Source organism: Allobosea sp. (assembly GCF_048595345.1).
In the GTDB taxonomy this organism is placed as follows: Bacteria; Pseudomonadota; Alphaproteobacteria; order Rhizobiales; family Beijerinckiaceae; genus Allobosea.
The window spans coordinates 1-56,351 of record NZ_JBMDWH010000043.1 but is presented as its reverse complement, the minus strand read 5'-3'; the positions used below and the strand labels follow the sequence as shown (position 1 = coordinate 56,351).

Annotated in this window: 49 protein-coding genes and 1 pseudogene (1 of these 50 running past the window's edge); 22 read left to right on the top strand and 28 right to left on the bottom strand. The window is 66.5% G+C overall.

The features are described from left to right. The 4 genes from ACOJTB_RS05235 to ACOJTB_RS05220 form a co-directional block, all read right to left on the bottom strand. A protein-coding gene (locus ACOJTB_RS05235; RefSeq protein WP_420101464.1) for an OPT/YSL family transporter crosses the window boundary here: on the bottom strand, positions 1-1,294 show its 5' portion. 380 nt of this gene lie to the left of the window's left edge; only the first 1,294 of its 1,674 coding nucleotides appear in the window; it begins with the start codon at positions 1,292-1,294; the stop codon falls past the left edge of the window. Between the two features lie 53 nt (positions 1,295-1,347). Next, positions 1,348-5,187, bottom strand: coding sequence for a hydantoinase B/oxoprolinase family protein (locus ACOJTB_RS05230; protein WP_420101463.1), 3,840 nt, complete (start codon positions 5,185-5,187; stop codon positions 1,348-1,350). Next, positions 5,184-5,969 (bottom strand): IclR family transcriptional regulator, encoded by a 786-nt coding sequence (locus ACOJTB_RS05225; protein WP_420101462.1) that lies wholly within the window; start codon positions 5,967-5,969, stop codon positions 5,184-5,186. Before ACOJTB_RS05225 ends, ACOJTB_RS05230 begins: the two co-directional genes overlap by 4 nt. 455 nt (positions 5,970-6,424) lie before the next feature. After that, the gene (locus ACOJTB_RS05220; RefSeq protein WP_420101461.1) at positions 6,425-7,429 is read right to left on the bottom strand and encodes an alpha/beta fold hydrolase; all 1,005 of its coding nucleotides are present in this window, start codon (positions 7,427-7,429) and stop codon (positions 6,425-6,427) included. Positions 7,430-7,596: 167 nt separating this feature from the next. Here ACOJTB_RS05220 and ACOJTB_RS05215 point away from each other — a divergent pair, with 167 nt between their 5' ends. From ACOJTB_RS05215 to ACOJTB_RS05185, 7 genes are all read left to right on the top strand, one after another. Beyond that, the gene (locus ACOJTB_RS05215) at positions 7,597-8,046 is read left to right on the top strand and encodes a MarR family winged helix-turn-helix transcriptional regulator (protein ID WP_420101460.1); all 450 of its coding nucleotides are present in this window, start codon (positions 7,597-7,599) and stop codon (positions 8,044-8,046) included. Between the two features lie 217 nt (positions 8,047-8,263). Further along, positions 8,264-9,064 (top strand): aspartate/glutamate racemase family protein, encoded by an 801-nt coding sequence (locus ACOJTB_RS05210; protein WP_420101459.1) that lies wholly within the window; start codon positions 8,264-8,266, stop codon positions 9,062-9,064. A gap of 2 nt (positions 9,065-9,066) precedes the next feature. After that, the gene (locus ACOJTB_RS05205; RefSeq protein WP_420101458.1) at positions 9,067-9,918 is read left to right on the top strand and encodes an ABC transporter substrate-binding protein; all 852 of its coding nucleotides are present in this window, start codon (positions 9,067-9,069) and stop codon (positions 9,916-9,918) included. 15 nt (positions 9,919-9,933) lie between these two features. Further along, entirely contained in the window at positions 9,934-10,689 is a 756-nt protein-coding gene (locus ACOJTB_RS05200) for an amino acid ABC transporter ATP-binding protein (protein ID WP_420101470.1), read from the top strand. 6 nt (positions 10,690-10,695) lie between these two features. Further along, complete coding sequence (locus tag ACOJTB_RS05195; protein ID WP_420101457.1) at positions 10,696-11,394, top strand: amino acid ABC transporter permease; 699 nt, start codon at positions 10,696-10,698, stop codon at positions 11,392-11,394. Further along, on the top strand, positions 11,391-12,926 hold the full coding sequence (locus tag ACOJTB_RS05190; RefSeq protein WP_420101456.1) for an amidohydrolase family protein: 1,536 nt from the start codon (positions 11,391-11,393) through the stop codon (positions 12,924-12,926). Before ACOJTB_RS05195 ends, ACOJTB_RS05190 begins: the two co-directional genes overlap by 4 nt. Next, positions 12,920-13,798 carry a polysaccharide deacetylase family protein gene (locus ACOJTB_RS05185; protein WP_420101455.1) on the top strand — a complete coding sequence of 293 codons (879 nt, stop codon included), beginning with the start codon at positions 12,920-12,922 and terminating at the stop codon, positions 13,796-13,798. Before ACOJTB_RS05190 ends, ACOJTB_RS05185 begins: the two co-directional genes overlap by 7 nt. 33 nt (positions 13,799-13,831) lie before the next feature. Here the strand turns inward: ACOJTB_RS05185 and ACOJTB_RS05180 are convergent, their stop codons facing one another. Beyond that, positions 13,832-14,533: a GntR family transcriptional regulator gene (locus ACOJTB_RS05180; RefSeq protein ID WP_420101454.1), complete on the bottom strand. Its 702-nt coding sequence runs from the start codon at positions 14,531-14,533 to the stop codon at positions 13,832-13,834. A 209-nt stretch (positions 14,534-14,742) separates the two neighbouring features. On the opposite strand from ACOJTB_RS05180, the gene ACOJTB_RS05175 reads away from it, so the two are divergent. From ACOJTB_RS05175 to ACOJTB_RS05155, 5 genes are read left to right on the top strand one after another with little or no spacing between them, the layout of a single operon-like run. Beyond that, positions 14,743-15,663 (top strand): ABC transporter permease, encoded by a 921-nt coding sequence (locus tag ACOJTB_RS05175; RefSeq protein ID WP_420101453.1) that lies wholly within the window; start codon positions 14,743-14,745, stop codon positions 15,661-15,663. Then, the gene (locus ACOJTB_RS05170) at positions 15,663-16,466 is read left to right on the top strand and encodes an ABC transporter permease (RefSeq protein ID WP_420101452.1); all 804 of its coding nucleotides are present in this window, start codon (positions 15,663-15,665) and stop codon (positions 16,464-16,466) included. Before ACOJTB_RS05175 ends, ACOJTB_RS05170 begins: the two co-directional genes overlap by 1 nt. A 52-nt stretch (positions 16,467-16,518) precedes the next feature. Further along, on the top strand, positions 16,519-17,601 hold the full coding sequence (locus ACOJTB_RS05165) for an extracellular solute-binding protein (RefSeq protein WP_420101451.1): 1,083 nt from the start codon (positions 16,519-16,521) through the stop codon (positions 17,599-17,601). Between the two features lie 5 nt (positions 17,602-17,606). After that, positions 17,607-18,719, top strand: coding sequence for an ABC transporter ATP-binding protein (locus ACOJTB_RS05160; protein ID WP_420101450.1), 1,113 nt, complete (start codon positions 17,607-17,609; stop codon positions 18,717-18,719). Then, positions 18,719-19,477 carry a maleate cis-trans isomerase family protein gene (locus ACOJTB_RS05155; RefSeq protein ID WP_420101449.1) on the top strand — a complete coding sequence of 253 codons (759 nt, stop codon included), beginning with the start codon at positions 18,719-18,721 and terminating at the stop codon, positions 19,475-19,477. The genes ACOJTB_RS05160 and ACOJTB_RS05155 overlap by 1 nt, the downstream gene beginning before the upstream one ends. A 390-nt stretch (positions 19,478-19,867) precedes the next feature. Here ACOJTB_RS05155 and ACOJTB_RS05150 read toward each other — a convergent pair whose 3' ends face one another. Continuing rightward, positions 19,868-20,617 (bottom strand): SDR family oxidoreductase, encoded by a 750-nt coding sequence (locus ACOJTB_RS05150; RefSeq protein WP_420101448.1) that lies wholly within the window; start codon positions 20,615-20,617, stop codon positions 19,868-19,870. 95 nt (positions 20,618-20,712) lie between these two features. On the opposite strand from ACOJTB_RS05150, the gene ACOJTB_RS05145 reads away from it, so the two are divergent. Next, entirely contained in the window at positions 20,713-21,609 is an 897-nt protein-coding gene (locus tag ACOJTB_RS05145; RefSeq protein WP_420101447.1) for an AraC family transcriptional regulator, read from the top strand. A 203-nt stretch (positions 21,610-21,812) separates the two neighbouring features. Here the strand turns inward: ACOJTB_RS05145 and ACOJTB_RS05140 are convergent, their stop codons facing one another. From ACOJTB_RS05140 to coxB, 5 genes are all read right to left on the bottom strand, one after another. Beyond that, entirely contained in the window at positions 21,813-22,661 is an 849-nt protein-coding gene (locus tag ACOJTB_RS05140) for a formate/nitrite transporter family protein (RefSeq protein ID WP_420101446.1), read from the bottom strand. After that, complete coding sequence (locus ACOJTB_RS05135; protein WP_420101445.1) at positions 22,658-24,940, bottom strand: FdhF/YdeP family oxidoreductase; 2,283 nt, start codon at positions 24,938-24,940, stop codon at positions 22,658-22,660. Before ACOJTB_RS05135 ends, ACOJTB_RS05140 begins: the two co-directional genes overlap by 4 nt. A gap of 97 nt (positions 24,941-25,037) precedes the next feature. Further along, positions 25,038-25,364 carry a hypothetical protein gene (locus ACOJTB_RS05130; protein WP_420101444.1) on the bottom strand — a complete coding sequence of 109 codons (327 nt, stop codon included), beginning with the start codon at positions 25,362-25,364 and terminating at the stop codon, positions 25,038-25,040. Then, positions 25,352-27,853, bottom strand: a complete 2,502-nt coding sequence (gene ctaD / locus ACOJTB_RS05125; RefSeq protein ID WP_420101443.1) for a cytochrome c oxidase subunit I — start codon at positions 27,851-27,853, stop codon at positions 25,352-25,354. Before ctaD ends, ACOJTB_RS05130 begins: the two co-directional genes overlap by 13 nt. Beyond that, positions 27,850-28,455 carry a cytochrome c oxidase subunit II gene (gene coxB / locus ACOJTB_RS05120; RefSeq protein WP_420101442.1) on the bottom strand — a complete coding sequence of 202 codons (606 nt, stop codon included), beginning with the start codon at positions 28,453-28,455 and terminating at the stop codon, positions 27,850-27,852. The genes ctaD and coxB overlap by 4 nt, the downstream gene beginning before the upstream one ends. A gap of 60 nt (positions 28,456-28,515) precedes the next feature. Here coxB and ACOJTB_RS05115 point away from each other — a divergent pair, with 60 nt between their 5' ends. Beyond that, positions 28,516-29,028: a DUF2231 domain-containing protein gene (locus ACOJTB_RS05115; protein WP_420101441.1), complete on the top strand. Its 513-nt coding sequence runs from the start codon at positions 28,516-28,518 to the stop codon at positions 29,026-29,028. On the opposite strand, the gene ACOJTB_RS05110 is transcribed toward ACOJTB_RS05115, so the two are convergent. The 8 genes from ACOJTB_RS05110 to dapA form a co-directional block, all read right to left on the bottom strand. Continuing rightward, positions 28,995-29,489, bottom strand: a complete 495-nt coding sequence (locus tag ACOJTB_RS05110; RefSeq protein WP_420101440.1) for a CopD family protein — start codon at positions 29,487-29,489, stop codon at positions 28,995-28,997. The two genes, ACOJTB_RS05115 and ACOJTB_RS05110, sit on opposite strands and share 34 nt — an antisense overlap. Continuing rightward, a complete protein-coding gene (locus tag ACOJTB_RS05105) occupies positions 29,486-30,160 on the bottom strand; it encodes a cytochrome c oxidase assembly protein (RefSeq protein ID WP_420101439.1) in 675 nt (224 codons plus the stop codon). The genes ACOJTB_RS05110 and ACOJTB_RS05105 overlap by 4 nt, the downstream gene beginning before the upstream one ends. 610 nt (positions 30,161-30,770) lie before the next feature. Further along, on the bottom strand, positions 30,771-31,928 hold the full coding sequence (locus ACOJTB_RS05100; RefSeq protein ID WP_420101438.1) for an alpha-hydroxy acid oxidase: 1,158 nt from the start codon (positions 31,926-31,928) through the stop codon (positions 30,771-30,773). Between the two features lie 12 nt (positions 31,929-31,940). Continuing rightward, on the bottom strand, positions 31,941-32,702 hold the full coding sequence (locus tag ACOJTB_RS05095; protein WP_420101437.1) for an amino acid ABC transporter ATP-binding protein: 762 nt from the start codon (positions 32,700-32,702) through the stop codon (positions 31,941-31,943). Positions 32,703-32,712: 10 nt separating this feature from the next. After that, on the bottom strand, positions 32,713-33,378 hold the full coding sequence (locus tag ACOJTB_RS05090) for an amino acid ABC transporter permease (protein ID WP_420101436.1): 666 nt from the start codon (positions 33,376-33,378) through the stop codon (positions 32,713-32,715). 93 nt (positions 33,379-33,471) lie between these two features. Continuing rightward, the gene (locus ACOJTB_RS05085) at positions 33,472-34,320 is read right to left on the bottom strand and encodes a transporter substrate-binding domain-containing protein (protein ID WP_420101435.1); all 849 of its coding nucleotides are present in this window, start codon (positions 34,318-34,320) and stop codon (positions 33,472-33,474) included. Between the two features lie 122 nt (positions 34,321-34,442). After that, positions 34,443-35,867, bottom strand: a complete 1,425-nt coding sequence (locus ACOJTB_RS05080) for an FAD-binding oxidoreductase (RefSeq protein ID WP_420101434.1) — start codon at positions 35,865-35,867, stop codon at positions 34,443-34,445. A 10-nt stretch (positions 35,868-35,877) separates the two neighbouring features. Continuing rightward, positions 35,878-36,777, bottom strand: a complete 900-nt coding sequence (gene dapA, locus ACOJTB_RS05075; protein WP_420101433.1) for a 4-hydroxy-tetrahydrodipicolinate synthase — start codon at positions 36,775-36,777, stop codon at positions 35,878-35,880. A 151-nt stretch (positions 36,778-36,928) separates the two neighbouring features. On the opposite strand from dapA, the gene ACOJTB_RS05070 reads away from it, so the two are divergent. From ACOJTB_RS05070 to ACOJTB_RS05040, 7 genes are all read left to right on the top strand, one after another. Next, positions 36,929-37,657 carry a helix-turn-helix domain-containing protein gene (locus ACOJTB_RS05070; protein ID WP_420101432.1) on the top strand — a complete coding sequence of 243 codons (729 nt, stop codon included), beginning with the start codon at positions 36,929-36,931 and terminating at the stop codon, positions 37,655-37,657. Between the two features lie 122 nt (positions 37,658-37,779). Next, a complete protein-coding gene (locus ACOJTB_RS05065) occupies positions 37,780-38,940 on the top strand; it encodes an ABC transporter ATP-binding protein (protein ID WP_420101431.1) in 1,161 nt (386 codons plus the stop codon). Then, positions 38,937-39,821 carry an ABC transporter permease gene (locus ACOJTB_RS05060; RefSeq protein ID WP_420101430.1) on the top strand — a complete coding sequence of 295 codons (885 nt, stop codon included), beginning with the start codon at positions 38,937-38,939 and terminating at the stop codon, positions 39,819-39,821. The genes ACOJTB_RS05065 and ACOJTB_RS05060 overlap by 4 nt, the downstream gene beginning before the upstream one ends. Further along, complete coding sequence (locus tag ACOJTB_RS05055) at positions 39,818-40,642, top strand: ABC transporter permease (protein WP_420101429.1); 825 nt, start codon at positions 39,818-39,820, stop codon at positions 40,640-40,642. Before ACOJTB_RS05060 ends, ACOJTB_RS05055 begins: the two co-directional genes overlap by 4 nt. 44 nt (positions 40,643-40,686) lie before the next feature. Beyond that, entirely contained in the window at positions 40,687-41,724 is a 1,038-nt protein-coding gene (locus tag ACOJTB_RS05050; RefSeq protein WP_420101428.1) for an extracellular solute-binding protein, read from the top strand. Positions 41,725-41,830: 106 nt separating this feature from the next. After that, positions 41,831-43,879 (top strand): hydantoinase/oxoprolinase family protein, encoded by a 2,049-nt coding sequence (locus ACOJTB_RS05045; RefSeq protein WP_420101427.1) that lies wholly within the window; start codon positions 41,831-41,833, stop codon positions 43,877-43,879. Next, on the top strand, positions 43,876-45,867 hold the full coding sequence (locus ACOJTB_RS05040) for a hydantoinase B/oxoprolinase family protein (RefSeq protein ID WP_420101426.1): 1,992 nt from the start codon (positions 43,876-43,878) through the stop codon (positions 45,865-45,867). The genes ACOJTB_RS05045 and ACOJTB_RS05040 overlap by 4 nt, the downstream gene beginning before the upstream one ends. Before the next feature lie 413 nt (positions 45,868-46,280). Here ACOJTB_RS05040 and ACOJTB_RS05035 read toward each other — a convergent pair whose 3' ends face one another. Genes ACOJTB_RS05035 through ACOJTB_RS05010 form a run of 6 tightly spaced genes read right to left on the bottom strand, consistent with a single transcriptional unit; the run spans position 46,281 to position 52,686 of the window. Next, entirely contained in the window at positions 46,281-47,330 is a 1,050-nt protein-coding gene (locus ACOJTB_RS05035; RefSeq protein ID WP_420101425.1) for an alcohol dehydrogenase catalytic domain-containing protein, read from the bottom strand. A gap of 35 nt (positions 47,331-47,365) precedes the next feature. After that, the gene (locus ACOJTB_RS05030; protein ID WP_420101424.1) at positions 47,366-48,802 is read right to left on the bottom strand and encodes an aldehyde dehydrogenase family protein; all 1,437 of its coding nucleotides are present in this window, start codon (positions 48,800-48,802) and stop codon (positions 47,366-47,368) included. Between the two features lie 38 nt (positions 48,803-48,840). Beyond that, positions 48,841-49,635 (bottom strand): ABC transporter permease, encoded by a 795-nt coding sequence (locus ACOJTB_RS05025; RefSeq protein ID WP_420101423.1) that lies wholly within the window; start codon positions 49,633-49,635, stop codon positions 48,841-48,843. A 10-nt stretch (positions 49,636-49,645) separates the two neighbouring features. Then, entirely contained in the window at positions 49,646-50,476 is an 831-nt protein-coding gene (locus ACOJTB_RS05020; protein ID WP_420101422.1) for an ABC transporter permease, read from the bottom strand. Positions 50,477-50,503: 27 nt separating this feature from the next. Continuing rightward, positions 50,504-51,577 carry an ABC transporter substrate-binding protein gene (locus ACOJTB_RS05015; RefSeq protein ID WP_420101421.1) on the bottom strand — a complete coding sequence of 358 codons (1,074 nt, stop codon included), beginning with the start codon at positions 51,575-51,577 and terminating at the stop codon, positions 50,504-50,506. 35 nt (positions 51,578-51,612) lie between these two features. Continuing rightward, positions 51,613-52,686 carry an ABC transporter ATP-binding protein gene (locus ACOJTB_RS05010; RefSeq protein WP_420101420.1) on the bottom strand — a complete coding sequence of 358 codons (1,074 nt, stop codon included), beginning with the start codon at positions 52,684-52,686 and terminating at the stop codon, positions 51,613-51,615. Between the two features lie 119 nt (positions 52,687-52,805). Between ACOJTB_RS05010 and ACOJTB_RS05005 the strand changes: the two genes are divergently transcribed. Then, positions 52,806-53,678 carry a TetR/AcrR family transcriptional regulator gene (locus ACOJTB_RS05005; RefSeq protein WP_420101419.1) on the top strand — a complete coding sequence of 291 codons (873 nt, stop codon included), beginning with the start codon at positions 52,806-52,808 and terminating at the stop codon, positions 53,676-53,678. Here the strand turns inward: ACOJTB_RS05005 and ACOJTB_RS05000 are convergent. The 3 genes and pseudogenes from ACOJTB_RS05000 to ACOJTB_RS04990 all read right to left on the bottom strand — a co-directional run. Continuing rightward, entirely contained in the window at positions 53,668-55,005 is a 1,338-nt protein-coding gene (locus ACOJTB_RS05000) for an NAD(P)/FAD-dependent oxidoreductase (protein WP_420101418.1), read from the bottom strand. The two genes, ACOJTB_RS05005 and ACOJTB_RS05000, sit on opposite strands and share 11 nt — an antisense overlap. 2 nt (positions 55,006-55,007) lie before the next feature. Further along, positions 55,008-55,913: an alpha/beta hydrolase gene (locus ACOJTB_RS04995; RefSeq protein WP_420101417.1), complete on the bottom strand. Its 906-nt coding sequence runs from the start codon at positions 55,911-55,913 to the stop codon at positions 55,008-55,010. A gap of 302 nt (positions 55,914-56,215) precedes the next feature. After that, a pseudogene (locus ACOJTB_RS04990) lies at positions 56,216-56,351 on the bottom strand (dihydrodipicolinate synthase family protein); the annotation flags it as partial.

Sequence of the window (56,351 nt, the reverse complement as noted above, 5' to 3'; positions counted from 1 at the left end):
CGAGACCCGCGACGACGAAGGCGAACATCGCGGCGAAGAGCTGCTGGCGGCGGCCGTCCAGTTCGAAGGCCGGGTCGGCGCCGTTCCCGCGCAGCAGATAGCCGGCCTTCAGATCATAGCCCATATCGGCGAAGGCCGGGCCGGTCGCGGCCGAGAAGCCGACAAGCAGCGCCAGCGCCGGCATCGGGAATCCGAGCAGCATGCCGATGATCAGCGTGATGAGCGCCACCGCGAAGGCCGGGAACCAGCCCGAATGCATCGCCGCGAGGCCGACGATCAGCTCGTGCACATAGGCCGCGAAGGCGGCGTAGAGCACGAAAAGCAACAGCATGCCCGGCGACATTTCGCTCATCAGCCCGCCGACGATGGCGATGAACACGGCGATCACAAGATAGCCGATCGTGCCGAGGCCGAGCGCGCGCTTGACCTCGCGGTCGGACACGCCAGCGCTGGCATCGGCTTGACGCTGCGCCTCGTTGCGGCGGAACAGCAGCAGCGCGACCTGGATCAGGGCGACGATGCCGGCGCCGATCATGAAGCCGTGCGGAATATAGGCGGCCATCAGGTCGCCCTTCGGGATGATGCTCGCAAAGGCCGGGCCTCCGAAGATCGGGCCGGAATAGCCGCGCAGCAGAAGCCCGATGCCGAACATACTCAGCGCCCAGATATTGCCGATGAAGGCGACGCCGAAGGCGGACATCGGAATGCCCGTCACCGCCGTCGAGCCGGCGAAGCCGATCCAGGCGAGCGGGATCTTGATGAAGGAGACAGCGACGCCCGTGCCGAAGCCGACGCCCATCAGCACGGCCTTGCGCCCGCCCTCGTCGCCGGCCTTGATCGCCTCGGCGGCGGCGACGCCCGGCGGCCAGGCGCCGGTCGCCGGGAAGACCCGGGAATCGAACATGCGGTAGAGCAGATAGGCGTCGAGCAGCATGGCAAAGAAGGCGCCCGCCAGCATCGGCAGCACGAGATCCGGCCGGCCGAGCAGCCACGGGATGCCGACCGGCAGCAGCAGGCTGTTGGCGGCTCCGAACGTGGCCGAGGAGATTGCGCTCTGGGCCAGGTTCTGCACATGGATCGAGCGGTAGCGCGCGAAGATCGCCAGCGGCACGCGCGCCAGCGCCATCGCGGCGAGCGCGCCGATCAGCGAGGTGTTGGCGGTGATGCCGAGCGACACCAGCAGCTGCATGCCGATGATGGCGCCGAAGACGCAGAGCACGGCGATCAGAACGAGTGTCGCCGGCTCGGACAGGCTGGGGTGCCGCTGCGGCGCCCCGTCGGTGTGTTGTGTCATGCCCTTATCCCCTCATGGCCCTTTCCGGGCCGTTGCCGATTGTGGTCTCGCAATCAGGATGCCGCTTCGGTCTCCCTGGCGTCCTGACCGGCCTGCGTCGCCTGCATGCCGTAATCCTCTCGCGCGGCTTCCGGCGACACGAGGCCGAGCGCCACGTCCCGCTCGATCGCCTCACGCGAGCGTTCTTCCGCCGGGCCAAAGCCGGCGCCGCCGGCCAGCACGAGTTCGACGATCTCCTGCGGCCTGGTGACCTGCACGAGCTCGCCGGTGCCGACGTCCTTGAGAATGCTCCCCTGCTCGTCGATCACCCGACCGGATGCGCCGCCGCCGGCTTTGCCGCCGAACAGGCCTGGGATCGGGTTGTCGACCCCCTCCGGATAGAGCGAGACCAGCGTCGGGAGCCCATCCGGCGCGAGCTTGCGCAGCCTGATGCGCTGGCCGAGACCGCCGCGGTGACGGCCGGCACCGCCGGAATCCGTCAGATAGGTCTTCTCCACGACAAGGACCGGCACGCGCGACTCGAAGGTCTCGATCGAGGTGTTGGCGGCCGAAGTCGGATAGAGCAGGCCCGACTTGCCGTCGCCCTGCGCCGAGCCGCCTTGCCCACCGCCGGTGAAAAGCATGTCCGAATAGGTCGCCCCGTCCGCGTCGCGGCCATAGACGCTCGCGGCGACCGGCAGGCCGGTGAAGGCCTGAACCTGCTTCGGCGCCGCCGCTGACAGAGCGCGGAAGATGTTGGGTGCCAGATACCAGCCGGTGCGCGTGCGCAGATTGACCGCGAGCGGCTTGTCGCAATTCAGGATCGAGCCCTTGGGTGCGTCGATCGTGAAGGCGCGGTAGCAGCCGGCATTGCCGCGGACATTCGGCGTCAGCATGCATTTCAGCGGGTAGGTCGCATGCGCCATCGTGTAGTTCAGCGTGCAGTTCAGCCCGCCCTGGGGCAGCTGCGGCGGGGCGCCGGCGAAGTCGAGGTGGATCGTGTCGTCCTTTACCGTCAGCGCCAGCGGGTAATGCATCGGGGTGCCGAGCGGGTTGTTCGAGACGGTGCCGCGATAGGTGCCGTCCGGCAACGCGCGGATCGCCTCGCGCATCGCCTTTTCCGAACGGCTCTGCACGACATGCGCCAGCGCGCGCAGATCCTGCATGCCGTAATCGCCGAGGAAGGACTGCAGCCGCTCGGCGCCGATCGCATTGGCGGCGACGAAGGAGTGCAGGTCGCCGAGCACCTGCTGGGAATTGCGGACGTTCTCGCCCAGCAGCCGCACCAGCGTCTCGTTGATCCGGCCGGCCTCGTAGAGCTTCATCGGCGGGATCTGGAAGCCTTCCTCGTAGATCTCGCGGGCCCGCAGGCTGTCCTTGGTGCCGCCGATGTCGGAGACATGGCCGACCGTGCCCATCAGGCCGACCACGCGCTCGCCGAGGAAGACCGGTGTGACGACCGCGATGTCGAAGAGATGGCCGGCGCAGAGCCAGGGATCGTTGGTGATCAGCACGTCGCCCGGCTTCAGCGTGTCGGCCGGATAGCGCTCCAGCAGTGCCTTCACCGCACGCGGCAGCGTCAGGTTGAACACCGGCATGGCCCGCGGCGAATGCGCCAGCGTCTCGCCTTCCGGGTCGAGCAGCTCGCAGGCGAAGTCCTGGGACTCCGAGATCACCAGCGAGAAGGCGGTGCGGCAGACGGTCAGCCACATCTCCTCGACGACATTGACCAGCCGGCTCCACATGATCTCGAGCGAGATCGGGTCAGCCTCGATGCGCCGCGCCGCCTCGGCCAGCGGCATGTCGGCGGTGATCGTGGTCTCGGCCGCGTCGGGCTGGGCGACATGGATCACGAGGTTGAGCACCTCGTCGATCGAGACGCGGTCCCCCGGCGGCACGATGGTGGTTGCCTCGCGCTCTTCGATGATCGCGGGGCCCGCGAGGGTGTCGCCGGCGCGCAGGGCATAGCGGTCATAGACCGTCGCCTCGCTCCAGCCGCCCTCGAACCAGGCCTTGCGGGTGCCCTTGACCTTGGCCGCGGCATCGCCGCCGCCGGCCGCTCCGGCGAGCGACAGGGTCGGCACCGGGCCGGCACAGCGGACACGGAAGTTGATCGCCTCCAGCCGTGCGCCCTCGTAGACCGACGTGTAGCGGGCGGAATAGGCCTTGGCGAAAGCGGCCCGGATCACCTCCAGGCTCGTGGCGTCGATCGTCCCGGACGGCAGCGGCACGGCAATGTCATGCATCTGCCCGACCAGCCGCATATCGGCGGACCGTTCGACGGTGACGTCGTCGGCCGCGACGCCGGCCTCCGCCAGATGCCTGCGGCCGTCCTCTTCCAGGCCCTTCAGCAGGGCGTTCACGGCATCGGCATCGAAGCCCTCCGCAAACTCGACCGGCAGGGAGCGGACGAGATCGAACGAGAGCGGTGCGGCAAGGAAGCCGAGCGCGGACGCGGCGCCGGAGGCGGGGGGCACGATGACCTCGCCGACGCCGAGCACGCGCGCGACATCGACGGCATGGGCAGGGCCCGCACCGCCGAAACCGACCATGGCATAACGGCGAGGATCCTTGCCTTTCTCCACCAGATGGACGCGGGCGGCGGCGCCCATGCTTTCGACGACGACTTTGTGGATACCCCAGGCCGCTTCCTCCACCGAAAGCCCAAGCGGCCCGGCCACGCTCGCCACCGCCTTGCGCGCCGCCTCCCGATCGAGCGCCATGCGCCCGCCGAGGAAGAAGCCCGGATCGTAATAGCCCAGCACCAGATTGGCGTCGGTCACCGTCGGCTTCGTGCCGCCCATGCCGTAGCAGGCGGGGCCGGGGTCGGAGCCGGCCGAATGCGGGCCGACCTTGAGCAGGCCGACCTCGTCGATCGCCGCGATCGAGCCGCCGCCGGCCCCGATCTCGATCATGTCGATCACGGGCGCCTTAATCGGCAGGCCGGAGCCCTTGGCGAAGCGGTTGACGCGGCCGGCTTCCAGCATCGGCGCGATTTCGGCGCGGCCATCCTCGATCATGCAGGCCTTGGCGGTGGTGCCGCCCATGTCGAAGGAGATGACATCCTTGTGGCCGGCAAGTTCGCCGAAGAGAGCCGTCGCGAGGCCGCCGCCGGCCGGGCCGCTTTCGAGCAGGCGGATCGGGAAGGTGCGCGCGGTCTCGGGCGAGACCAGACCGCCGGCCGAATGCATCAGCCGGAGCGTGCCGCGGAAGGAGCGGGCTGAAAGCTCGCGCTCCAGCCGCTTGAGGTAACGCCGCATCAGCGGCTGGACATAGGCGTTGGCCGCCGTGGTGACGAAGCGCTGATATTCCCAGATCTCGGCCACGACCTCGCTGGAGAGCGAAACGGTGAGGCTGGGGCACGCCTCGCGGACGAGCCGGCCGGCCTCCTGCTCATGGACGGGATTGCGGTAGCTGTTGAGGAAGCCGATGGCGATCGCCTCGCAGCCGGCGTCGGCGAGCTGGCGGGCCGCCTGGCGCACGGCCTCGGCATCGAGCGCCGTCACCACCTTGCCGTCGCGGTCGATGCGCTCGGGCACCTCAAGGCGCAGATCGCGCGAAACCATCGGCTCCGGGAAGGTCAGGAACAGGTCGTAGATGTCGTAGCGTTGCTCCGTCCCCATTTCGAGGATGTCGCGGAAGCCACGGGTGGTGATGAGGCCGAGCTTGGCGCCCTTGCGCTCGATGACTGCGTTCGTCACGAGCGTGGTTCCGTGGACGATGTCGCCCACATCCGCCAACGTGATCCCGGCCATCTCCACGAGTTCACCGAGCCCTGTCAGCGCCGCCTCGGACGGATCGTGCGGCGTGGTCAGCCGCTTGTGCAGGCGCACGGAACGCTGCTCCGCATCGTAGAGGATGAAATCGGTGAAGGTGCCGCCGATATCGAAGCCGATGCGCCAGCGATTGCTCATGGGGCGGTCTCCGCGAAGTCCAGATGCAAGGGAAAGAAAGAAGTGTCGCCGGTCAGGGCCGCGATCTCCGCGGCGCCCTCCGACAGCGCGGCGATGATGGCGAGCCGTTCCTTGGGCTCGACCAGTGTCGCGGGGATCGTGACGCACAGCGCGACCTCGTCGCCCGTCGCCGGGTCGCCGACCGCGACCGAGATGGCGTGCACGCCGCGCACCGCCTCGTCGTGCGATTCTGCGAAGCCGCTGGCACGAATGGCAGCGAGCCGTGCGAGCAGCGCCTCCAGATCCTGCGGCGCCGTCTCCGAAGGGGCGGAAAGCCCCTGCGGGTAGAGCCGCCGGACTTCATCGTCATGGAGCCGCGCAAGCAGGGCACGGCCTGTGCTGGAGGCGAAGGCCGGAAGGCGGTCGCCGATCGCCGTGACCACGCGCAAGGCGTGCCGGCCCGGATGAGCGGTCACGCCGATGACCTGCGCATCGCGCCGCACGCTGATGTACCCGGTATGGCCGATCCGATCCGAAATCGCACCGACCACGGCATCGGCCCGATCGATCAGCGAGGCGGCGAAGCGATAGAGCTGCCCGACCTGGTTCAGCAGCAGCGACGGCCTGTAGCGCTTGCTCTCGCCGACCGTCTCCAAAAGCCCCTCATCGCGCATGGCCCGCAGCAGCCGGGAGGCATTGCTCTTGGGCATGCCGAGCAGCGTCACGAGATCGGTCACCGTCACATCGTGGCGCGTGCTGGAGAAGCAGCGAAGCACATCGGCAGCCGACGATAAAATGGACATGCGCAGCGAGTTCCAAAAAATGGAACAAAGGTTCCATTAAATGGATCTTGTTTCGGACAAGGCGGTTCGTCAAGGCCTTTGCTGGCGCCGGAGCGGAGAGATTGCTGACGGACAACTTGCCAGGGAGTTTGACGCGATTGTCGACCACTGGTCGCCGCGGGGATCGCCGATGGGAACGGGCAATACGTTGAGATCGCCGACGTCTCAGGCGGGTTCGTGGGGCACGCTCACGCTGAGGAAGACGAATTCTTTCTCGTGCACAGGGGCACCCTCGTCCTGCGATTCCGCGACGGCTCCGAGGTGACCCTGAACGCGGCAAGTTCATCGTCGTTCGCGAAGGGCTTCGTGACGTAGTCGGCGGCGCCGAGCTCGAGCCCTGAATCGCTGACCGACGCTGAGGCGAGCCGCGAGGGCGCATCGCGCCCCCGCCTCCATGCGTGCAGGGTTGGGGCTCCTCAGGCCTTGAGGAAGGCGAGCATGTCCTGGTTGAGGCGGTCCTTGTGGGTCTCGGAGAGGCCGTGCGGGGCGCCCTCATAGACCTTCAGAACAGCGTTCGGCACCAGCCGCTTGACGGCGCGTGCGGTCGTCTCGATCGGGACGATCTGGTCGTCGTCGCCATGGACGATCAGCGTCGGCCGGTCGATCTTCTTCAGATCGGCGACGAAATCGGTCTCCGAGAACGCCTTGATCGAGTCATAGGTGTTCTTGAAGCCGGCCTGCATGCCCTGCGCATACCAGGCCTCGATCGCGCCCTGGCTCGCCTTGGCGCCGGGGCGGTTGTAGCCGAAGAACGGGCCCGACGCGATGTCGCGGAAGAGCTGACCGCGGTCGGCGAGGAAGCCCTTGCGGATGCCGTCGAAGACCTCCATCGGCACGCCGTCCGGGTTCGAGGGCTTGCGCAGCATGATCGGCGTCACCGCGGCGATGAAGCCGACCCGCGCGACCCGGCCGGTACCGTGGCGGCCGACATAGCGCGCCACCTCGCCGCCGCCGGTCGAGAAGCCGAAGGCCGACACGTTCTTCAGATCGAGCGCCTCGATCACCTCCGCCAGATCATCGGCATAGTGGTCCATGTCGTTGCCGTCCCAGACCTGGCTGGAGCGGCCATGGCCGCGGCGATCATGGCTGACGACCCGGAACCCGTTGCTGGCGAGGAAGAAGGCCTGGTTCTCCCAGCTATCGGAGGAGAGCGGCCAGCCATGGCTCAGCGTCACGACCGGACCATCCTTGGGACCCCAGTCCTTGAAATAGAGCCGCACACCTTCGCGGGTGATGACATGGTCGCCGTCGACGACCGGCTTGGCCCGGCGAGCCGGCGTCTTCGTGGCGGGGCGCGCCTGGGCCGTGGCTTCGCCGGCAGGCACTGACGCGGCGGTGGCGGTGACGGCAGCCGCGGCGATGCCGGTGAGCAGGTCGCGGCGGGCGGGAGCGTTGGCGGCGGTTTCGTTGGCGTTCGACATGATCTCGTCTCCTTCTGGTTTGGTGGACCGGCGGAGGGCCGTCGGCCGATCTTCAATCGCTTACGATTAGATCGTGAGCGATTGATTAGATGGACATCGTATCGCTGTCAATCCCTTGCGATTGGATCGTGCGCGATTATTCTAGGGCTCGTACCGAGGAGATGCCGATGATCGCCCCTTCCGCAGCAGACCAGCACGACGTGAAGCTCGACGACCTCCTGTGCTTTGCGGTCTATTCGGCCAGCCACGCCTTCAACCGGCTCTACAAGCCGCTGCTCGACGAACTCGGCCTGACCTATCCGCAATATCTGGTCATGGTGACGCTGTGGGAGCGCGACGACCGCACCGTGGGCGAGATCGGCGAGCGGCTCTTCCTGGAGTCGAATACGCTGACGCCGCTGCTGAAGCGCATGGAGGCGGCAGGACTGGTCTCTCGCAGCCGCGACCCGGCCGACGAGCGCCAGGTGCGCCTGCAGCTGACGCACGAAGGCCGTGCCCTGATCGACAAGGCACGCCAAGTCCCGCCCTGCGTGCTCGACGCGACCAGCCTCTCCGGCGAGGAAGCCCGCCGCCTGACCGACCAGATCGCCGCCCTGCGGACCTCGCTGTCGCGCTAGACGCTCGGCTTCGGTCCTCAAGCCGCCAGGGTCTGCCCCCCGTGATCAGGGCGCGCCTGCCCTCGAGCGAGATGAAGCCGGTCATCACGCGATCTCCAGACGTGCGATCGCGTCGTTCCACTACTGCCCCATCATCATCTGGCTAAAAGATCATCGTCGCGCGACTGATATTTGTGCGCATCGCGTCTTCATATTGTCGACAATATCGGCAAAGATCATGAACATGATTGTCGTGCCGAAATTGCTCGTCGTGAACCCGAACACGACCGCCGCCGTGACGGAACGTTTCGCGATGGAGGCGCGCCGGATCGCTGGCGATCGCGCGGTCATCGAGGCGGTGACGGGCTGTTTCGGCGCCGGCATCGTCACCACCCGTGCCGAGGCCGTCGTCGCGGCTCACAGTGCCCTGGAACTGCTGGCGCGCCATGGCGCCGGCTTCGACGCCGCGATCCTGGCGATCTCCTTCGACAGCGGCCTCGCCGCGGCACGCGATGTGATGCCGATTCCCGTCATCGGCATCACCGGTGCTGCGATGACGGCCGCGATCGAGCACTCTCAGCGCATCGGACTGGTGATCTTCGGGGCGGAAAGTCTCCCGCTCTACAGGGACTTGCTGCAGAGCCTGCGGCTGGAAGACCGCATCACCGGCATCGAGGTGATCGAAATCGCCTCGGCCGGGGCCTATCTCGACCAGGCCTCGCGGGACGCCCAGGTGTTCGAAGCGATAACCGGGCTGGCCTCCGCAGGTGCGGGCGCGGTGGTGATCTGCGGCGCGGCCGTCGTCGGCATCGCGGACCGTCTGCGCACGGAAGCGCCGCTTCCCGTCTTCGACGGGGCCGCTCCTGCCGTCGAGGCGGCCATCGCCGCAGCGCTGGCGACATCGTTCTCGCGACGGGCCCCCGCAACGCTGTCTCGCTCGATCGGCCTCGATCCCCATCTGGCCGCGCTCATCGAAGGGCGCTGGCCGTCCGCCCCGGCTGATTCCCCCATGCCGACATCCCGCTCCGGAAAGGAATGACCATGCCGATCCAGCCTCTTTACCGCCTTGCCGCCGCCTCCCGCGCCGTCTCGCTGGCTCTTGCGCTTGTCGCGGCAGGAACGGTCGCCGCCCGGGCCGACGCGCTGTCGGACGCCAAGGCGCGCGGCAAGCTGCTCGTCGGCGTGGAGGCCGGGGGCACCGGAGCAGTGCTCTCCCAGACGCCTGACGGCAAGATCATAGGCCAGGATGCCGAACTCAACGCCTATATCGCCAAGAAGCTGGGCCTGCAGCTCGAAATGGTGCCGACCGCCTGGCCGGGCATCATCCCGGCGCTGCTGTCGGGCCGGTTCGACATGATCCTGAGCGGCATGACTGCGACCGGCGCCCGAGCCGAGCGAGTGAATTTCTCCATTCCCTATGGCGACGCCTCGCTGGTCGCGGCGACGACGGCCCGCAACACCAAGCTCAACAGCGTCGCCGACCTGCCCGGCCGCACTATCGGCGTGCTGCTCGGCACCAACACGGTCGACTTCGCCAGGAAATACAGCGCCGCCCTGACCGCCGCCGGCAAGCCGGGGATGACGATCAAGACCTATGACGACATCCCGACGATGGTCACCGACATGGTCAACGGCAATATCGACGGCCTGATGCTGCCGCATCCGATCATCGGCGGCTATGCGGCGCAGCAGCCCGGCAAATTCCGGATCATCGAAGGGCTCGGCGACAAGTCGTTCTTCGCGGTGGCGGTCCGCAAGGAGGACACCAGCCTCCTCGACGCCGTCAACGCCGCGCTGGCCGATGCCAGGAAGGACGGGACGCTCGCCGCGCTCCAGACCAAATGGCTGGGCGCGCCGGTGACCGATCTGCCCGATGTCGCGATCAAGCCCTGAGCCCGCGCCATGGCGATGATCGCGATCGAGGGCCTGACCAAACGGTTCGGCGAACTGGAGATCCTGAAGGGCGTCGATCTCAGCGTCGAGGAAAAGGAAGTCGTCGCCATCATCGGCCCGAGCGGCTCGGGGAAGAGCACCGTGCTGCGCTGTCTGAACTTCCTCGAGGCCCCGACGACCGGCGACATCTTCATCGACGGGCGCCGGCTCGGGTATCGGGAGGACGTCTCGCGCGGGCGCCGGCGACTGCCGGAAGCAGAGCTCAACCGCCAGCGCGCCGAGATCGGCATGGTCTTCCAGCAATTCAATCTCTGGCCGCACAGGACGGTGCTGGAGAACATCATCGAGGCGCCGATGCTGGTCCGGCGGCTTCCCCGCGCCGCCGCCATCGAGACCGCACGCCGGCTGCTGGAGCGCGTCGGTCTGCTCGCCAAGCAGGACGCCTCCCCGACGACGCTCTCCGGCGGGCAGCAGCAGCGGGTCGCGATCGCCCGCTCGCTGGCGATGAACCCGAAGATCATGCTGCTCGACGAGGTGACCTCCGCACTGGATCCCGAGACGGTGCGCGAGGTGCTCGACGTCATCAAGTCTCTCGCCGAGGAGGGGATGACGATGGTGCTGGTCACGCATGAGATGGCCTTCGCCCGCGAGGTCGCGCACCGGATCGTCTTCATGGACGAAGGCCAGATCCTCGAAATCGCGCCGCCCGACCGCTTCTTCGCCGCGCCCTCGCATCCGCGCGCCCGCGCCTTCCTCGAAAAGGTCCTGTGAGGACAGATGACCCGCTTCGACCTCTCGATCATCCTCGAATGGCTGCCGGCTTTGCTGCAGGGGCTGGGCGTCACCGTGCTGTTCACGATCGGCGGGCTGACGCTCGGGCTGGTGATCGGCCTCGTCTTCGCCGTGTGCTCGCTGTCGCGCAATGCGCTGCTGGGCTGGCTCGCCCGCATCTATATCGACGCGGTCCGCGGCACGCCGCTGCTGCTGCAACTCTTCATCCTGTATTACGGCCTTCCGGCCGTCGGTCTGAAGCTCAGCGCGCCCACAGCCGGCATCCTGGGTCTCGGCATCAATGCCGGCGCCTATCTGGCCGAAATCTTCAGGGCGGGCATCGAGGCGGTGCCGCGGCCGCATGTCCAGGCGGCGCGCTCGCTGGGCATGAGCGCTCGCCAGACCTTCTGGCGGATCGAACTGCCCCAGGCGGTGGCGCTGGTGCTTCCGCCCATGGCCAACGAGATGATCAGCCTGGTGAAATCGACCTCGCTGATCTCGACGATCGCGATCGACGAATTGCTGCGCTCGGGCCAGATCGCCGTCTCAGTCACCTTCGCGCCGCTGGAGATCTATCTGGTCGTCGCGATCCTTTATCTGATCGTCAATCTGCTGCTCGCCGCGCTCGTTCGCTGGCTGGAACATCGCTCGGGCTCCGCCCGTCGCTCCGAGCTCAAGCGCACCTTGCAGGAGGTCGGCGTATGATCGCGGCGCCCCAGCCCATCCTCTTCCGCGGGGTGAGCGTCTACGATCCTGCAGCCGAGGGCGCCGTTGCAGGACCGGTCGACGTCCTCGTGAGGGACCGGCGCATCGCGGCGGTCGGCCCGACGATCGCGGCGCCGGCCGAGGCCCGGATCGTCGACGGCACGGGCCGCCTGCTGATGCCGGGCCTCGTCAACGCGCATTTCCACTCCTCGGTGAACCACATGAAGGGCCGGCTGCCCGGCCTGCCGCTCGAAATCTTCATGCTCTACGAGTCGCCGGCGCTCGAGGTGCTCGCCCCGACGCCGCGCGAGGCCTATCTGCGCACGCTGCTCGGTGCGATCGAGATGCTGAAGACCGGCACGACCGCGGTCCAGGATGATTGTTTCCTGGTCCCGCGGCCGACGCCCGAGATCATCGACGCGGTCTGCCAGGCCTATGCCGATGCCGGGATCAGGGCGACGGTCGCGCTCGACGAGCCGGAGGTCGCCGAGCTTCGCAAGCTGCCTTTCCTCAGCGACATCGTGCCCGAGGATATCGGCAAGATCCTGTCGCGCCCGCCGGCCCTGCAGGGTCCCGACCTTCTGAAGCTCTACGACCACCTCATCACGCGCTGGCACGGCGCAATGGACGGGCGGATCAGGGCCGCCCTCTCCTGCTCGGCGCCGCAGCGGGTGACGCCGGCGTATTTTCATGCCCTCGACGAGCTCAGCCGCGAGCACGGCCTGCCGCTCTACGCCCATATGCTGGAAACCAAGCTGCAGCGGGTCTTCGGCCATGAGCGCCTCGGCGGCCGCTCGCTGGTCCGCTACGTCCACGATCTCGGCCTGCTGAGCGATCGGCTCAACGTCATTCACGCCATCTGGGTCGATAACGACGATCTCGATCTGCTGGCGGCGTCGGGCGCGGTCGTAGCCCATAATCCCGTCAGCAATCTCAGGCTCGGCAGCGGGGTCATGCCGTTCCGGGCCATGCGTGATCGCGGCATTCCGATCTGCCTCGGCGTCGACGAGGCCATCACCGACGACGCCGTCAATATGTGGTCGGTGATCAAGACGGCCGGCATGATCCACAACCTGACGGGCAGCGACTACAGGCGCTGGCCGCAGGCGAAGGAGATCCTCGACTGCGCGATCGGCGGCGGGGCGCGAGCAATGGGGCTGTCGGGCGAATTGGGGGCGATCGCCCCAGGGCAGCTGGCCGATCTGATCCTGCTCGACCTCGAAACCCCGGCCTTCACGCCGCTCAACGACGTCAGCCGCCAGCTCGTCCATTGCGAGAATGGCCATTCTGTCCGCATGACGATCGTCGCGGGAGCCATCGTCGCCGAGAATGGCGTCGTCACCTCCGTCAATGAGACCGCGATCCTGGCCGAGGCGCGAGAGGTCTTCGCCGGCCGCCGCGCCGCGCTCGAAGCCGCAGCGCGCGAGATGGACCGCTTCCTCCCCTATTACGACGCGATGTACGAGCGCGCCGCCGCGGTCGATGTCGGCCTGATGCGGCGGCTCGACGAGCCGAGGGCCCGAACATGCTGAGACAGCCCTGGTACGACGATTCCGCGATCGTCGCCCGGCCGCGCTCGGCCTGGCCCGGCGGGCGGCGCCTCGCCGTCTATGTCGCACTCGGCGTCGAGGAATATTCCTTCGGCGAGGGTCTCACCGAGGATCTGCTGCCCGGCGCCCCGAAGCCCGATCTGGTCAACACCGCCTGGCGCGATTACGGCAATCGGGTGGGGGGCTTCCGGCTCATCGACCGCCTGGGCGGGATGGGCATCCGCCCGACGCTCCTGCTGAATACCGGCGTTTACCAGACCGCGCCGGCGATGACCGACCATGCCCGCAAGGCCGGCGCCGAGATCGTCGCGCATGGCATCGTCAATTCCGACACGCTGGCGACGCTCGGTTGCGACGACGAACTCGCTTATCTGAACCGCGTGCGCGCCGACATCATCGCCCATGAGGGGTGTGCTCCCGGCGGCTGGTCCAGCCCCTGGCTCGCGCACAGCCCGACGACGCTCGCCAATCTCCGCCGCGCCGGCTTCGGATACCTGCTCGACCTGCGGATGGACGACCAGCCGGTCTGGCTGCGGACCGAAGCCGGCCCGCTACTCTCGATTCCCTATGCCGCCGAGATCAACGACAGCTCGACCATCATCGGCCGGAATGCCTCCGCGGCCGATTTCGCCGATATGATCGTGGACGAATTCGAGGAGCTGCTCGCCGCCTCCCGCGACCAGGCGCTGGTGATGAGCATCGTGGTCCACTCCTTCATCTCGGGGCAGCCCTTCCGCCTGCGCAGCCTCACCCGCGCGCTGCAGCACCTCGTCTCCCGCAGCGAGGATGTCTGGTTCTGCACGCCGGGCGAGATCGCCGCCGCAAGCCTGGCCGATCCGTCGCTCGTCGCCTGAAGCCGGGCGACGAGAGCCCGGCCGGACCTCCTATCAGCCCTTGCCCGGCGCGAACAGCGTTCCAAGGTCGACCACCTTGCGGCTGTTGCGATCGAGGTCGAGGCGGTCTTCGACATTGCCGAGATGCTCGTCCATCAGCTTGACGGCCCGTTCGGGATCCGCCGAGGACAGGGCCTCGAGGATGAGGCTGTGCTCGTGATGCGAGCAGCTCGGCTGCCCTGGCCGCTCATAGACCAGGATGACGAGCGCCTCCCGGGTGATCAGCTCGCGCAGGAAGCGCAGCAGGATCGAATTGCCGGCGATCTCCGCCAGGATCAGATGGAACTCGCCCGAGAGCCGTACCATCTCGCGCCAATTCCGCGCCGCCTCGGCCTCGACTTCGAGCGCGATATGGCGCTTGAGCGAGGCAACGTCGCGCTTCGTCAGCCGGCCGGCCAGCAGCCTCGCGATCGTGGCCTCGATTCCGCGCCGCGCGGCGAAGATTTCGCGCGCTTCCTGCGGCGTCGGCTGGAAAACGGAAGCCCCCTTGTTGGGCTCGATCGTGACGAGGCCGGCATGGGCGAGCCGCGAGAACACCTTGCGGATGCGCGCGCGGCTGACGCCGAAGATCTGGCGCATCTCGTCCTCGCGCAGGCGCGTGCCCGGCGGGAGTTCCTGCGCAGCGATGGCGTCGTGGATCCGGGCATAGATGACGTCGTCCCCGGCCTCGTCCCGCTCGTCGTCCTGGTCGCTCATCGGTGTTCAGTCCGTCCCGTCTGCGCGTCGCAGATGAATCATGCTTTGCCTAAGGGTGCAAAGCGCAATTGTCGAGCGACTGCCTGTTTTTGTATCGCTGAATGCCAACATTTGGAGCGACAGCAGCATTGTTTTGTCGACAATCATATTGTTGATTATCGACATGAATGGTGCGGCATGCCCGCGATCCTTGTCTCCGAGGGAAGCCCATGGCGATCAGCACGCCTCTGGAGCCGCGCTCACCGGCCCGCCGGGAAGGCCGACAGGCACGCGGCTGGCTGCCGGCCCTCGCGCTGCTCGGCCCCGCCATTCTGTTCTTCCTGCTCGTCTTCGTCCTGCCCGTCGGGCTCATGCTGCGATTCAGCTTCCTCAAGCAGTTGCCGGACGGCAGCCTGACGACCTTGCCGACACTGGCAAACTATATCCGCCTCGCCACCGTCGATCTCTATCGCGGCGTGCTGCTGACCACGCTGCGGATCAGTCTGCTGACCACGATCGGCGCGGTGCTGCTGGCCTATCCGCTGGCCCTGGTGATCGCGCGGGGGCCGGCCATCCTGGGGCGCATCATCACGATGCTGGTGATCGCGCCTCTGCTCGTGAATGTCGTGGTGCGCGCCTATGGCTGGCGCGTCATCCTGGCCAATGGGCCGGGCGGCGTGCTCAACTGGCTTCTGTCCTTTCTCGGCCTCGGCCCTGTCGAACTGCTCTACAGCGACTGGGCGGTGGTGATCGGCTCCGTCCAGGTCTTCCTGCCGATGATGGTGCTGCCGCTCGCCGCCGCGATCGGCCGGATCGACCCCGCCGTCGAGGACGCCGCGCGTACGTTGGGCGGCGATAGCCTCGCCGTCTTCCGCTGGGTCACGCTTCCGCTCAGCCTTCCGGGGCTCGGCGCCGGCTGCACGCTCGTCTTCTCTCTGACCGCGAGCTCCTTCATCCTGCCCTCGCTGCTGGGTGGAAGCTTCACGAAGATGCTGGGCACGCTGGTCGAGGAGCAGATCCTCACCGTGTTCGACTGGCCCTTCGGTGCGGCGATCGCGACCGTGATGGTCGTGATCGTGATGGCGATCAACCTCGGCTACATGGCCCTGATCGAGCGCCGCGTCCCAACCCGCGCGAAGGGGGCCGCGTGATGTCCGAGACCGGGCTGGGCCGCGCCGCGCCCCTGATCTACGCGCTGACGGCCGTCATCATGGTCTTCCTGATGCTGCCGCTGGTCCTGCCGATCGTGCTGTCGGTGTCCGACACGCCCTTCGTCACCTTCCCGCCGCAGGGCTTCACGCTGGAATGGTATGCGAAGGTGCTGGACGAGCCCGACTTCACCTCGTCCTTCCGGTTCAGCGTGATGCTCAGCGCCTCCGCCGCGCTCGGCGCCGTGCTGCTGGGCACGCCGACGGCGGTCGGGCTGGTGCGCCTCTCCTTTCCGGGCAAGGCGCTGGTGCAGGGGCTCGTGCTCGCGCCGCTGATCTTCCCGACGCTGGTCACCGGCATCGCGCTCCTGCGGCTGTTCACCTCGCTCGGCTCGCAGAACGCCTTTCTCAACCTCCTGATCGGGCATGTGCTGGTCACGACGCCCTATGTGGTGAGAACCGTCTCGGCCAGCCTCGTCACGGTCGATCCAGCCATCGAGGAAGCGGCACGGACGCTCGGCGCCGGCCGGCTGACCGCCTTCTGGCGCATCACGCGGCCGCAGATCATGCCCGGGCTGATCGCCGGGGCGCTCTTCGCCTTCGTCACCTCCTTCGACAACTACGCGGTCTCGATGTGGCTGTTCGACGCCGGCCATGTGCCGCTCCCGATGATGATGATCTCGCTGATCAGCCGGATGTTCGACCCCGGCATCGCCGCCATCGCCGCGCTGATGATCTTCTTCTCTCTCCTGATGGTGCTGCTGCTGGAAAAGATCGCCGGCCTGCGCCGCGCCATGAGCTTCTGACGACGCCTTCCGCCGACCTCCGCCGCTTCCCGCCCCTCGCAAGGACATCGCCGTGACCCGGAACTCGACCACTGCACTCAGCCGCCGCACCTTGCTCAAGGCCGCGGCCGCCGGCATCGCCGCTCCGACCTTCTTCGTCAGGAATGCCTGGGCCGCCGGCCAGACCATGCAGATCGGCATCTGGGGCGGCACCCAGGGCGAGTTCATCCGCCGCAACGTGCTGCCGGCCTTCGAGAAGGAGTTCGACTGCAAGGTCGAGGCCCAGCAGGGCTCCACCCTCGGCCAGATCGGCCTGCTGCGGGCAGCCAAGGCCGCCCCGAAATTTACGGTGATGTTCATCGACGATCTCGGCGTCGAGATCGCCAAGCGCGAGGACCTGATCGCCGCGCTGCCCAAGGACAAGATGCCGAACCTCGGCAAGGTCTATCCGCGCTTCATCTACAATGACGGCTACGGCGTCGCGCTCGCCGTCTCCTCGGCCGGGCTGTTCTACAATCCGCAGGCGACCAAGCCGCTGGAGAGCTATGCCGAGCTGTGGAATCCGCGTTTCGCCCGGAAATTCTCGATGGTCGGCACCAAGACGACGCCCAGCGTCTTCATGGTCATTGCGGCGGCGGCCATCGCCACCGGCAAGCCCTACAAGGAAGCGCAATATCTTGCCGACGCGGCCTGGCCGAAACTCGCCGAACTCAAGCCCAATGTGCTGAACCTCTACAGCACAGATGATGCGGCGCTGCTGGTCGCGCAGGGCCAGGGATCGATCGGCGGGCCGGAATACTCGAAATACGTCTACCCCTACAAGATGAAGGGCGCGCCGATCGAGATGTGCTTCCCCAAGGAAGGAGCCTTCGCCGGCGTGAACTGCCAGGTTCTCGTGAAGAATGCGCCCGCTCAGGATCTGGGCGCCGCCTTCATGAATCGCATGCTCGACCCCGCCGTCCAGCAGGGGCTGGCCGAGGCCGCTCTCGCTGCCCCGGCCGTCAGTGGCCTGTCGTTCAAGCCGCAGATCGCGGGGCTGCTGGCCTATCCCGACAGCAAGATGGACGAGCTCGGCCTGTTCAGCCCGGACTGGGCACATGTGAACGCCGTGCGCTCGGACTGGATCGAGAAGCTCGGCCAGATCTTCACGGCCTGACGATCATGGCCGGGACACGCGCGCAACCGGCGGAGATCGCCGTCGAGGATCTCCGCAAGAGCTACGGCTCGATGCTCGCCGTCAAGGGCGCGAGCTTCACCATCGAGCCGGGCCATGTCCTGTCGCTGCTCGGCCCCTCCGGCTGCGGCAAGACCACGATCATGCGGATGATCGCGGGGCTGATCGAGCCCTCGGCCGGCGAGATCCGGATCGGCGGCCGTTCGATGACGGGCACGCCGGTCCACCGCCGCAACATCGGCATGCTCTTCCAGAACTACGCGCTGTTTCCGCATCTGAGCGTCGCCCGCAACCTCGCCTTCGGCCTCGAGATGCGGAAGGTCCCGCCGGCGGAGATCGCGAGGCGCGTCGCGGATAGCCTGACCATGGTGCAGATGAGCGCCTTCGCCGATCGGCTGCCGCACCAGCTCTCGGGTGGACAGCAGCAGCGGGTGGGGCTCGCACGGGCTCTGGTGGTCGAGCCCTCGGTCCTGCTGCTGGACGAACCCTTCGGAGCGCTCGACAAGAAGCTTCGCGAGAGCATGCAAGTCGAGATGCGCCAGCTCCAGAGGCAGCTCGGCATCACGACGCTGATGGTGACGCATGACCAGGACGAGGCGATGACCCTCTCCGACAGCATCGCCGTGATGAACAACGGCCGGATCGAGCAGATCGGGCCGCCGCGCGAAATCTACGAGCGGCCTGCGACGCGTTTCGTCGCGAGCTTCATCGGCACCTCCAACTTCTTCAGCGGGCCGGTGACGCGGCGGGAGGCCGGCGGCTATCTCGTCACGACGCAGGACGGGGTGAGGCTGTCGCTGGACGGCACGCCGCCGGCCGAGGGCCGGGCATTGATCGCGGTCAGGCCGGAATCGATCCGGATCGAGCCGCTCGGCGCGGCCGAAGGTTCGCCCGACAGCAGCCGAACCGTCGTCGAGCAGGTCATCTATCACGGCGCGAACACGCAGTTCCATCTGCGCCGACCGGGCGGAGAGCGGCTGGTTGCGGTGCGCCAGAACGATCTTGCCGATGCGATGAACACCGAGATCACCGCCGGCAGCGAGGTGCTCGCCCGCTGGGCCGGCGATCGCAATCGCCTGCTGCGCGACGAAGCGGTGTGATGGCGCACCCTCTCCCATCCCTGCGGCCGGAGTACCAGAAGGCGATCGGCGTGATCACGCCCTCGGCCAACCTTGTCGTGGAGCGTGTGACCACGGCGATTCTCTCCGATTTTCCGGAGGTCTCGGGGCACTTCTCCCGCACGCCGGTCTTCGGCAGCAAGGATCTCTTCCCGGACGACTACGACTGGGACGGCATGCTCGCAGCCGCGCGCCTGCTGGCGCATGCCAAGCCCGACATCATCGTCTGGAACGGCAGCAAGGGGGCCAATCTCGGCTTTCCCGCCGACGATGCACTCTGCGCCAGGATCACCGGCGAGTGCGGGATTCCGGCGACAACCTCGACGGTCGCCCTGCAGGCCGCTCTTCCGCATTTCGGTGCGAACCGCATCGCCGTGATCTCTCCTTATGGCCGGGCCTATCAAGAGCGGCTGCTCGGCCGTTTCCAGGCGGAGGGCCTGGCGATCGTGGCGGAGGCGCATGCGGATATCGCCGATAATCTCGACTTTGCCGCCATGCCGGACGAGGCCATTGCCGCGATGACGCGCCAGGTTGCCGCCTCACGGCCCGATGCGATCCTGAGCTGGTGCACCAACATGCCGGCGGCCTATGTCGTCGACGGGCTCGAGCGCGAATTGGGTATCCCTATCCTTGATTCCACGACGCTCGCGATCTGGCATGCCCTTTCCTCAATCGGCGCGCTCGATGGGCGAGGCCGACGATGGGGGCGTCTGTTCGACATCAGGAGCCGCGCTGGTTAAGCGCCTGAAGCCGGGCGATGATCGGCTGTTTCGCCGGCTCGCCAGGCGGTCTTGCCTGTTCATCCGCTCTGTTCAGCACCGCGATCCAAAGTGACTCGCGTTATGCTGACGCGCTCAAGCCAGTGTTTCACCACGAGGAGTGCTCCAACGGACGCCAGTGCCGTCCGTTGGCGCCCGCGATGAGCGACAGTTGGCTTGAGCCCGCGGGCGCCTTGCGATGTCCGCTTCTCGGCAGTCCTCGAACGGCAGCTGTCGACGCAGGTCGCCCATCACCTTTGAGCGAGGTGCGCGACTGGCGGAGCTTCCGACGTCTGCCTGCTGCCTTCCTCCGCCGACGGCCATAGCTGGCTGTCACGGCGCGCTGGCTTTCCGCTGTCGGCCCGAGAGCGCTCAGCGCGCGCTGGCCAATGCGATGGCGTCAGGCCCAGCTGGGAAACGCAGCCGACCCCCCCTGTCGTGAATGGCGGCCCACACGGCGTCCGCGACGTCCGATTCTGTGGTGGTCAACGCCGGCTTGGCGAAGGCCTCCATGATTGGATTCGCGAAGTCGGCATACTCGCCCGGGAGCAGTCGTTCGACGGGCACGATGGCATTCGCGCCGAACCGGGTAGTCGGTGCATAGCCCGGCTCGACCAGCTTCGCGGCGATATCGAAGTACGCAAGCTCATGGGCCAGCGACCCGGTAAATCCTTCGATCGCCTGCTTGCTTGCGGTGTACGCAGCTGCGAGCGGCAACGCGGCGAGCGTGACACTGGACGTGACGTTGACGATCACACCCGAACGGCGCGCCCGCATCTGAGGGATGACGGCCTGGCACATGGCCATGACGCCGATGGTGTTCGTCTCGATCAGCGCCCTGATCAGGGACATCGGCATCACTTCGAAGGCGCCGACCCCGCCGACCCCGGCATTGTTCACGAGAACATCGAGAGGGCCAGCGGCCTCGACCGCCTGGGCGATGCTCTCCTCCCGCGTCACATCGAGCGGGATTACGCGCAACCGGCTCGTATCGCCGTCGAAGCACGCCATCTCGGGGCGCCGCATCGTGGCGATGACGTTCCATCCGTTTGCCAGAAAGTGCTCCGCGATGGCCTTGCCATAGCCCGACGAGGTACCGGTGATGAGGATCGTCTTGGTCATTGCTTGTCTCCTGAACGGGGATGACGGACAGGTAGACAAGGCGTTCAGGACTATCCATAATTGCAAATCCGTGAATTGTTATCGATCGTCCAAGAATGGATCCCCTGAGCACGATCGTCTCGCTGCTGCGCCCAGCGGCGGCGATTTCGAAGCCGATTTCGGCCAAAGGTCGATGGGGCGTGCGTTACGACGCTTTCGACGCGCCAGGCTTCATGATCATCCTTGCAGGCGAAGCTCGTTTGGCGATCGATGGATGCGAACCGCTTCGGCTGTCTCGGGGCGACTTTCTCCTTCTACCCAAAACACCGGCGTTTACTCTCAGCAGCGGAGAGGGCGTATCTTGCGAGCCTGCCGCTCCTCTCAATGAAGCCGTTCGGCATGGCGAGCAGGATGGCGAGCCTGACTTCGTGGCCCTGGGAGGCAGCTTCACCTTCGAGCGGGTCAACAGCCCGCTCCTCTTGGTCTTGTTGCCCAAGCTGATCTTCATCCCTGCATCGGATGGTCGCTCGACGCGGTTCAGGCGGCTGATCGAGCTGCTCTCGGAGGAGTGCACGGCCGAGCATCCAGGCAAGGAAATGGTCATTCACCGCATGCTGGAGGTGCTGCTTGTCGAAGCGCTGCGCTGGCAGGGGGCGGACCGCCAAGTACCTGCAGGATTTCTTCGCGGCCAGCAGGACCCTGCGCTGGCCCGCGCCTTGAAAGCCATCCACGCCGATATTCGCGCCAATTGGACGGTAGCCGGCCTCGCCGGAGTTGCCGGTATGTCGAGATCGGCATTTTCCGCTCGTTTCAGCGAAGCTCTCGGATGCGCGCCGATCGAGTATGTGGCCCGCTGGCGCATGGCGATTGCGAAAGATGCCCTCGCGCAGGGCGCCAAGTCGCTCGAACGGATTGCAGACGACATCGGGTATGACTCGGCAAGCGCGTTCAGCACCGCGTTCCGAAGGCATAACGGATGCGCACCCGGACAATTTGCCCGCAGGCTGACCTGATAACCCCGATTCCGGCGCGAACTGATGGGCCACGGAGCAGTTCGCATGGTCCGGCAAGGAATGTCCGCTTTTTTTGGCAGTCATCCGATGTCCGCGGTGGCGCCTCGCGGTGCGTGTAGATCGCAACGATAGACCCCGATCGGCACGTTCCCCGAGGCTGGAATGAGCTCCATCGTCAGCTTGGCCTTAGGAACGGGGATCGTTCAGGTTTGGCCCTGACCGGGCGCTGACTCAGATGTGGCGGCCCGCTCTCCAAAGGCAGCGAGGTAACTCGCCGCGATGACTGCGCCGCCCACGATGTTGCCCAGCGTGGCGGGAAGGAGATTGCCGACGATGGCGGCTGTCGTGATCGCGGGCTCCCCCGGCGATGGAACTGCCTGGACCAGCCAAGCATAGGGCAGCAGAAACATATTGGCGACGGAGTGCTCGAGCCCCGCTGCCACGAAGGCAGCCACCGGCAGGACGAGGCCGGCAAGTTTCTCCGTGACCGTCTCTCCAGCATAGGCGCACCACACGGCGAGGCAAACCAGCATGTTCGCCAGGACGCCGCTCGCGAGCGTGGCGAGGAAGCCCGCCTCGGTCTTTCCCCTTGCGAGATCGACAGCGGCGCGACCGACCGCCCCGCCGCGCGCCTCGTGAAGGCCGGCAGCATAGGCCAGGGCGGCCAGCATCAGCGAGCCGGCGAGATTGGCGAGATAGACAATGGCAAGAGCCCTGAATGCCCGCGGCATCGCGATCCGCCCTGCCATTGCGCCCGCGATCATCATCGTGTTGCCGGTGAACAGCTCAGCCCCGGCGATGATCACAAGGCCCAGCCCCGTTGCGAAGACGAGCCCGGCGATGATCTGGGCGAAGCCGTAAGGCAAGGACTCCGCGCCGGTCAGTGCGATGATGGCGAACAGGCCGCCGAAGCCGATATAGGCGCCGGCGAGCAGCCCCAGCACGATCATCGCGCGCAAGGGCAGTTCGGATTTTTGGGCCAAGGCATCGAACACCTTGTCCTTCAGCTCCGGGGGCGCCGGGACGCCGGGGGCGGGGCGCGCGCCGCTCATTCCGCAGAGATCCGGACGGGGATCGATTTCGCGGCCGGCGTCTTGCTCTCCTCGGCGAACTGCCAGAGCGGCAGGAGCGCGTTGCATTCCGGGAAATACGCGGCACAGGTGCCGGCGGGGATGTCGTAATCGACGACCTCGAACCCGCCCATCGAGCGCAGCATGCCGTCATCGACGGCGGTCGTCAGCCGCGCCCTGCCCTTTTCGGCGATACCGAACCGGATACGATCGTCTGCATTCATCATCACGACCATCCGAGAGCCGTGAATGCCCCGCAGGCGGTCGTCATAGCCATAGACGGTGGTGTTGAACTGGTCGTTCGAGCGCAAGGTGATGAGCCGCAGCACGGTATGGTCCCGGCCGTCGTCGAAACTGGCGGAAAGGCCCTTGGGCAGCTTGAAATTCGCCTTGCCGCTCTCGGTCTCCCAGCGCCGGTCCCGCGCCGCGACGGGCCGCGGAAAACCACCGGGCGTGTCGAGCCGCTCGTTGAACCGTTCGAACTGGTCCGGATAGGTGGCCTCGATCGCGTCGCGGATCTTTCCGTAATCGGCGACCCACTCGTCCCAGGGCACGTGCGGATTGGGAGGGAGCGTCGCCTTGGCGAGTTCGGCCACGATACGCGGCTCGGAAAGCAGCGTATTGGCGGCCGGCTTCCATTTGCCCCGCGAAGCGTGGATGCAGGTGGTGGAATCCTCGATCGTCACGATCTGCGGGCCGCTCGCCTGGCTGTCGATCTCGGAGCGCACCAGGGTGGGCAGCAGGTAGCTGGTCCGGCCCGTGATCAGATGGCAGCGATTGAGCTTGGTGGCGATCTGGACCGAGAGGTCGATGCCGCCCCATTTCGCTTCCATCAGCTCGCGCTCCGGCACGGCCCGCACGAAATTGCCGCCGAGCCCGATGAAGGCGCGGATTTCGCCGGCGACGATCGCCTCGCAGGCCTCGACCGTCGCCAACCCGTCCTCACGCGGCGGCTCGAAACGGTACTGCCGCGCCAACCGGTCGAGGGGAACCAGTTCGGCCTTCTCCGCGATGCCGACGGTGCGCTGCCCCTGGACGTTGGAATGCCCGCGCACGGGGCAGATTCCGGCGCCGGGCTTGCCGATCTGCCCCCGCATCAGCAGCAGGTTCACCAGCATCTGGACGCTGTCGACGCCGAGCCGGTGCTGCGTCAGCCCCATGCCATAGATGGCGATGGCGGCCGTCGCCCTGGCATAGGTCGCGGCGGCGGCCTCCATCGCGGCGCGCGGCAGGCCGGAGGCCGCGATGATCTCGTCCCAGCCCGTCTCGCGCAGCCTCGCCTCGAAGGCCGGGAAATCCTGCGTGTGCTCGGCGATGAAGGCCTCGTCCAGCACCCGCGCGCCCCCGGCTGCCTTGGCCGCGTCGTCGAGCGCGAGCAGCACCTTGCCGATGCCCATCATGGCGGCGATGTCGCCGCCGGCCCGCGGCTGGTGATACTGGGTCGCGATCCGCGTCGGGGCGTTGGTGAGCATCTGCCCAGGGCGCTGCGGGTTGACGAACTCCTCCCAGCCGCGCTCGCGCAGCGGATTGAAGACGATGATCGGCACGTCGCGCTCACGCACCTCCTGCAGCGTATGCAGCAGCCGCGGTGAATTGGTGCCGACATTCTGCCCGAAGGAGAGGATGCAGTCCGTCGTGGCGAAATCGTCGAGCAGCACGGTTCCGACCGGCGTCCCGATGCTCTGCGGCAGCGCCACTGAGGTGGTTTCATGGCACATGTTCGAGCTGTCGGGCAGGTTGTTGTGCCCATAGAGCCGCGCGAAGAGCTGATACATGTAGGAGGTTTCGAGAGAGGCCCGGCCAGAGGCGTAGAACACCGTCGACTTGGGATCGTACCCCTTCAGCTTCGCCCCGATATCGACGAAGGCCTCCGCCCAGGACACTTCGACATAGCGATCCGAGGCGCGGTCGTAGCGCATCGGATGGGTCAGCCGCCCGGCGTTCTCGAGGTCGTAATCCGACCAGCCGAGCAGTTCGGTGACGCTGTGGCGGGCAAAGAAGTCGGGCGTGGTGCGACGCGCCGTCAGATCCCAGAAGGTCGCCTTGGCGCCGTTCTCGCAGAATTCGCCCAGATGTGCCTTGCGCGGCTTGGTCCAGGCGCAGCTCGTGCAGGCATAGCCGCCCAGCTTGTTGTGGTCCTTCAGCAGCCCCGGGGCCGTGTGGAGGGCATTCTGGCCCAGGACATGCCGGCCGAGCGACTTCACCGAGCCCCATCCGCCGGTTGGTTGCAGATAGGGCTTGTAGCGCGCGCGACGGGCCATCCATGTCCTCCTTCGTTCCTCACGAGACCCAATCGGTGCCGGCGGGGATGGTTCCGAGCCGCGATCAGGGGTCGCAAACGGACCCGAAGGCTGCGCTTCAGAGGCAGTGCGCCGGCAGCAGGACGGGCGCGCCGGTCACGACGAGCCCCATGAGACCGGCCCAGCCGCCGACGAGCCCGGCCGCCCCCAGGGCCGGCTCGACGCCCTCGGCGCGGAGCCGTATCGCCCGGCGCAGGGACAACGCGCCGAGCGCGAGACACATCAACCAGAGCGGAACGAGCGCCGCGTTGAGCAGCGTGAACGGGCCGAGCACAGAACGTTCGCCCCAGCCGAGCCCGCAGCCAAGGCCATGGACGGCGTAGAGCAGGTTGAAGCCCACGGCCCAGAGCAGCAGCCCGGCGAGGATCGGCCTCACCACCGCCATGACGCCCCCGCCGGCAAGGCGATGGCCGCCAGCGACACGATCATCGCCAGGGCACCGTAATCGAGCCAGAGCCGCAGCACACGGGGCTCGAGCAGGCGGACGCGCGAGACGTAGCCTTGGGCCAGCCGCTGGCTGACGAAGACCATCATCCCAAGAGCCAGGGCGCCATGCACCCCGCCATAGATGAGCAGCACCCAGACCACGGCGCCATAGGCATGCGCTCGCGGGCTCGGCAGTCCGAGCCATCCGAAGGCGCCGAGAGCCAGCAGCGCGAGCGAAAGGGCGACCGCCGCGGCAGCATAGGCGGCTCGTGCCCGGCGCGGCCGCTCTGCCCTGACCGCCGCCAGCGCCGCGCGATCGGCGAGGAGGGCGGCGGACACGCCCGCCAGCACGAGGACCCCGGCGACCAGCGAAGGCTGCGCCGCCACGGGCGGCGGCCAGGCCGAGCCGACGGTTGCGAGGAAGGCGTAGCCGAAGAGCAGCGAGGCGAAGAAAGTCGCGTCCGTCACCAGAGCGAAGACGCTCCCCCACCAGCCCGGCGCCTCCGGCGATTCATGATGCGGCGGGGCCTGTTCGCCGCGCCCGACCGGCAGGGCCCCGAGATCGGCCCGCGCGCCGAGTCCCGCCGCCCAGCGCCAGACCAGCAGAACGAGGCCTGCCAGCGCGAGCGGCGCGCCCCAGTAATAGCCGGAGAGCAGCGACAGGAAGAAACAGCCGGCGACGGCGGCGGTCACGATCGGCAGCCATGAATTGCCGGGCAGGATCACGATCTCGCTGATCCTGCCCGAGACGAGCTCCACCCCGATCGTCTCGCGCAGGCCGTCGCGGTCCCGTCCAAGATAGCCCTCGCCCTGGGCGAGGCTGCGCGCGAGCGCATGGCGCCGGTCGAGCGGATCGCGGCTTTCGACCAGCGGCAGGCTGGCGAGGTTATAGCTCGGCGCCGGAATCGGAAGCGCCCATTCCAGTGTCCCTGCCCGCCAGGGATTGCGCGTGGCGCGCCTGCCGAACGCGACGGCGAGCGCGACGTCGATGACGGTGATCGCAATGCCGAAGGCCATGACGAAGGACCCGAAGGAGGAGACGAGGTTCGGCCAGTCCCAGCCGAGCCCAGGCTCGTAGGTCGAGACCCGGCGCGGCATGCCGAGCAGACCGGTCAGATGCATCACCAGGAAGGTCAGATTGAAGCCGGAGAAGGTCAGCCAGAAGGCGAGTTTCCCGAGAAGCGGGTGGCTACGACGCGCGATCATCCTCGGCAGCCAATAATGCAGCCCCGCCAGCATCGGGAAGATGAAGCCGCCGATCAGCACGTAATGCAGATGGGCGGTGACGAAGGCAGTGTCGTGCACCTGCCAGTTCAGCGGCACCATGGCGAGCATCACGCCGGTCAGCCCCCCGATCAGGAAGTTGAAGAAGAAGCCGGCGATATAGAGCATCGGCAGGTGCAGCTGCGGCCGGCCCGACCACATCGTCGCGAGCCAGGCGAACAGCTGCACCACGGTGGGCACCGCCACCAGTGCCGACGCAGCCGAGAACAGGGAGAGCGCGAGATGGGGAATCCCGGTCGCGAACATGTGGTGGACCCAGAGCCCGAAGCTGAAGAAGCCGAGCACGAGGATCGAACCCACGATCCAGCCATAGCCGACCAGCGGATGGCGGACCATGACCGGTAGAACCGTCGAGACGACGCCGGCCGCGGGCAGAAAGATGATATAGACCTCCGGATGGCCGAACAGCCAGAACAGGTGCTGCCAGAGCAGCGGATGGCCGCCGCGCGCCGGGTCGAAGAACGGCCAGTCGAAGGCGCGCTCCACTTCGAGCAAGGTCGAGGCCAGGATCAGGGGCGGAAAGCCCACCACCATCATCAGCGCCGTGACGAGGATGTACCAGGCGAAGATCGGCATCTTGCCGAGCGACATGCCCGGCGCGCGCAGCTTCAGCACGGTGACGGTGATCTCGATCGAGGCGCAGACCGCCGAGATCTCGACGAAGGTGACGCCGAGCAGCCAGACATCGGCATTGATCCCGGGCGTGTAGGTCCGTGACGCCAGCGGCGTATACATGAACCAGCCGCCATCCGGCGCCAGCCCCAACGCCATCGCCGCGAGCAGGATCAGGCCGCCGAAGAGATAGCACCACCAGCCAAATCCGGAGAGGCGCGGAAAGGCGAGGTCGCGCGAGCCCAGCAGCTTCGGCAGCATGTACATCGCCAGCCCCTCGAAGAAGGGGATCGCGAACATGAACATCATCAGGCTGCCATGCATGGTGAAGATCTGGTTGTAGATCTCCGGCCCGACGAAGGCCGAGCGCGGCGTCGCCAGTTGCGCCCGGATCAGCATGGCGAGCACGCCGCCAATGGCGAAGTAGACACAAGCCGCGACCATGAAGCGGATGCCGAGATCGCTGTGGTTGACGCTGGTCAGCACGCCGCGCCAGCCGCGCGGGACACCCCAGATCGCATCGAGCTCGCCATGCAGCTTGATCGCGCTCATGGCGTTCCACCCTGCTCGATCTGCGCCCAGGCGGCCGAGTCATGGGCCACGACGGTGAAGCCCATCTGCGTGTGGCCGGTGCCGCAGAACTCGGCGCAGACGCCGCCATAACGCCCCGGCGCGTCGGCGCGCAGAAGGATGCGGTTGCGGCTGCCGGGAATGGCGTCGATCTTGCCGCCGAGCCGCGGCACCCAGAAGCTGTGTATGACATCGGCGCTGGTGACGAAGACCTCGACGCTGAGCCCCGCCGGGATATCGAGCACGTCGGGGCGCGTCACGGAACCTCCCGCGCCCTGGCGGGTAAACTCCCAGCGCCATTGCCGGGCCTGCGCCTCGACGCTCAGGGCCGGCACTTCGCGGGCGCCGGTGATGCGCTCGCCGAGCACGACCGCATAGACCGTGGCGACGCTCAGCAGGATCAGCGGAAAGACGAGCCCGCCACCGACGAGGAACAGGCGCAGCGACGGCTCACGCCCGCGGCGGCGACGCCAGGCCAGAAGGAACAACCCGAAGATGACGACGAAGGACAGGATCGAGAGCCCGAGCAGCATGGCCATCAGCGTCAGGATGCTCTCCGCCGCCGGGCCGGCGGGATCGAGCACCGAGAGCTTTCCGCTGCAGCCGCTTGCCGCGACGCCGGCCGCGAGACCGGGGGCGACCCGATGAGCCCCTCGCGTCCCGACAGCGACGAGGCGCTCGATCCGCTGCATGCTGAAAAGGTGCTGAGCGATACCGATACCCGCGTCGCCGTGGCGGGCCACCCGATCCATGCGATGCTGGTGGCGTTCCCCATCTCGCTGACGATGTGCACGCTGGGCGCCGACCTGTTCTACTGGTGGACCGGGGACGTGTTCTGGGCGCGCGCCGCGCTCTGGGCGATCGGGGCGGCCTTTCTGATCGGCCTGCTCGCGGGCCTCTCCGGCACCGTCGAACTGCTGATGGTGCCAGGCATCCGCACCCGCCCGCCGAGCTGGACGCATTTCGTCATCGCGGTTGCGCTGCTCAGCATGCTCGGCGCGAATTTCGGCCACCGGCTGGGCGGCTACGAGGAAGCCGTGCTGCCGTTCGGCATCCTGCTCTCGGTGCTGTGCGCCGGTTTCACCGGGCTGACGGGCTGGCATGGCGGAAAGCTCGTCTTCGACTACCGGCTCGGCGCCGGGGGCAGCAAAAGCTGACGGTTGAGGGGCTGGCGCAACCAGTCGGGCATCAGGTCGGCACCCAAATGCGGCTTGGCGAGCACGGTCACGAGGATGGCGGCCATGATCGCGAGCCCGGCGGCCAGCAGCAGAGGCGGCGGCACGGCAGGGCGGACATAGCCCTCCTCGCCCAGCCGCGCGACGCAATGACCGACATAGGTATGCAGCACGATCAGCCCGCCGATCAGCGTCAGCTTGGCGAACATCCAGGGCTCGAACAGCCAGCGGGCGAAGATTAGGCTCCCGCCCGCGAGCGTGGCGAGGACGGCTGCCGGGCTGACGCAGAAGTTATAGGCGAAATGCGCGAAGATTCGCATGCGCGCCGCCTCGCCGGCCCGCACGGGATTGTCGGCGCGCGCCAGCAGCAGCGGCAGGATCAGGAGACCGCCACACCAGAGCAGGAGGGTGGCAATGTGAAGGAATTTGAGCCAGGCGATCATTCGAGCACCGTCCGGTCAAGCCGCCGGACTGCCAGCAGGGCATAGGCCCCATAGATGAAGAAGGCGGGGACCCACATCAGCAGCCCGGCCAGTTGCTGATCGGTCAGTGGATCGAGCCCCCAGGGCAGGGACGCCAGCCCGTGCACCTCATAGAGGGGCTTGGGCGCGAGCGTCAGCAGCGCTCCCAGGAGCCCCATCTGCCCGGCCCCCGCAGCGATCGCCATCAGCGCCGTCAAGGGCGACGTTCGCGGTGACATCACCGCGCGCCAGAACCAGACGAAGCTGACGAGCAAGGCCAGCTGTAGTGTCCAGTAGAGCAGATTGCTTCCGAAGACGGCCGTGTAGAGCGTCGGCCAATGCCAGAGCCACAGCACGGCCGTCGATGCGGCCAGCGCGGCCAAAGCCGACGGCGCCTGCAGCGCAGGCAACGCATATGCGATCATCGGGGCTGCGATCGCCACGAGCGTCAGATGATGGAAGCCGCGTGCTGCAAACAGGGCGGAAGCCAGCGCGCAGAGCGGCGAGATGAAGATGACGGCCAGGACGCCCATGGCCGCGAGCCACGCCCGCCGGCGTGAACGGATCAGACCTCCGCCGGCAAGACATGCGGCGGCGAGGATGATCATCAGAAGAGGGTCGAGATTCCAGCTGCCGGTGATGTTCGACGGCACCGGTGCGATCCCGCAATACGGTATGACGCTTTGGTCTGGCACTCGAAATCCGCCCCCCGGGACCATGCCCGGCCCGCATCAGGCGGCGAGCCATCCATGGGCCTACGCTTGCGGGCTTCATTTGTTCCGAGATCCGTCAAGGCCCGTCCGATGCGTTCGGCTGCCACTGCGAACCTGGCCTCTGCGGCTACTGTCGCCTCGAGGTGCGACGGCTGGGTTTCCGAACGCGCACACCGCGAACCCGTATTCTGCGGCAGGCTCTAAAATCATTGCAGTGTTCGTCTCTCCTGCACACAGGGGCAGCGATCCCCGATGTCTCATGGACCCCAGGACGGAGGCAGCCTCTCGAAACGTTGTCAGCGCCGTTCGGCGGTGGACGCTGAAATGGCGAATGTACGGTCTCGACCATGACGAACGGTCATTGAAGCCCAGGCCCATCCCGATGGTCCGATGAGCGATCAGGCCCCGGCGCGCGAGGCCGAAAAGGCTGCAGCCGTGGAGTTGGTGGCGCATCCCGGCCTGTCCCTCCACGCAGGCCAGATCTCCGAGTCGGGCCATCGACGGCGGCCGTCAGTCGGAACCTGTCACGTGAATATCTCGAGCCTTCAGCTCAAGAGAGGGTTTCGCGCAGTCGCGACACTTCGGGAGTGCCCAGGAACCCCATCGTGGTCCGCAGCTCAGACGACAGAACGTCGATCACGCGCGAGGCTCCCTCGCTGCCTCCAATCGCAAGGCCGAACAAGGGAGCGCGGCCGATCATGACGCCGTTGGCCCCCAAGGCCATGAAGCGCGCGATGTCTGCCCCGCGCCTGACGCCGCTATCGGCCAAGATTTCGACGCGCCCTCCGACGGCCTCCGCGATGCCCGGCAGAATTTGCGTCGGCCCGAGGGCGCAATCGAGATTGCGGGCTCCGTGATTGGAGACGACGATCGCATCGCAGCCGTGCTCGGCGGCCATCCGCGCATCGTCCACACGCAAAATGCCCTTGAGCACGAGTTTCCCGCGCCAATGTCGCCGCAGCAAAGCGATATCCTGCCAAGTCACGTCCCGTGCGAGCGCCACCTCATCCGAGAGCGCATCGCGACCGAGCTTCGAGCGGAACGCCTCCGGATAATGCGCATAGCTCGGCACGCCGCCGTTCATCACGGCCTTCAGCATCACGCCGGTCGCCCAGCGCGGATGCAAGGCAACGTCGAGCCCTGCCCGCCAGGACGCCCTCAACGGAATGCCGAAGCCGTTGCGAAGATTGTATTCGCGGTTGGGGGTGACGGCCGTATCGACCGTCAGCACCAGGGTCTCAGCGCCTGCCGCCCAGGCCCTGTCGAGCAGGCCGAGCATGCGCTGCCGGTTCTTCCACACATAGAGCTGGAACCAGAGCCGCGCACCCGATTCCGCGATGCGCTCGATCGGCGTGATCGACTGCGTCGAGACACAGAAGGGGATGCCGGCCTTTGCGGCCGCCTGCGCCAGCGCGATCTCGCCATCATGCCACAGCAGGCCCGCGACCGCCGTCGGCGCGACCACGAGGGGAAGCGGCTGCTCGTGTCCTAGGATGCTGGCGCGGGTCGAGATGTCGGACACATCGACGAGGACCTTCGGCGCCAGCCTGACAGCATCGAGTTCCTTCCGGTTCAGCGTGATCCCCGTCTCGTCCTCGCTGCCGCGGTCGACATAGGCGAAGAGCCCTTTGGGGAGCCGCCGAGCCGCAGCGCGACGTGCATCGGCGACATTGAGAATGTGGGCGAAAGCGGGCCGTACTGCCGGCATCGTCGAAACGTCTCAGCCGCGGTTGTGGAAGTGGCTGAGGAAAGCCCGGGTCGCCTCCTGCTTCGGCGCGCCGATGACCTCGCGCGCCGGCCCTTCCTCGACGATGACGCCATCGCGCATGAACAGAACGCGATCGGCGACCTCACGCGCGAAGCCGATCTCATGGGTGACGATGATCATGGTCATGCCCTCGGCCGCGAGATTGCGCATCACACCAAGGACCTCGCCGACCAGTTCTGGGTCGAGCGCCGATGTCGCCTCGTCGAAGAGCATCACCTCCGGCTCCATCGCCAGGGCGCGTGCAATGGCAACCCGCTGCTTCTGGCCGCCGGACAGCCTGTTGGGGAACACCTCGGCCTTGTCGCTCAGTCCGACCTTCGCAAGAAGCTTCCGGGCCAACTCCTCGGCCTTTGCCTTCGCCATGCCCTTCACCGAGACGGGGCCTTCCATGACGTTCTGAACGACCGTCATATGCGGGAACAGATTGAAGTGCTGGAAAACCATGCCGGTATTGGAGCGAAAGCGCGCCTGCTCCTTCGTGCCCGGCATCTTCGAAGAATCGCCGAAGGCGAAGCTGTCATCGCCGATGCGGATCTTGCCGCCATCGGGCATCACCAGCAGGTTGAGACAGCGCAGCAGCGTCGACTTGCCGGAGCCGGACGGGCCGATCAGAGCCACCACCTGGCCTGGCTCGACGGCGACGTTGATGTCGCGCAGCACGGTCAGCGCGCCGAAGCTCTTGCGCAGTCCGGAGACCTCGATCTTGTAGCTCATCGCGGCCTCCTCAATTGCTCTGCGCCAGGCGCTTTTCGGCGCGCTTGACGATGGCGGTGAGCGGCAGCAGCACGATCACGTAGATCGCGGCGACGACCGTATAGACCTCGAGCGCGCGATAGGTGTCCATCGCCGCGACCTGGCCCTGATAGAGCAGGTCCGGCACGGCCAGCACCGAGACGAGCGAAGTGTTCTTGAACTGGATGATCGACTGGTTCATCAGCGGCGGGATCATCCGCTTGATCGCCTGCGGGAGCACGATGCGGCGCATCACCTTGGCCGGCGTCATGCCCAGCGCCATGCCGGCCTCCGACTGGCCGGGATCGATCGAGACGATGCCGCCGCGGATGATCTCGGCATAGAACGAGCCGCCGTAAAGCGTCAGCGTCACGATGGATGCCGTCAGCGCATCGAGCTTGATGCCGGTGACGATCGGCAGCGCGTAGTAGAACCACAGCAGCAGCACGAGCAGCGGCGTCAGCCGGAACATCTCGATATAGGCCCAGGACGCCCAGCGCAGCACGGGCGAGCGCGAAAGTTGGGCGATGCCGGCAACGAGCCCGACCGCGAGCCCCAGCACGATCACCGCGATGGTGAGCCCGATGGTGACCGCCGTCCCGTTCAGCAGGATCCAGCGATAACCCCAGACGATGTCGAAGTTCCAAGTGTAGGACATGCCGAACCCTGCCGCCGGACATGCGGCGCTGCGGAGGAAGCGTGAGAGCCGGTCGGCCCCCCGCGCACGGCGCGGAGGGCCGTCCCGGCGACGTCAGAGCGTGATGCCGGCCGGAATATCTTCCGGCTTCACGCCGACCTGCTCAAGGCTCTCGACCACGGCGCTGCGCACCAGGCCGAGGCCGCGGGCATAGCCGATCCAGGTGTTGACGAAGAACAGCCAGGTCTTGTCGGCCTCGCGGCGGACGGCGGCATTGGAGGTCGAGCCGAAGAAGGGCTGCGGCACGATGACCTTGCCGAGGCTGGGGTCGGCCTTCACGGCGCGCACGCCGCCCATCCAGAAGATGCACTGCGCATCGACGCGGCCGGTCTTCAGCGCCAGCATCGCCTCGTTGATGGTCTTGAAGCGGGTGATCTGGGCCTTGGGGCAGAGCAGAGTCGCGATCTGATCGTGCGCCGAGCCGAGATCGACCGAGATCTTGACCTCGGGCTTGTTCATGTCGGCCCAGCTCTTGGGCTCGAAGCCGGGCTTGCCGATGACGACGAGCGCGCTGTCATAGGCCGGGTTGGAGAAATCCACCGCCATGGCCCGCTTCGGCGTCGGGTTCAAGCCGAACATGATGTCGATCTTGTCGGACTGGAGATCGAGCACGGCGTTGCCCCAGGTGGTCTCGACGAGTTCGAGCTCGACATCCATGTCCTTCGCCAGCGCGGAGCCGATCGTGTAGAAATGGCCGCCCCATTTGCCGGTGGCAGCGTCCTTGACGAACCAAGGCGCGCTCGACGTCACGGCGCCGAGGCGCATCTTCTTGTTGGCGATAATGCGGTCGAAGGTGTTCTGCCCCTGGGCCTGTGCCTTCGCACCGCCGGAGGCGAGAGTGAGCGCACCGGCGGCCGCCGCGCCGACGCCGATGAGGCCTGCCAGATCCCTGCGTGTCGTCATTGGTCTTCTCCCGTATGCGGAGCGCGCCCCGTCTTGATTTGGTGAGGCAGGCACCCGCTTCCCCGGCGGATGTCCATCACCGGCCCCTCCTCACCCAAGGAGCCGACTGGTTTCTTGGGGCGCTATCCCGCTTTTGCGAGGAGCACGCCCGGATTCATCAGGTTCTGCGGGTCGAACAGCTCCTTGACCTTGATCATCAGCTCGTAGCGAAGCGGATCGGCGAGGCGTTCGAGCTCTTCCGTCAGCTTGCGGCCGACGCCGTGCTCGGCGCTGAACGTGCCGCCGAAGCGGGCCGCGACATCGTGGATCGCCCGCTCGACCGTGAGGGCGAACGCTTCCGGGTCCGGGAGCGTCGCCCAGTACTCATGGCTGAACATCAGGATGTAATGGACATTGCCGTCGCCGAGGTGGCAGACCACCTCGCTATAGGCCTGCGGGAAGAGCTCCGCGGCGGCCTCGTCGGCGGCCGCGATGAAGGGCGCGACGTCGGAGGAACGCACCGCGACATCATGCGTGATGCTCATCCCCTCCTTCTTGTTGGCTTCAGAGACCGAATGGCGGATGTGCCAGAAATCGGCGGCCTGCTGCTGGGACGAAGCGATGACCGCATCGAGCAGTTCCCCGCGCTCCAGAGCCCCGCCGAGCACCTCTTCGAGAAGGTCGCCGAGGGCGGTCGTCGCGTCCTCGCTGCCGAGTTCGATGAGCACCGACCAGGCCGGGATTTCGGCAAAGGGGAAGCGGGCGCGCTCCGCGTGCTTGCGTACCAGCTCAAACTGCGAGCGCGAGACGAGTTCGAAGGCCTGTATGGCGGAGCCGGCGCGGTCCTGCATCGCGGCGAACAGCGCGACAGCGTCGTCAGGCTTCGCCGCAGCGACCCAGGCATGAGCCGTGTTCGGAACCTGCGGGTGCAGGCGAAGCGCAGCGCCCGTGACGATGCCCAGCGAGCCTTCCGCGCCGATGAAGAGATGGCGCAGCATGTAGCCGGTATTGTCCTTGCGCAGCGCCGCGAGGTCGTTCAGCACGCGGCCATCGGCGAGCACCACTTCCAGCCCGGCGACGAGATCGCGCATCGGTCCGTAGCGCACGACGCCGGTGCCGCCGGCATTGGTCGAGATCAGCCCGCCGATCTGGGCGCTGCCTTCGCTGCCGAGATGGAGCGGGAACTGGCGGCCCGCCTCCACGGCGGCCGCATGGAGATCCCCGAGCACGACACCGGCATCGACGGTGGCGATCCCCGAGGCGCGATCGATGTCGCGGATTCGGTTCATCCGTCGCAACGAGAGCATGATGCCGGGTCGGTCGGGCCGGTCGCTGATCGGCACCGCCCCGAAGCACAGTCCGGTATTGCCGCCGACCGGGAAGACCGGCTGGCCTTCCGCCGCACAGAGCGCGACGACGGCCGAAACCTCGGCGGTCGAGGCCGGCTGGACCACGGCGAGCGCCGTGCCCCGCAGCCTCTGGCGCCAATCCACCAGATACGGCTCCATGCCGGCCGGATCGGTGATCAGCCCCTTCTCGCCGACGATGCCGCGAAGTGCGTCGAGCACGGCCGGTCCCTCAGGCGAGGCTGATGGCTTTGGCCTGCGCGGCGGCAGCCTTGAGGCCGGCGAGCGTCTTCTCGCTCGGGCCCGTCAGCGGCAACCGCACCCCGCCGACCGGCATGCCGGCCAGCGCCATGTATTCCTTCAGCGGGCCGGGATTGGTCTCGACATAGATCGAATCGATCACCGGATCGACCTTGTCCTGCAGCTTCAGCGCCTCCTTGAGCCTGCCCTGCCGGGCGAGCTCGAAGATCTCGATCCAGATCTTCGGGTAGATCGTGGCCGAGGCCAGCACGCCGCCGCGGGCGCCGAGCGCGATATGCGTCGCGAAAAGCGGCTCCTCGCCGGACAGGATCGCGATCTTGTCGCCGGCATATTTCACCGTCCGGATGAAGTCCGGCATGTCGTAGGAGGAGTACTTCATGCCGATGATCGAGCCGTCCTCGGCCATCGCCTGGACCGTGTCGGCGAAGGCCGCGACCGTCGTGCGGCGCGGGATCTGGTAGAGCATGACCGGCAGGTCGAGCGCGTCGCGATAGCGCCGGAAATAGGCCCGCATGCCGTCCTGCGTGCCGGGGGCGTAATAGGGCGTCACCGTCATGACCGCGGCGGCGCCGGCCGCCGCGAAATCGCGGCCTGCCTCCAGCGCGTCTTCGAAACCGGTCGAGAGCACGCCCGGGATCACCGGCTTGCCGTTCGCCGCCTCGACGCAGGCCGCCACGATCGTCTTGCGCTCCTGCCGGGAAAACGCCGGGTATTCGCCCGTTCCGCCGATCGGCACGATGCCCGCCGCCCCTGCGTCGAGCTGGAAGCGCACGAGCTTCTGCAGGCCGGCGACATCGACCGCGCCATCGCCGGTCAGAGGGGTGACGATGGCCGTGTAGAGGCCGTTCAGCTGGTCGTGCGTGAGTGTCATGAAAGCCATCCCTGCCGCCGCGGCACCGTCACGCCCGGCCCCTCGCCGAGCATGCGCGGTTCATTGCCGGCGCATCATTGGGCATGGAGCCTCTTGCACATCCCGAGAGCTGTCAACACAAAACTACATAAATGTCGTATCGGAAAAATCCTTGATCCAAACGCTGTCCACCTCCTTTCCAATGCTCGGGCGCAGGATTAAGACGGAGCGACGCGAACCACTGCGGCGGAGGGGCGGCATGCCGGAACTGTCTTGGGCCGAGCAAGGCGATACGATCGAACCGCCGGAGGTTCCCCGCCCCGCCGATGACATGAGGGCCGTCAACATCGGCGCCCGATTGCTCAAGCTGCGCAAGGGGCGGCGCCTGACGCTTCAGGATGTCAGCGCCCTGACCGGCGTTTCGGCGTCGGCCTTCTCCAAGATCGAACGCAACGAGCTGTCGCCGACGATTTCGACCATGCAGCGCATCGCCCATGGGCTCGATGTAGAGCTGGCGACGCTGGTTTCCTCCGATGAGGACAGCAATTCACCCGGTTTTCCGGGGCGCCGCAGCATCAGCCGCGCCGGCAGCGGCAGCAAGCACGCGACCGGGACGTGCAACAACGTGCTGCTCTGCGCCGACCTTAAAAACAAGCGCGCGACCCCCATCCTGACGACCGTGACGGCGCGCTCACCGGACGAGTACGCAAGCTGGGCGAAGTCGGAAGCCGAGATCTTCGTGATGGTCCTGGAGGGAACGCTCGTCGTCCACAGCCGGCTCTACGAGCCGCTCGAGCTCAGCAAGGGCGATTCCGTCTATTACGACGCGACGACCGAGCACACCTGGACCTCCAAGGGGCCGACCAATGCCGTGGTGTTGTGGGTGCTGGTCGACCTCTGAGGAAGGACGGCCGCTCGGCAACCCTCCCGCCGATTTCTACTTTCCGAAAAAAATGTCGTTTCGGAATTTTTTCGTTGCCAACGAAAAAACTCTCGGTCTAGCCTCTCGTCCAGAGAGGGACCATGACGACACAGACGCCAAAGGCGCAGTCATCCGTCACCGCGAGCGAGCCGGGGCTTCGGCTGCGCGGCGTCAGCAAGTCGTTCGGCAGCGTCGTCGCGCTGCAGCCCACGTCCTTCGACGTTCCGGCCGGCACGCTCTGTGCGCTTCTCGGTCCGTCCGGCTGCGGCAAGACGACGACCCTGCGCATCGTCGCCGGTTTCGAGCTGCCGGATGAAGGCCAGGTCCTGATCCGGGGCGAAGACCGAACCTACGACCCGCCGCAGCGGCGCAGGCTCGGCATGGTCTTCCAGAATTACAGCCTGTTCCCGCACATGACGGTGGCGCAGAACGTCGCATTCGGCCTGCGTATGGCCCGAGTGAACCGGGCCGAGACCGAGGCCCGCACGCGCCGCATGCTCGACATCGTTCATCTTCCGCAGCATGCCGACCGCTTTCCGCATCAATTGTCGGGCGGTCAACAGCAGCGCGTCGCGCTCGCCCGCTCGCTGGTCACGGAGCCCTCGATGCTGCTCCTGGATGAGCCGCTCGGTGCGCTCGATAAAAATCTGCGTGAGCAGATGCAGTTCGAGATCCGCCAGCTCCAGCGCGAGATCGGCATCACCACGCTCCTGGTCACCCATGATCAGGAGGAGGCCCTGACCATGAGCGACATGATCGTCGTCATGGACAAGGGCAGGATCCTTCAGGCCGGCTCGCCCACGGAGGTCTACGAGCATCCCCGCACCCGCTTCGTCTCCGAGTTCCTCGGGACGTCGAACATATTGGCCTGCACCGTTGCCGGCACCGAGTCGGGCGGCCTGCGGCTACGCCTGCCGGGCGACGACCGCTCTCGGGGTTTCGTCGTCACCGACACCGCTCCGCGCCCCGCCGGCAGCACGGCGCTCGTCGCCATCAGGCCCGAGCATCTGCGGATCGAGCCTGCCGCGGAAGCCTCCATCGGGGAGCCGCGGGCGGTCGTCGTCGGGCACGTCTTCCGCGGGGCCACCCATGTCTTCCGGCTCACCCGGCCGGGTCTCGAGAGGCCGCTAATCGCCTATCGCCAGATCACCGGGCCGGTGGGCGAAACGGCGCTGCCGGTCGGCGCAGAGGTTGCCCTGTCGTGGGAGCCGGGCTCCGCGCGGCTGCTCGAGGACGAGCCGCTGCGGGAGGAAGCCGCGTGAGCTCCGTCGCGGCAGCGCCCGGTCGTCAGCGTCGCCGGGTCTCCGCGCGCGGAGCCGGCCTCTGGCCGGTTCTTCCCGCCGTGATCTTCCTTCTGCTGTTCTTCCTGCTGCCGCTGGCCGAGAACGGACTACAGAGCCTCTCCGTGCCGGATGCAGCCGGCAAGCCCGTCTTCTCGCTCGGTTATTATGCGCGCCTGTTCACGGACACTTATTATCTCGGCGTTCTGTTCCGGACGATCTGGGTCAGTCTGCTCGCCACATTGATCTGCATCGTGATCGGCTATCCGGTCGCCTATTTCATGGTCCGCCATGGCGGGCGCTGGAACGGGGTGATGATCTTCCTGCTGGTCGCGCCGCTGCTGACCTCGATCATCATGCGCACCTTCGGCTGGAACGTGATCCTCGCCCGAAACGGCGTGCTCAACAGCACGCTGATGTCGCTGGGCGTGATCGAGCGGCCCTTGCGGCTTCTGCAGGACCCTTCGGCCGTCATCATCGGCTTGGTGCATGTGCTGGTACCGTTCATGGTGATCTCGATCGCAGCGGTGCTGAAAGGCGTCGACACGCGCCTGGAGGAGGCTGCCGAGCTGCTCGGCGCCAGCCGCTGGCGGACCTTCCGCGAGATCACCCTGCCGCTCAGCCTCGACGGCATCGCAACCGGCGCCATCGTCGTCTTCATGCTGGCCAATGGCAGCTTCCTGACGATGCTCCTGCTTGGCGGCGGCAGCGTCGTTACCCTTCCGCTGCTGATCTACCAGCAGTTCCTGCTGGTCCAGAACCTCGGCTTCGCCGCGGCGATGGGCAATGTCCTGCTGGTGCTCGCCGTCATCTCGCTCTTCCTCCAGCTGCGCCTGATCCGGCGAGACGGAGCCGCGTCATGAGCGCCGCCGCATCCTGGCGCAGGCTGGAAAGGCGGCTGCCGACGCTGCTGCTGCTCGCCTTCGTCCTGATCTTCTTCGCCTTCCTTCTCGCGCCGATCGTCTTCGTGGTGCTGGTCTCCTTCGCGGATTCGGAGATCATCGCCTTCCCGGTCTCGTCCTTTTCGCTGCGCTGGTATCATCGGCTGCTGGAATACCGGCCCCTGCTCGACTCGCTCTGGTTCAGCCTGAAGCTCGCCGGCGCTTCGGCGGTGCTCGCGGCGATCTTCGGCGTGCCGGCGGCGCTGGCACTGGCACGAAGCCGATCGGGTCTCGCCGACCTCACCTCGACCTTCCTGCTCGCGCCGCTGTCGATCCCGATGATCCTTCTCGGCATCGCGCTGCTTTACAAGCTCTCGGCGATCGGGCTCGGCATCTCCTTCGCCTCGCTGCTGATCGCGCACACAGTGGTGTCGATCCCCTATGTCGTACGGACCGTCGTGGCGGTCTATCGCGGCATCGGCCGGAACTACGAGGAGGCGGCCGCCATCCTCGGCGCCTCGCGCCGGCAGATCTTCACCTATGTGACGCTCCCCCTGATCGCCTCCGGCATCTTCAGCGGCATGCTCTTCGCGGTGCTGATCTCGCTCGACAACCTGTCGCTCTCGCTCTTCTTCGGCAGCGCCCAGACCAACACCCTGCCGGTGGTGATGCTGAGCTATCTGCAGAACCAGTTCGATCCAGCCATCGCCGCCATCGGCACCGTCCAGATGGTGATCGCGCTCGTCGCGCTGCTGCTGATCGAGCGCACCGTCGGCCTGAAATTCATGAGTTCGCCGTCGTGACCACGCGGCAAGCCGGCCAAGATCCAACAAAGGGGAGAAGCATCATGAAGACGCCTGCCATCCACCGGCCCTTGCTCGCCGCAGCCGGCCTCGCCTTCGCCATCGCGGCGCCGGCTCGCGCCGCGGATCTCACCGTGACGGCTTTCGGCGGCGTCTGGGAGAAATCCCTGCGCAGCTGCTATGTCGAGCCCTTTCAGAAGAAGACCGGGAAGACCGTCGACGTGGTGCTCGGCACGCCGGCGCAATGGGTCAACCAGGTCGCGGCCAACCCGGCCAAGCCGCCGATCGACGTGTTCCTGACGCTGATCGACGGCGCCGAGGACGCAAAGGCCCGCGGACTCGTCGAGAGAATCGATGCAGCCAAGGTTCCGACCCTCGCCGATGTCCCTGAGCCGCTGAAACAGGTCGTCGGCGGCGACGCCGTCGTCCTGCACTACGGCGCGGCCGGGCTCGCCTACAACGAGGCCAAGATCAAGAATCCGCCCAAGAGCTGGGCGGAGTTCATCGAACGTTCGCAGAAGGGCGAGTGGCAGGCCGCGCTGCCCGGCATCAACGTCGCCAGCACGACGCCCACCGCCGTGATCTGGAATTTCAACGATGTGCTGGGCGGCAAGGTCGGCGACATCTCGCCGATGATCGCCAAGATGAAGGCGCTGCGCGACAGCGGCAACGTGATCTTCTGGAACGACGTCAACCAGTTCCTGACGCAGATGCAGTCGGGCGAAGCCGACATCGGCATCTATTGGGACGGCCGCGCCTGGGCGGCTCGCGACGGCGGCTTCAAGACGCTGAACTTCTATTACCCGGCGCCCGGCGGGGTGGTCAGCCCGACCGTCGTGCAGAAAGTCAGGAACGGCTCGCCCGCCGCCTGGGAGTTCATCGATTTCCTGTTCTCGCCGGAGCCCCAATCCTGCTGGGCCGCCGCGATCCAATATCCGGTCGCGAGCACCAAGGCGCAGTACAAGCCGGAGCAGAAGGCGCGCATGCCGAAGCTCGAGGACGTGCGCTGGCCACCCTTTGCCGAGATCCTGGCCGCGATGCCGAAATGGGTCGAGACCTGGAACAAAGAGATCGGCCGCTGAACGCCCGCGCCTGAGCAATCGCGGACGGCCGGTCGAGGCCGCCCGCCGTGATCCGCGAGCGCGGCTGACAGATCGCGCTCGCATCTAAGATCATCCGGAGGATTCCATGGGTTATCGTGTGGGCGTCGACATCGGCGGCTCGTTCACCGACTTTGCGCTGTTCGACGAGGAGACGCAGAGCCTGAAGACACTGAAGACCTTCTCGCGCCCCGACCAGCCGGGTGCCGAGGTCATGGAGGGCCTGCGCCTGATCGGCGAGCGTTACGGGATCACGCCGGCAGACGTCTCTTACTTCACCCATGGAACCACCGTCGGCATCAACACGGTGATCCAGCGCAAGGGGCTCAAGCTCGCGCTGTTCACCACCGAAGGCTTCCGCGACGTGCTCGAGGTCGCGCGGCTGAAAATCCCGGACATGTACAACCTGCTGTCCAAGCGGCCGGAGCCGCTGATCCCGCGCGATCGGGTCTTCGGTGTCGGCGGGCGGCTGCTGGCGGATGGCACCGAGGCCCGCCCGCTGGATGAGGCCAGTGTGATCCGCGCTGTCGAAGCGGTGAAGGCCGCAGGCTGCGAAGGCATCGTCGTGTCCTTGCTGCACGCCTACCGCAACCCGGCCCATGAATTGGCGGTCAAGGCCATCGTCTCGCGCACCGCGCCCGACATCCCAGTCTTCGCCTCGAGCGAGACCTGGCCGATCATCCGCGAGTATGAGCGCACCATCACGGCGACGATCGGCGCCTATGTGCAACCGCGCGTCTCGCATTATCTCGGCTCGCTGCAGGCGGCCCTGAAGCAGGCCGGCGTGACGCCGGAACCACGGCTCACAAAGTCCAATGGCGGCGTGATGACCGCCGAGCAGGGTAAGAGCGAGTGCGTGCAGATGATTCTGTCGGGCACAGCCTCAGGCGTCATCGGCGCCGCCTATGTCGCGGAGGTTTCCGGCATCGAGCGCTGCATGAGCCTGGATATCGGCGGCACGTCGGCCGACGTGGCGGTCATCGTCGACGGCCAGCCGCAATATGGGGTCGGCGAACTGATCGGCGAGTTCCAGATCTACATTCCCTCTGTCTCCGTCTCCTCGATCGGCGAAGGCGGCGGGTCGATCGCCTGGGTCGATGCGCAGGGCGTGCTCAAGGTGGGGCCGGAAAGCGCCGGCTCACGCCCAGGCCCCGCTTGCTACGGCCGCGGCGGCGAGCGGGCCACGATCACCGATGCCTTCGCAGCGCTCGGCCTCGTCGGCCTCTCCGAGATCGGCTACTCGGCCGTCACGATCGATCGAGAGAAAGCGCGCCACGTCGTCGGCGAACTCGCGACGAAGCTCGGACGCACCATCGAGGAAACCGCCGAGGCGATCATCCGCATCGCCGTTTCCGGCATGTACACCGACGTCAGCGCGCTGGTCTCCCGCTTCGGCATCGATCCGCGCGATTTCTCATGTCTTGCCTTCGGCGGTGCCGGCCCGATGATGGCCTGCTTCCTGGCGCGCGAGCTCAACATGCGCGAGACGGTGGTGCCCCCGACGCCTGGCGTGCTCTCGGCACTGGGCGGACTGATCGCGGACATCAAGAACGACTTCATCAAGACGCTCTACAGCGATCTTGTCCCGGAAATGGGAGAGACGATCCGCAGCGATTTCGCGGCGCTCGAAACGAAGGCCACGACGTGGCTGCACGACGATCAGGGCTATGTCGGCGAGAGCCGCCTGATCTACTCGGCCGAGATGCGCTATCGCGGCCAGTCCTTCGAGCTCGATACTCCGCTGGACCCGGCCGTTGTTGCGCGCGGCGATATCGAAGCGATGGCTCAGGCCTTCCACGCCGAGCATGAGCGGGTCTATGGCCACAGCGATCCGAAGGCGGCCGTGCAGATCATCTCCTTGCGGCTCGTCATCAGCGGGCGCAACGCACGCCCGCAGTTCAAGCGCCATCCCCTTGTGTCGGAAGCGGCGACGCCTCGTCGCCACGCCGAGGTCTGGCTCGACGGGGCATTGCGCAGCGTCGCGGTCTTCGCCCGCGCCGACCTCAGGCCGGGTCAGAGCTTCGCCGGTCCCGCTGTCGTCACGCAGGACGACTGCACCACGGTGGTTCTGCCGAACATGACCGTCAGCATCGACGAATACGCCAATCTTCGCATCGTTCCGGAGACCCAGCCGTGAAACTGGACAATACCACGCTGCAGGTGCTCGCCAATTACTGCGCGGCCGCTGCGGAGAGCATGGGCTGGACGCTGATGCGCACCGCCTATTCCACCTTCGTCAAGGAGACGGAGGACTTTTCCTGCCAGGTGCTGACCCGCGACGGGCTGACGGTGGCCTCGCCCAAGACGTTCGGCGCGACCTGGTATACCGGACTCGACTATGGCGACGTGATCAAGCGCTTCGACTATCAGGAAGGCGACATCTGCATCACCAGCGATCCCTATGCCGGCCATGTCGCGACGCATACGCCCGACATCCACATGTGGAAGCCGGTTTTCCGTGACGGCGAGATCGTCTGCTTCGTCGGCAATCACATCCACAACACCGATGTCGGCGGTGCCGTGCCGGCGACGCTGTCGCGCACGCTGACCGAGATCCAGCAAGAAGGCCTGCGCATCCCGCCGATGCGGCTGATGCGCGGTGGCGTGCTGAACCAAGACCTGCTCGACATCATCGCCCACAATGTCCGCCTGCCGGAGCAGAACTGGGGCGACCTCAACGCCCAGATCGCCTGCGCCAATGTCGGCGAGCGCAAGATCCATGAGATCCTCGACCGCTTCGGCAAGGACAATTTCGTCGCCGGGCTCGACCAGTTGCTCGACTATGCCGAGAGCCAGGCCCGCGCCGTCATCAGGACGATTCCCGATGGCGAGTATTTCTTCGCCGATTATGCCGACGAGGACGAGGCCGGCGGCTACCCCGTCCGCGTCGCAGTCAACCTGAAGGTGCATGGCGACACGCTGACGCTCGATTTCACGGGCTCGGACCCACAGCTCGCGACCTCCCACAACATGCCCACGGGTGGCAAGGAGCGCCATGCATTGGTGACGGTGGGAACAGTGTATGCGCTCTACTGCCTCGACCCGACGATGATGCTGAATGCAGGGCTGATGCGGCCCACGCGCGCCATCCTGCCCGAGGGCACGATCATGAACGCCGTCGAGCCCGTCGCCGTCGGCATGCGGACGCTCGCCTGCACCCTTGCCCAGACCGTGACTCTCGGCGCGTTCTGCCGCGCTCTCCCGGACCGGATGCCGGCCTCTCCGGCGAGCTCCGTGACGCTGATGAACGTCAAGACCAGCACCCGTTCGGGAAGGCCGATCATGGCCTCTGTCGGCCCGGTCGGCGGAGGAGCCGGCGGCAGCGCCTTCGGCGACGGCGCCGACGGCAGCGGCGCCAATCTCTCCTTCCTGAAGAACACGCCGGTCGAGATCAGCGAGGCGGAGATCCCGGTCAAGATCCACCGCTACGGTCTCGTTCCGGATTCAGGCGGCCCCGGAGAGTATCGCGGCGGAACCGGCCTGGAGATGGAACTCCAGCTCGATCAGCCGCAGTCCATGGTGACCGCGCGCAATCGCGACCGCTCGGTGATCTCGGCCTGGGGGCTTCGCGGCGGTCGCTCCGGCGCGGTGTCCCGCTTCGTCAAGAACCCAGGGACGCCGAAGGCGATCGAGCTGGGCTCGCAGGACGTGGTGAAATGCGATCCCGGCGACGTCATTCTGATCCAGGGGCCAGGCGCCGGCGGCTATGGCTCGCCATTTGACCGGCCCGCGGAAAAGGTCATGACCGATGTCCGGCGCGGGCTGGTTTCGGCGGAAAAAGCGCGCTCCGACTACGGAGTGGTGCTCACGAGCGACGGCACCGTCGACGAGGGGGCCACGGCGGCCTTGCGCGCGAGCCTGCGCAGCAAGCTGGACGAAGCCGAGTTCGGTCACGGCCCGGGCCGGCTCTGCTTCGAAGCAGTCTGGACGCCGGAGCGCTACGACGCTCTGACGCGGATCCTCGCTGCGCTGCCCGTGACCTGGCGCTATTTTGTGAAGCACGAGATCTTCCGCAGTGTTGCCGCGCTCCCGGACGGCTCAGGCGACGGAGCAGCCGGCGTCGAAGCCGCTTACGCGACACTCGCCGAGCGTTTTACCGATCTTCCGCAAGTGCTTGGCGTGTAACAGCGCAAACCTGGAACCTTGCGGGGCGATCGCTTGGTCCGCGGCTGCCCCGGCCGCTGAACAGGACGACGGCGCCATCATGCGCCGAACCCCTCGATGCTAACCTTCCAATGCGTCGCAATCGACCGGATGGAAGCAGTATACCTCGCTGCCTTGCGCTCGAATGGTCGCACCGGGCCTCGTCGTCCCGCAGTTCTCCAGGGCCCGTGGGCATCTGCTTGCGAAGTTGCACCCGGTCGGGCTCGGTTTGGCCTCGTCATTGGTCGCTGCCCCGCTCATTCGGCTCACTGCGCATAGGTCCGCAACGGGCCGTTAGCTCACGCGTAGAACGATTTCCAAGTGCTGCCGCCCAGCTTCAGAGCTGAGTCTGGCTGCCACCTTGACCTTGCAGCGCCGCCGATCGTTCCGGCCCGTCAAGGCGCGAGCACGAGCCGACCCCGGACCTTGCCGGCGTCCAGCTGTCGGATCGCTTCGTTGACGGTGTCCATGGCCAAGACCGAAACCGGGATCGGCATGAGCTTTCCTGCTTCCGCCAATCGCACCACGTCGCGTAGGTCCTCGACGGTACCTGTGATGCTTCCCTGCACCGTCAGCGACGCTCCGGTGAGGAGTGGCAGCGGGACGGGCAGCTCGCCGCCGTAAAGGCCGACCTGGACCATCCGGCCGCCCTTGCCGAGCAGGTCGAAAGCCAGGAGTGCAGTCTCGGAACTGTTGACGAAATCCAGGACGTTGTCGACCTTGCCGCCGATCGCTTCGATGAGCGATGCGGGTCCCATCCCCTCCGGAGTCGCGATGAAGCGTTTTGCGCCGGCGGCGAGCGCGTCGGCCTCCCGAGCGGGGTCGCGCTCCAGCGCGATGATGGAGCGATGGCCGAGCGCGTGCAGCACCGAAATCGCGGTCAGCCCAACCCCTCCGGTTCCAATCGTCACGACAGGTTCGCTCGGGTCGAAGGGCTCTATCTTGCGGATGGCACAGCGCACGGTGAGCCCGGCGCAGGCGAGCGGGGCGGCCTGTTCGGGAGAGAGCTTACCCAGCGGGATCGCATAACGCTCGTGCGGAACGGCGACGCGCTGGGCGAAGCCGCCATGGTTCCCGAAGCCAAGGCTGCGCGTCGGCTCGCGGCACATATTGTCCTGCCCCGCCTTGCAGCGCTTGCACACGCCGCAGCCGAACCAAGGATAGACGATGACCTGCTCCCCGAGGCGTCTTCCGCCGACGGCGGGCCCCATCTCCACGATGCGCCCCACGATCTCGTGACCCATGGCGATCGGCGTAGCCGGCTTCGGCCGGCGGACGATGCCGCGGCTGCCGAGATTGGAAATGCCCTGCCATTTATGCAGGTCGGAATGACACAGCCCGCAATGGCTGACCTCGATGACCAGACCCTCAGCACCCGCATCCGGCTCGGCGATCTCTTCGCATTCCAGGGCCGCGCCGTGGTCGCGGTTGAGCCAGGCTTTCATTCGATCGAATCCTTGAACAGAGACGCGACGCCGGCTCAGGCGGACCAGCCGCCGACCGCCTTCACCTCGAGAAAATCGTGCAGCCCCCAGATGCCGGCTTCGCGCCCATTGCCGGACTGCTTCATGCCGCCGAACGGCGCGCCGGGGCCGCGCGGGACTCCGTTCACCTCGACCATCCCGGATCGCAGGGCGCGTGCGACCCGGCGCGCCCGTTCGGGATCGGCCGTCTGCACATAGTTGGTCAGGCCATAGGGCGTGTCATTGGCGATCGCGACCGCCTCGTCCTCGGTATCGAAGGGGATCATCGTCAGGACGGGCCCGAAGATTTCCTCGCGGGCGATCGTCATCTCGTTGGTCGCGTCGGCGAACACGGTCGGACGCACATAGAAGCCGCTGTTGGTGTCCGCAGGCAGGCCAGGACCACCGGCGACCAGCCTGGCGCCCTCGGCCATTCCCGTCTGGATCAGCGTCTGGATCTTGTCCCATTGCGCACGGTTCACCACAGGCCCCAGATGCGCGCCTTCCTGGGAAGGCGGCCCCACGGTGAGACTTCCGGCGACTTCGGCTGCGGTGCGAACGGCGCGCTCGTAGATCTCGCGCTGCACCAGCATGCGGCTCGGCGCGTTGCAGGACTGGCCGCTGTTGTTCATCATCTGCCGCACGCCGCGCTCCACCGCCTTGGGGTCGGCATCGGCGAAGATCAGGTTGGCCCCTTTCCCGCCGAGCTCGAGATGGACGCGCTTCAGCGTGTCGGCGGCGGCTTTCGAGATTGCGACGCCCGCCCGTGTCGAGCCGGTGAAGCTCACCATGTCGACATCGGGATGCGTGGTGAGCATCGTGCCCGCTCCGGCGCCATCGCCATTGACGAGATTGAAGACCCCCTTCGGCAGGCCGGCGGCATCCATGCATTCGGCATAGACCAGTGCGCTGAGCGGGCTTTCCTCCGAGGGTTTGAGCACCATGGTGCAGCCGGCGATGAGCGCGGCGATGGTCTTGAGCGAGATCTGGTTCAGCGGCCAGTTCCAGGGCGTGATCAAGGCGCAGACGCCGACAGCTTCATGGATGATCCGTGTTCCGGGATCTTCGGCAGACAGAAGCTGCTCGAACGAAAAGCCGCGGGCCGCCGCGAGAAAGCCCTTGGTGTGCTTGACGGCGAGGGGAGCCTGCGCCCGCCGCGCTAGATCGATCGGCGCGCCCATCTCCAACGAGACCGCCTGCGCCACATCCTCCATGCGGCGCTCATAGGCGGTCAGAAACCGTTCGACGGAGGCAATGCGGTCGCTCGGGGAGGTCGACATCCAGCCCGGCAGCGCGGCCTTCGCGGCGGCGACGGCCCGATCGACGTCGGCACGTCCCGCAAGCGAGATGACGGCGCAGGGCCGTTCCGTGGACGGATCGATCACCTTGAGGTCATGTCCGTCGATCGGATCGACCCAGGCACCGTCGATGTAGAATTGGCGTTTTTCGATCATGATCGTTCTTGCGAAAGTGGGTCAGGGGGAGCGGCGCGTCAGCCGCGGTTCTCGATGAAGAGCTGCAGGCCGACGAGGCGGTTGATGACGTAGACCATGATCAGAGTCAGCCCCATCAGCAGCGTCGAGACGGCCGCGATCGCAGGGCTCGCGGACGCCTGGATGTCGGACAGGATCTTCACCGGCAGCGTCGTCAGGTCGACGCCGATCAGGAAGACCGAGACAGTGACCTCGTCGAAGGACACGATGAAGCTGAAGAGAAACGCGCTGACGAGGGCCGGCCTCAGCATCGGGAGGGTGATCTTGCGGAAGACGGTAACCGGGTCGGCTCCCAAGGTCGCCGCCGCCTCCTCGACGGAGAGATCGTGCTGACGCAGCCCGTTCACGATCGGGGCGTAGACGAACGGCATCACCAGGATGAGGTGGGCGAGGACGAGACCGGGGAAGCTGCCGCGCAGGCCGAGGAACAGGATCAGCGAGAACAGTGCCATGGCCAGCGCCGCATGCGGCAGCAGCAGCGGGAGCTGCACCAAAAGCTCGAACAGGTTCTTGGCCGGCACCCTGCGGCGAGTGGTGACGAGCGCGGCCAGAAAGCAGACGAAGGTCGTCACCGTCGCGGCGACGGTGGCGAGTGCGACGCTGGTGAGGAAGGCCTTGCCCCAGACCCATGAGGTGAGCACTTCCGCATACCAGCGGAAGGACAGCCCCCGAGGCGGAAATTCGAGGTAACCGCGCGGCGTGACCGAAGCCAGCACCACGACCAGGATCGGCGCGAGGATGAAGGTGAATGCCGCAACGGCGAAAGCGGTAAGCGCTGCCTGGCCGGGTTTCATCGCACGCTCCTCAGGCCCGCCGGCTCGGCAGTTTGCGTGTCGCCCAGCGATCGACCAGTTGGAAAGGAATGACGGCGATCGCTGCGGAGCCCGTCAGCACGATGGCCGCAGCCGAGGCGGCCGGGAAATTGTAGTAGAGCAGCATCTGGTTGTAGATCATCGTCCCCAGCATGTTCTGCTGCTGCCCCCCGAGCAGGAGCGGTGTGACGATGGCGCCGAGCGTCAGCAGGTAGACGAGGCTGGCCGCCGTCGCGACGCCCGGCAGCGACAACGGCAGGACCACCCTGGTGAACACCTTGACCGGAGAGGCGCCCAGAGCGGTGCCCGCCTCGAGCAGGCTCCGGTCGATCTTCACATAGACCGAGAGGATCGCCAGAACCGCGAAGGGAATGAAGATGTGTACGAGGCCGACGATGACGCCGCCGTCGTTGAACATCAGCGGCAGAGGCCTGTCGATGATCCCCGCCGACCTGAGCATGGAGTTGATGAGGCCGCGGGGCCCCAGGATCACCACCCAGCCATAGGTACGCACCACGATCGACACCATGAGCGGCATCAGGATCAGGACGAGGTAGATGACCTTCTGGCGCCGCGCCATGAAGACGGCCAGCGGATAGGCCAGGAGGACGCAGATGATGGTGACTTCCAGGGCGATCCCGTGCGTGTACCAGAACACGCGCATCGCCTCGGGCCTGTTCAGGAAGCCCGCGACCTGCGCGACGGACGCCCCGGAGGGGCTCGTGAACGCCTGCTGGACGAGCGTGCCCACACCTGTCAGCAGCCCGATCAGCAAGCCGATGCAGGGCAGGAGCAGCAGTAGCGATGCCCGGCCGAAGCTCATGAGCGATCCTCGCGTCCCGGTCGCGGCTCAGCCAAGCGCCGCCTCGATCTTCTTGATCAGGTCCTCACGGGTCGACTCGATATAGGCCCAGTCGGGATTGTAGGTCTTCCTGATGATCTCCTCGCGGGTATAGCCGAGGCGCTTCACCAGCAGATCGTCGTCGATCTTCGCGGTCGAGTTCAGGGGAATGTAGCCCGAGGCCGCGAAATTGCGCTCCTGCGGGGCCGCCGTCGCTGCGAACTTTGCGAATTCGAGAGCCGCCCCCCTATGTGGCGCGTTCTTGGGAATGACGAAGACGTAAGGGATCATCAGCGCACCTTCATCGGGAATGGCGCATTCAACATTGGTGGCGCCTTCCTGTTTCAGGATCCAGACCTGGCTCGAGTAATAGGCTGAGGCCACTGCGTCGCCGCGCTGAAGAAGCTGCTGGTTCTGCGCCATGGAGGTGTAGGCGGTCAGCGCGTTGTCGGAGACCGCCTTGTACTGCTTGATCCCGGCATCGAGCTGCTTCTGATCACCGGTCAGCATATGCGCGTACCACGGCACATCGTAGAGGGACGCGAAGACCGGCTTGGTCAGCGTGACCTGCCCCTTCCACTTCCGGTCCGCGAGCGCCTTCCAGGAGGTGAAATCGGCCTTCTTGGAGAAATCCGTGTTGTAGCAGAGGCCATAGAAGATGAACTGGATCGGGATGCCGGCGATATGCTCGCTGTCGAGCATCGGCAGCATCGCCTTCGGCACATCCTTGAGCGCAGGGAAGTCGGCAAGCTTGAGCGTCTCAGTGACGCCCATCTTGTTCAGCTTCATGGCGCCCGAATAGGAGTGATAGGACGAGTTGTAGATCTGAGAGGAGGCGTTCGACATCAGCGCCGTCTCGGTCGAGGGCACCTCGACGATCTTGAAGGGGATCCCGGTCTCCTTCGTGAAGAGCTCGCCATAGGACTTGCGGAAGGCATCGGCGACGCCACCGCCGAAATTGCACTGGATGATCTCGCCCTTGCCCTGAGCGAAGGCCTGCCGGGTGATCACCGCGGGAGCGGCGAGCGTGGCCATGCCGCCAGCGATCAGGCAACGGCGGTTCAGGAGCATGATATCGGACATGACTAACTCCGCTCTGATTGTTCGATGTTCTCGTGTCAGGCTGCCGGCAGGGCGACGCAGCCACCCTCTTCCCAATGGATCTGCACTGTTTCGCCCGGAGCGAAGCCGGCCTCCTGCGGCCGATGCGGCGTGCGCACCTTGATTTCGCGACCGCCGGCCGAAACCAGATAGCGGGTGCCGCTCCCCATGAAGGTCCGGTCCGTCACGACGCCCGGCAACCCGTCGGCAGGCGCCCCGGAGCCGAGCCGCAGATAATCGGGCCGGACCATCAGCTCGACGCGATCGCCGGCCCGAAATCCGCTGCCGCGCGCACGGACCACCTGCGTTCCTTGATCGAGCTGGACGCCGACCGACTGGTCGCCGGCATCCAGGATGCAGCCGGAGAAGACGTTGGTCTCGCCGACGAAATTCGCGACGAAGAGCGATGCCGGCGTGTCGTAGATCTCCTGCGGAGCGCCCAGTTGCTCGATGCGTCCCTGGTTCACGACGGCGATCCGGTCCGACATGCTCATCGCCTCCTCCTGATCGTGCGTGACGAAGACGAAGGTGGTGCCGACCTGCCTCTGGATGCGCTTGAGCTCGTCCTGCATCTGCTGACGCAGCTTGAGGTCGAGAGCGGAGAGCGGCTCGTCGAGGAGGAGCACAGCCGGTTGGGTGACGAGCGAGCGGGCCAGGGCGACGCGCTGCTTCTGCCCTCCGGAAAGCTGATGGATCAGCCGGTCTTCATAGCCCCCGAGCCCGACCATCTTGAGAGCGTCAGCGGCTTTGCGCCGCGCGACGCTCGGGGCCTCCTTGCGCAGCAGCAGGCCGAACATCACGTTCTCGCTCACGTCCATGTGCGGGAAAAGCGCCAGGTTCTGCATCACCATGCCGATCGGCCGGCGATAGGTCGGAACCCTGGTGACATCCTGTCCGTCGATCAGGATGCGGCCTGCGGTCGGCGCCTCGAAGCCCGCGATCATCCGCAGCAGAGTGGTCTTGCCGCAACCCGAGGGCCCGAGCAGCGTCAGGAACTCCGAGCCCCGGATATGCAGATCGACGCCCCGCACCGCCTCGACGAGGCCATAGCGCTTCACGGCGCCTTCAACCTGCACTTCGCCTGCGGACATCGAAGCTGGCTTTCCTTTTTTCGGGGAACCCTTCGCTCACGCTATCGGGTGCCACCCGCTAGTCAAGACTATATTTTGTGTAGATATACAAATTTTATTCGGATAAAGTTTTTGCGTTGATGGCCTGTGGCTTCTCATCACCCGACGAGCGGGGCACCTTCCGCGCGCCGGGTGGGGCGGTGCAGACGGTTGACCATGCCAGCCTCATCGACGAGACATCATCGCTGCCGGCTTGTTCGCCTGGCGCAGCCAATCGCACGGGAGCGCCGAGAGCCATGACCGCAAAGCGCGCCGCAACCAAAGCCGCTTCCAGGCGCGCTCCGCCTGCAGCGAAGCCGGTGTTAGCGGTCGAAAATCCTAAAGAAACGGCTGGAGCGCCGTTGGGACTCCGGGATCGGCAGAGGCTGCGCAGGCACAGGGCGATCATTTCGGCCGCCGCGGATCTCTTCGCCGCCAAAGGCTTCGCCGAGACGACGATGGAGGATATCGCCGCTCTCGCGGAGGTCTCTCCCCCGACGATCTACAACTACTTTCGGTCGAAGAGCGACATCCTGCTGGGCCTGCTCGAAATCAGCAAGGAACTGATGGACGCGCCGCTCGACCGGATCATCGACGATCCGAAAGGCGACGCGATCGACGTCATCTGCGAATTCGTCCGCATCGACCTGGAGGACGGCTTCGACTACCGGCAGAAAAACGTCTGGCGCATGATCTCTGCGGCGGCTCTGGAAGCGCAGGACGAAAGGCGCGCTGCCTACATCCAAGCGCAATCGATTTTCACGGGCAAGCTCGAGAGGCTCATCCGGCAGATGCAGCGGCGAGGAAGCGTCGATCCGGAGATCGATCCGCTCACCGCCGCGCAGATCCTGAACGCCATCACACGGGATTGCTTCCGCCTCTATTTCATCATCGAGGCGATGAGCATCGAGGAGATGCATGCCCGCCTGCGCCGTCAGGTCGAACTGGTCTGGCGCGGCTTGGTCAAGAGCTAGGGCGCGCGGCGCGGGCGAGCCGGTCGCGGCGACGCTGTTTCGCCTTCGCCAGAGCGAGCGAAGGAGCGACCCCCATCGGCCAGAACGGCTGGAACGCGATCGGTCGGATGGGTGTGATCGGGAAGATCGGCTCGGCAGGGGCCCCTGACAATGTCGCCGCCAGGAGTCTCGCCATGTCCTGCCCGAGGACCGTGGCCATGGCGACGCCGCGGCCGTTATAGCCGAGGCAGGCCAGGCCGGTCTCTCCGATCCTGTGCACATGCGGATAATGGTCCGCCGTCAGGGCGAGCCGACCGTTCCAGCCGAACTCCCAACCGACTGCGCCGATCCCGGGCCACAGACATTCGGCCAGAGCGGCGAGAGCGGGAAAGGCCTGCGGGCCGCTGCGATCCGCCATTTTGCCGCGACCACCGAAAATGAGCCGCCCTTCGGCATCGACTCGGTAATAGGTCGTGATCGCACCGGTTTCGAACACGGATTCGCCGCCCGCTACAATGCGCGACCGCAGGGTGGGCGGGAGGGGCCGCGATGCGAGAACGGCGCTGAACACGGGCAGCACCGATCGCGCCAGGCCTGGGACGAGCGGCCCCGAATACCCGTTGGTGGCGAACAATACGGCATCAGCTGTGAGCGACCCATGAGGAGTCTTCAGCAGCCAGCCGTCCTTGGCTTGTTCGGCGCTCAGGACCGGGCTGTCGGCCAAGATGCTCGCCCCCGAGCGCTCAGCCGCGGTCGCGAGGCCGAGCACGTATCTCAAAGGGTTGAGCTGACCGCCTTTCGGATCGAGCAGCCCGCCGCTGTAGAGCGTTGCTCCCGTCGCGCTGGCGACCTCGCTGCCGGACAGCAGGCGATAGTCGACGCCGTGCCTGGCGGCATCCTCGGCCAGTCCCCCAAGATCGGCCAGCGTCCCGCTGTCGACGGCCGCCCGCAACGTGCCGCCTCTGTGGATCTCGCAGTCGATGCCATGCTCTTCGACGAGTGCGAAGACCCGGTCGGACGCAGCCTGGGAGAGCCGCATCGCCTCCTCGCCCAGATCGCGGCGCACTTGCCCTGGCGGGTATTTCAGCCCGGGATTCAACTGCCCGCCATTGCGGCCGGACGCGCCCCATCCCGGCGCATTCGCCTCGAGCACGACGCAGTCGATGCCGGCTTTCACCAGCGCGAGAGCCGCCGCCAGCCCGGTAAAGCCCGCCCCGACGATGGCGACGACCGTCTTTCTCCGGCCGGTCAGCGGAACGTGCGCCGGTGGGGGGCTCGCAAGACGATGGGCGTAGAGACTGTCCGGATAGGGGAGTCCTGCCTGCGTCCTCACGCGATCGATCAGCATGGTCAGGTCATGTGGCTGGCGAGGAAGTCGCAGATGAACTTATATTCCGCGGCAGCTTGTGGACCCGTGAAACGCGCCCTCATGAAGCCATGGATCATCCCCCTTGCCGTTCTGACGGTCACGTCGTTGCCTGCCAGGACCAGCTTCGCCGCATAGGCCCTGCCGGCGTCCCGGATCGGGTCGAACTCGGCCATATGCACCAGAGTGGGCGGAAGGCCCTCGAGATCATCGGCCATTACGGGAAATGCGACCGGATCGTCGAGCCAGGGACCATCCGGAAACAGCAACTGTCCGAATTCCGTCGTGCGCGCTGCGGTGAGCCCAAAGCCGGTGGCAAAATCGACCATAGACCCTGCGTCAGGGATGGGACCCGCATTGGCGTAGATCACGGCCTGCGCCCGGATCCGTGGTCCACCTTCGATGTTGGCCTTCTGGCTCAGCGAGGCGGCGAAGCGCCCGCCGGCGCGGGCGCCGCCGACGACCAGCCTGCCCGGATCGATGCCGATCGCCGGTCCCTGCGCGACCGCCCATAGCAGCGCGGTCCAGCAATCGTCGAACCCCGCCGGCCAGGGATGCTCGGGAGTCAGCCGGTAGTCGACGCTGATGACGGTGGCGCCAGTCTCCGCCGCAAAACCCCAGGCTATCGAATCCGAACTGTCGAGGTCTCCCAGCATATAGCCGCCGCCGTGCATGTAGAGCATGCACGGCGTGAGGCCCGCCGCAGCCTTCGGTCGGTAGATCCTGACCGGGACCGAAAGCCCTGAATTCGACGCGACCGTGTCGCGCACGTCCAGTGTATCGGGGTGGGGGCGCGACAAGCGAGCCGCATAGGCGTTCCAGCTCTCGCGCTGCTCGCGGACGCTCTGCCCCGGAGGCGTGGGACGGCGCGCGTCGACGAGCACCTGCATGTCGGGATGAAGTTGGAAGCGCTCGCTATCGTTCACAGCCACCGGTCCCTCCGCCTTCCAAGAACATCCGCCCTGTCGCAGTGGAGACTAGGTCATATTAATTTGATATCGCAACCCAATATTTTATTGGAATTAATTATTTCGCGTCGTCTTATGGCCTGGGCGTCCGCGAAGCGAGCAGCGGTGGCTGATCGCCGCGCCATCCGCGTACCGACCAGTGCGGCGCGCGCGGCCTCACACCCTTTGGCTGGTCGTGGGCATGACGCTCAGGTTTGCTCGTGGCGCAAAGCGCCGGCCGCGCTTCAGATCCTCGCCCTCGGATCGGTCTTCGCCACCCGCGCGAGCAGGTAGTCGATTTCGGCCCTGGCGGCGGCGGTGATGGCCGAGCCCGGCTTGCGCTGGGCGTCGCTTGCCAGGATGCCGCGCTTCATCAGCGTG

What these genes read in the sequence shown, in the direction of transcription:
- ACOJTB_RS05230 (WP_420101463.1), bottom strand. Translation starts at nt 5,187, where the DNA reads ATGAGCAATCGCTGGCGCATCGGCTTCGATATCGGCGGCACCTTCACC.
- ACOJTB_RS05225 (WP_420101462.1), bottom strand. Translation starts at nt 5,969, where the DNA reads ATGTCCATTTTATCGTCGGCTGCCGATGTGCTTCGCTGCTTCTCCAGC.
- ACOJTB_RS05220 (WP_420101461.1), bottom strand. Translation starts at nt 7,429, where the DNA reads ATGTCGAACGCCAACGAAACCGCCGCCAACGCTCCCGCCCGCCGCGAC.
- ACOJTB_RS05215 (WP_420101460.1), top strand. Translation starts at nt 7,597, where the DNA reads ATGATCGCCCCTTCCGCAGCAGACCAGCACGACGTGAAGCTCGACGAC.
- ACOJTB_RS05210 (WP_420101459.1), top strand. Translation starts at nt 8,264, where the DNA reads ATGAACATGATTGTCGTGCCGAAATTGCTCGTCGTGAACCCGAACACG.
- ACOJTB_RS05205 (WP_420101458.1), top strand. Translation starts at nt 9,067, where the DNA reads ATGCCGATCCAGCCTCTTTACCGCCTTGCCGCCGCCTCCCGCGCCGTC.
- ACOJTB_RS05200 (WP_420101470.1), top strand. Translation starts at nt 9,934, where the DNA reads ATGATCGCGATCGAGGGCCTGACCAAACGGTTCGGCGAACTGGAGATC.
- ACOJTB_RS05195 (WP_420101457.1), top strand. Translation starts at nt 10,696, where the DNA reads ATGACCCGCTTCGACCTCTCGATCATCCTCGAATGGCTGCCGGCTTTG.
- ACOJTB_RS05190 (WP_420101456.1), top strand. Translation starts at nt 11,391, where the DNA reads ATGATCGCGGCGCCCCAGCCCATCCTCTTCCGCGGGGTGAGCGTCTAC.
- ACOJTB_RS05185 (WP_420101455.1), top strand. Translation starts at nt 12,920, where the DNA reads ATGCTGAGACAGCCCTGGTACGACGATTCCGCGATCGTCGCCCGGCCG.
- ACOJTB_RS05180 (WP_420101454.1), bottom strand. Translation starts at nt 14,533, where the DNA reads ATGAGCGACCAGGACGACGAGCGGGACGAGGCCGGGGACGACGTCATC.
- ACOJTB_RS05175 (WP_420101453.1), top strand. Translation starts at nt 14,743, where the DNA reads ATGGCGATCAGCACGCCTCTGGAGCCGCGCTCACCGGCCCGCCGGGAA.
- ACOJTB_RS05170 (WP_420101452.1), top strand. Translation starts at nt 15,663, where the DNA reads ATGTCCGAGACCGGGCTGGGCCGCGCCGCGCCCCTGATCTACGCGCTG.
- ACOJTB_RS05160 (WP_420101450.1), top strand. Translation starts at nt 17,607, where the DNA reads ATGGCCGGGACACGCGCGCAACCGGCGGAGATCGCCGTCGAGGATCTC.
- ACOJTB_RS05155 (WP_420101449.1), top strand. Translation starts at nt 18,719, where the DNA reads ATGGCGCACCCTCTCCCATCCCTGCGGCCGGAGTACCAGAAGGCGATC.
- ACOJTB_RS05150 (WP_420101448.1), bottom strand. Translation starts at nt 20,617, where the DNA reads ATGACCAAGACGATCCTCATCACCGGTACCTCGTCGGGCTATGGCAAG.
- ACOJTB_RS05145 (WP_420101447.1), top strand. Translation starts at nt 20,713, where the DNA reads ATGGATCCCCTGAGCACGATCGTCTCGCTGCTGCGCCCAGCGGCGGCG.
- ACOJTB_RS05140 (WP_420101446.1), bottom strand. Translation starts at nt 22,661, where the DNA reads ATGAGCGGCGCGCGCCCCGCCCCCGGCGTCCCGGCGCCCCCGGAGCTG.
- ACOJTB_RS05135 (WP_420101445.1), bottom strand. Translation starts at nt 24,940, where the DNA reads ATGGCCCGTCGCGCGCGCTACAAGCCCTATCTGCAACCAACCGGCGGA.
- ACOJTB_RS05130 (WP_420101444.1), bottom strand. Translation starts at nt 25,364, where the DNA reads ATGGCGGTGGTGAGGCCGATCCTCGCCGGGCTGCTGCTCTGGGCCGTG.
- ctaD (WP_420101443.1), bottom strand. Translation starts at nt 27,853, where the DNA reads ATGAGCGCGATCAAGCTGCATGGCGAGCTCGATGCGATCTGGGGTGTC.
- ACOJTB_RS05115 (WP_420101441.1), top strand. Translation starts at nt 28,516, where the DNA reads ATGAGCCCCTCGCGTCCCGACAGCGACGAGGCGCTCGATCCGCTGCAT.
- ACOJTB_RS05110 (WP_420101440.1), bottom strand. Translation starts at nt 29,489, where the DNA reads ATGATCGCCTGGCTCAAATTCCTTCACATTGCCACCCTCCTGCTCTGG.
- ACOJTB_RS05100 (WP_420101438.1), bottom strand. Translation starts at nt 31,928, where the DNA reads ATGCCGGCAGTACGGCCCGCTTTCGCCCACATTCTCAATGTCGCCGAT.
- ACOJTB_RS05095 (WP_420101437.1), bottom strand. Translation starts at nt 32,702, where the DNA reads ATGAGCTACAAGATCGAGGTCTCCGGACTGCGCAAGAGCTTCGGCGCG.
- ACOJTB_RS05090 (WP_420101436.1), bottom strand. Translation starts at nt 33,378, where the DNA reads ATGTCCTACACTTGGAACTTCGACATCGTCTGGGGTTATCGCTGGATC.
- ACOJTB_RS05085 (WP_420101435.1), bottom strand. Translation starts at nt 34,320, where the DNA reads ATGACGACACGCAGGGATCTGGCAGGCCTCATCGGCGTCGGCGCGGCG.
- dapA (WP_420101433.1), bottom strand. Translation starts at nt 36,777, where the DNA reads ATGACACTCACGCACGACCAGCTGAACGGCCTCTACACGGCCATCGTC.
- ACOJTB_RS05065 (WP_420101431.1), top strand. Translation starts at nt 37,780, where the DNA reads ATGACGACACAGACGCCAAAGGCGCAGTCATCCGTCACCGCGAGCGAG.
- ACOJTB_RS05055 (WP_420101429.1), top strand. Translation starts at nt 39,818, where the DNA reads ATGAGCGCCGCCGCATCCTGGCGCAGGCTGGAAAGGCGGCTGCCGACG.
- ACOJTB_RS05050 (WP_420101428.1), top strand. Translation starts at nt 40,687, where the DNA reads ATGAAGACGCCTGCCATCCACCGGCCCTTGCTCGCCGCAGCCGGCCTC.
- ACOJTB_RS05045 (WP_420101427.1), top strand. Translation starts at nt 41,831, where the DNA reads ATGGGTTATCGTGTGGGCGTCGACATCGGCGGCTCGTTCACCGACTTT.
- ACOJTB_RS05035 (WP_420101425.1), bottom strand. Translation starts at nt 47,330, where the DNA reads ATGAAAGCCTGGCTCAACCGCGACCACGGCGCGGCCCTGGAATGCGAA.
- ACOJTB_RS05030 (WP_420101424.1), bottom strand. Translation starts at nt 48,802, where the DNA reads ATGATCGAAAAACGCCAATTCTACATCGACGGTGCCTGGGTCGATCCG.
- ACOJTB_RS05025 (WP_420101423.1), bottom strand. Translation starts at nt 49,635, where the DNA reads ATGAAACCCGGCCAGGCAGCGCTTACCGCTTTCGCCGTTGCGGCATTC.
- ACOJTB_RS05020 (WP_420101422.1), bottom strand. Translation starts at nt 50,476, where the DNA reads ATGAGCTTCGGCCGGGCATCGCTACTGCTGCTCCTGCCCTGCATCGGC.
- ACOJTB_RS05015 (WP_420101421.1), bottom strand. Translation starts at nt 51,577, where the DNA reads ATGTCCGATATCATGCTCCTGAACCGCCGTTGCCTGATCGCTGGCGGC.
- ACOJTB_RS05010 (WP_420101420.1), bottom strand. Translation starts at nt 52,686, where the DNA reads ATGTCCGCAGGCGAAGTGCAGGTTGAAGGCGCCGTGAAGCGCTATGGC.
- ACOJTB_RS05005 (WP_420101419.1), top strand. Translation starts at nt 52,806, where the DNA reads ATGGCCTGTGGCTTCTCATCACCCGACGAGCGGGGCACCTTCCGCGCG.
- ACOJTB_RS05000 (WP_420101418.1), bottom strand. Translation starts at nt 55,005, where the DNA reads ATGCTGATCGATCGCGTGAGGACGCAGGCAGGACTCCCCTATCCGGAC.
- ACOJTB_RS04995 (WP_420101417.1), bottom strand. Translation starts at nt 55,913, where the DNA reads ATGCAGGTGCTCGTCGACGCGCGCCGTCCCACGCCTCCGGGGCAGAGC.